The 57671-nt window shown below is 36.9% G+C and carries 55 protein-coding genes and 1 other annotated feature (2 of these 56 cut by a window edge); of the genes, 39 read left to right on the top strand and 16 right to left on the bottom strand.

All coding sequences use genetic code 11. From position 1 onward, the window contains the following. Window positions 1–23: the 5' end (the start) of a hypothetical protein gene (locus J2Z38_RS03915; protein ID WP_209772687.1), read on the bottom strand. It extends 850 nt beyond the left edge of the window; only the first 23 of its 873 coding nucleotides appear in the window; its start codon is at window positions 21–23; the stop codon falls past the left edge of the window. Between the two features lie 544 nt (window positions 24–567). Here J2Z38_RS03915 and J2Z38_RS03910 point away from each other — a divergent pair. Then, window positions 568–1602, top strand: a complete 1035-nt coding sequence (locus J2Z38_RS03910) for a LacI family DNA-binding transcriptional regulator (RefSeq protein ID WP_209772684.1) — start codon at window positions 568–570, stop codon at window positions 1600–1602. A gap of 2 nt (window positions 1603–1604) precedes the next feature. Next, window positions 1605–3074, top strand: a complete 1470-nt coding sequence (gene malQ, locus J2Z38_RS03905; RefSeq protein ID WP_209772681.1) for a 4-alpha-glucanotransferase — start codon at window positions 1605–1607, stop codon at window positions 3072–3074. A 153-nt stretch (window positions 3075–3227) separates the two neighbouring features. Here the strand turns inward: malQ and J2Z38_RS03900 are convergent, their stop codons facing one another. Both J2Z38_RS03900 and galE read right to left on the bottom strand, forming a co-directional pair. Further along, window positions 3228–4154, bottom strand: coding sequence for a sugar phosphate nucleotidyltransferase (locus tag J2Z38_RS03900; RefSeq protein ID WP_209772678.1), 927 nt, complete (start codon window positions 4152–4154; stop codon window positions 3228–3230). A 1-nt stretch (window position 4155) separates the two neighbouring features. Next, on the bottom strand, window positions 4156–5181 hold the full coding sequence (gene galE / locus J2Z38_RS03895) for a UDP-glucose 4-epimerase GalE (RefSeq protein WP_209772675.1): 1026 nt from the start codon (window positions 5179–5181) through the stop codon (window positions 4156–4158). A gap of 167 nt (window positions 5182–5348) precedes the next feature. Then, window positions 5349–5536, top strand: a binding site (T-box leader). A gap of 57 nt (window positions 5537–5593) precedes the next feature. Here galE and thrS point away from each other — a divergent pair. The 3 genes from thrS (at window position 5594) to J2Z38_RS03880 (ending at window position 10133) form a co-directional block, all read left to right on the top strand. After that, a complete protein-coding gene (thrS, locus tag J2Z38_RS03890) occupies window positions 5594–7516 on the top strand; it encodes a threonine--tRNA ligase (RefSeq protein WP_209772672.1) in 1923 nt (640 codons plus the stop codon). A 3-nt stretch (window positions 7517–7519) separates the two neighbouring features. Then, window positions 7520–8695 (top strand): carboxylate--amine ligase, encoded by a 1176-nt coding sequence (locus J2Z38_RS03885; protein WP_209772670.1) that lies wholly within the window; start codon window positions 7520–7522, stop codon window positions 8693–8695. A 64-nt stretch (window positions 8696–8759) separates the two neighbouring features. Further along, the gene (locus tag J2Z38_RS03880; protein ID WP_209772669.1) at window positions 8760–10133 is read left to right on the top strand and encodes an MATE family efflux transporter; all 1374 of its coding nucleotides are present in this window, start codon (window positions 8760–8762) and stop codon (window positions 10131–10133) included. A gap of 274 nt (window positions 10134–10407) precedes the next feature. On the opposite strand, the gene J2Z38_RS03875 is transcribed toward J2Z38_RS03880, so the two are convergent. Continuing rightward, complete coding sequence (locus tag J2Z38_RS03875; protein WP_209772668.1) at window positions 10408–11574, bottom strand: peptidoglycan-binding protein; 1167 nt, start codon at window positions 11572–11574, stop codon at window positions 10408–10410. Window positions 11575–11788: 214 nt separating this feature from the next. On the opposite strand from J2Z38_RS03875, the gene J2Z38_RS03870 reads away from it, so the two are divergent. Beyond that, entirely contained in the window at window positions 11789–12277 is a 489-nt protein-coding gene (locus J2Z38_RS03870) for a GNAT family N-acetyltransferase (protein WP_209772667.1), read from the top strand. A gap of 158 nt (window positions 12278–12435) precedes the next feature. Here the strand turns inward: J2Z38_RS03870 and J2Z38_RS03865 are convergent, their stop codons facing one another. Then, a complete protein-coding gene (locus tag J2Z38_RS03865; RefSeq protein WP_209772665.1) occupies window positions 12436–12615 on the bottom strand; it encodes a hypothetical protein in 180 nt (59 codons plus the stop codon). 203 nt (window positions 12616–12818) lie between these two features. After that, on the bottom strand, window positions 12819–13436 hold the full coding sequence (locus tag J2Z38_RS03860) for a hypothetical protein (RefSeq protein ID WP_209772663.1): 618 nt from the start codon (window positions 13434–13436) through the stop codon (window positions 12819–12821). A gap of 444 nt (window positions 13437–13880) precedes the next feature. On the opposite strand from J2Z38_RS03860, the gene J2Z38_RS03855 reads away from it, so the two are divergent. The 9 genes from J2Z38_RS03855 to fsa all read left to right on the top strand — a co-directional run bounded on the left by J2Z38_RS03855 (window position 13881) and on the right by fsa (window position 23956). Next, window positions 13881–15806 (top strand): acyl-CoA dehydrogenase family protein, encoded by a 1926-nt coding sequence (locus J2Z38_RS03855; RefSeq protein ID WP_209772661.1) that lies wholly within the window; start codon window positions 13881–13883, stop codon window positions 15804–15806. Window positions 15807–15818: 12 nt separating this feature from the next. After that, window positions 15819–17072 (top strand): FprA family A-type flavoprotein, encoded by a 1254-nt coding sequence (locus tag J2Z38_RS03850; RefSeq protein WP_209772659.1) that lies wholly within the window; start codon window positions 15819–15821, stop codon window positions 17070–17072. A 426-nt stretch (window positions 17073–17498) separates the two neighbouring features. Further along, window positions 17499–18500 carry a LacI family DNA-binding transcriptional regulator gene (locus J2Z38_RS03845; protein ID WP_209772657.1) on the top strand — a complete coding sequence of 334 codons (1002 nt, stop codon included), beginning with the start codon at window positions 17499–17501 and terminating at the stop codon, window positions 18498–18500. Next, entirely contained in the window at window positions 18487–19371 is an 885-nt protein-coding gene (locus tag J2Z38_RS03840) for a ribokinase (RefSeq protein WP_209772655.1), read from the top strand. Before J2Z38_RS03845 ends, J2Z38_RS03840 begins: the two co-directional genes overlap by 14 nt. A gap of 5 nt (window positions 19372–19376) precedes the next feature. Next, the gene (rbsD, locus tag J2Z38_RS03835; RefSeq protein WP_209772652.1) at window positions 19377–19769 is read left to right on the top strand and encodes a D-ribose pyranase; all 393 of its coding nucleotides are present in this window, start codon (window positions 19377–19379) and stop codon (window positions 19767–19769) included. 8 nt (window positions 19770–19777) lie between these two features. Continuing rightward, entirely contained in the window at window positions 19778–21259 is a 1482-nt protein-coding gene (locus tag J2Z38_RS03830) for a sugar ABC transporter ATP-binding protein (protein WP_209772649.1), read from the top strand. Further along, on the top strand, window positions 21256–22200 hold the full coding sequence (locus tag J2Z38_RS03825; RefSeq protein WP_209772646.1) for an ABC transporter permease: 945 nt from the start codon (window positions 21256–21258) through the stop codon (window positions 22198–22200). The genes J2Z38_RS03830 and J2Z38_RS03825 overlap by 4 nt, the downstream gene beginning before the upstream one ends. 9 nt (window positions 22201–22209) lie before the next feature. After that, a complete protein-coding gene (locus J2Z38_RS03820) occupies window positions 22210–23148 on the top strand; it encodes a D-ribose ABC transporter substrate-binding protein (protein WP_209772644.1) in 939 nt (312 codons plus the stop codon). A 154-nt stretch (window positions 23149–23302) separates the two neighbouring features. Continuing rightward, a complete protein-coding gene (fsa, locus tag J2Z38_RS03815) occupies window positions 23303–23956 on the top strand; it encodes a fructose-6-phosphate aldolase (protein WP_209772641.1) in 654 nt (217 codons plus the stop codon). Window positions 23957–24120: 164 nt separating this feature from the next. Here fsa and J2Z38_RS03810 read toward each other — a convergent pair whose 3' ends face one another. Both J2Z38_RS03810 and J2Z38_RS03805 read right to left on the bottom strand, forming a co-directional pair. After that, window positions 24121–24723: a PepSY domain-containing protein gene (locus J2Z38_RS03810; protein ID WP_209772639.1), complete on the bottom strand. Its 603-nt coding sequence runs from the start codon at window positions 24721–24723 to the stop codon at window positions 24121–24123. Between the two features lie 152 nt (window positions 24724–24875). After that, the gene (locus J2Z38_RS03805) at window positions 24876–25496 is read right to left on the bottom strand and encodes a PepSY domain-containing protein (protein WP_209772635.1); all 621 of its coding nucleotides are present in this window, start codon (window positions 25494–25496) and stop codon (window positions 24876–24878) included. A 234-nt stretch (window positions 25497–25730) separates the two neighbouring features. On the opposite strand from J2Z38_RS03805, the gene J2Z38_RS03800 reads away from it, so the two are divergent. The 6 genes from J2Z38_RS03800 to J2Z38_RS03775 all read left to right on the top strand — a co-directional run bounded on the left by J2Z38_RS03800 (window position 25731) and on the right by J2Z38_RS03775 (window position 29543). Next, window positions 25731–26411, top strand: a complete 681-nt coding sequence (locus J2Z38_RS03800) for a response regulator transcription factor (RefSeq protein ID WP_209772632.1) — start codon at window positions 25731–25733, stop codon at window positions 26409–26411. Then, complete coding sequence (locus tag J2Z38_RS03795) at window positions 26392–27501, top strand: sensor histidine kinase (protein ID WP_209772629.1); 1110 nt, start codon at window positions 26392–26394, stop codon at window positions 27499–27501. Before J2Z38_RS03800 ends, J2Z38_RS03795 begins: the two co-directional genes overlap by 20 nt. 51 nt (window positions 27502–27552) lie before the next feature. After that, a complete protein-coding gene (locus tag J2Z38_RS03790; RefSeq protein WP_209772852.1) occupies window positions 27553–27690 on the top strand; it encodes a CD1871A family CXXC motif-containing protein in 138 nt (45 codons plus the stop codon). Continuing rightward, window positions 27683–28546, top strand: a complete 864-nt coding sequence (locus tag J2Z38_RS03785) for a 4Fe-4S binding protein (protein ID WP_209772627.1) — start codon at window positions 27683–27685, stop codon at window positions 28544–28546. The genes J2Z38_RS03790 and J2Z38_RS03785 overlap by 8 nt, the downstream gene beginning before the upstream one ends. Continuing rightward, window positions 28536–29204 (top strand): TlpA disulfide reductase family protein, encoded by a 669-nt coding sequence (locus J2Z38_RS03780; RefSeq protein WP_209772625.1) that lies wholly within the window; start codon window positions 28536–28538, stop codon window positions 29202–29204. The genes J2Z38_RS03785 and J2Z38_RS03780 overlap by 11 nt, the downstream gene beginning before the upstream one ends. Window positions 29205–29381: 177 nt before the next feature. Next, on the top strand, window positions 29382–29543 hold the full coding sequence (locus tag J2Z38_RS03775) for a hypothetical protein (protein ID WP_209772623.1): 162 nt from the start codon (window positions 29382–29384) through the stop codon (window positions 29541–29543). 26 nt (window positions 29544–29569) lie between these two features. Here the strand turns inward: J2Z38_RS03775 and J2Z38_RS03770 are convergent, their stop codons facing one another. Next, on the bottom strand, window positions 29570–30427 hold the full coding sequence (locus tag J2Z38_RS03770; RefSeq protein WP_209772622.1) for a hypothetical protein: 858 nt from the start codon (window positions 30425–30427) through the stop codon (window positions 29570–29572). A 57-nt stretch (window positions 30428–30484) separates the two neighbouring features. On the opposite strand from J2Z38_RS03770, the gene J2Z38_RS03765 reads away from it, so the two are divergent. The 4 genes from J2Z38_RS03765 to J2Z38_RS03750 all read left to right on the top strand — a co-directional run bounded on the left by J2Z38_RS03765 (window position 30485) and on the right by J2Z38_RS03750 (window position 34517). After that, on the top strand, window positions 30485–31105 hold the full coding sequence (locus J2Z38_RS03765; RefSeq protein WP_209772621.1) for a hypothetical protein: 621 nt from the start codon (window positions 30485–30487) through the stop codon (window positions 31103–31105). After that, a complete protein-coding gene (locus J2Z38_RS03760; protein WP_209772620.1) occupies window positions 31102–31995 on the top strand; it encodes a CPBP family intramembrane glutamic endopeptidase in 894 nt (297 codons plus the stop codon). The genes J2Z38_RS03765 and J2Z38_RS03760 overlap by 4 nt, the downstream gene beginning before the upstream one ends. A 91-nt stretch (window positions 31996–32086) precedes the next feature. Further along, window positions 32087–32965, top strand: a complete 879-nt coding sequence (locus J2Z38_RS03755; protein WP_209772619.1) for a helix-turn-helix domain-containing protein — start codon at window positions 32087–32089, stop codon at window positions 32963–32965. A gap of 79 nt (window positions 32966–33044) precedes the next feature. Beyond that, window positions 33045–34517 (top strand): ABC transporter ATP-binding protein, encoded by a 1473-nt coding sequence (locus J2Z38_RS03750; protein WP_209772618.1) that lies wholly within the window; start codon window positions 33045–33047, stop codon window positions 34515–34517. Between the two features lie 560 nt (window positions 34518–35077). Here the strand turns inward: J2Z38_RS03750 and J2Z38_RS03745 are convergent. Beyond that, window positions 35078–36349, bottom strand: coding sequence for a glucose-6-phosphate isomerase (locus J2Z38_RS03745; RefSeq protein ID WP_209772617.1), 1272 nt, complete (start codon window positions 36347–36349; stop codon window positions 35078–35080). 352 nt (window positions 36350–36701) lie between these two features. On the opposite strand from J2Z38_RS03745, the gene rbr reads away from it, so the two are divergent. Together rbr and nagB are read left to right on the top strand one after the other, a co-directional pair. Further along, entirely contained in the window at window positions 36702–37295 is a 594-nt protein-coding gene (gene rbr / locus J2Z38_RS03740; protein WP_209772616.1) for a rubrerythrin, read from the top strand. 337 nt (window positions 37296–37632) lie between these two features. Next, window positions 37633–38355 (top strand): glucosamine-6-phosphate deaminase, encoded by a 723-nt coding sequence (gene nagB, locus J2Z38_RS03735; protein ID WP_209772614.1) that lies wholly within the window; start codon window positions 37633–37635, stop codon window positions 38353–38355. Window positions 38356–38490: 135 nt separating this feature from the next. Here nagB and J2Z38_RS03730 read toward each other — a convergent pair whose 3' ends face one another. Together J2Z38_RS03730 and J2Z38_RS03725 are read right to left on the bottom strand one after the other, a co-directional pair. Then, on the bottom strand, window positions 38491–38955 hold the full coding sequence (locus J2Z38_RS03730; protein ID WP_209772612.1) for a hypothetical protein: 465 nt from the start codon (window positions 38953–38955) through the stop codon (window positions 38491–38493). A gap of 1 nt (window position 38956) precedes the next feature. Further along, window positions 38957–39475, bottom strand: coding sequence for an LURP-one-related/scramblase family protein (locus J2Z38_RS03725; RefSeq protein WP_209772610.1), 519 nt, complete (start codon window positions 39473–39475; stop codon window positions 38957–38959). A gap of 77 nt (window positions 39476–39552) precedes the next feature. On the opposite strand from J2Z38_RS03725, the gene J2Z38_RS03720 reads away from it, so the two are divergent. Both J2Z38_RS03720 and J2Z38_RS03715 read left to right on the top strand, forming a co-directional pair. Then, on the top strand, window positions 39553–40578 hold the full coding sequence (locus tag J2Z38_RS03720) for a M42 family metallopeptidase (protein ID WP_209772608.1): 1026 nt from the start codon (window positions 39553–39555) through the stop codon (window positions 40576–40578). 10 nt (window positions 40579–40588) lie between these two features. Beyond that, window positions 40589–41065 (top strand): pyridoxamine 5'-phosphate oxidase family protein, encoded by a 477-nt coding sequence (locus tag J2Z38_RS03715; protein WP_209772606.1) that lies wholly within the window; start codon window positions 40589–40591, stop codon window positions 41063–41065. A gap of 45 nt (window positions 41066–41110) precedes the next feature. Here the strand turns inward: J2Z38_RS03715 and pepF are convergent, their stop codons facing one another. Then, on the bottom strand, window positions 41111–42910 hold the full coding sequence (gene pepF / locus J2Z38_RS03710) for an oligoendopeptidase F (protein ID WP_209772604.1): 1800 nt from the start codon (window positions 42908–42910) through the stop codon (window positions 41111–41113). A 136-nt stretch (window positions 42911–43046) separates the two neighbouring features. Between pepF and J2Z38_RS03705 the strand changes: the two genes are divergently transcribed. From J2Z38_RS03705 to J2Z38_RS03670, 8 genes are all read left to right on the top strand, one after another. Then, entirely contained in the window at window positions 43047–44279 is a 1233-nt protein-coding gene (locus tag J2Z38_RS03705; RefSeq protein ID WP_209772602.1) for an aminopeptidase, read from the top strand. Between the two features lie 490 nt (window positions 44280–44769). Next, entirely contained in the window at window positions 44770–45276 is a 507-nt protein-coding gene (locus J2Z38_RS03700; protein WP_209772600.1) for an NADH-quinone oxidoreductase subunit NuoE family protein, read from the top strand. Further along, on the top strand, window positions 45260–46834 hold the full coding sequence (locus J2Z38_RS03695) for an NADH-ubiquinone oxidoreductase-F iron-sulfur binding region domain-containing protein (RefSeq protein ID WP_209772598.1): 1575 nt from the start codon (window positions 45260–45262) through the stop codon (window positions 46832–46834). The genes J2Z38_RS03700 and J2Z38_RS03695 overlap by 17 nt, the downstream gene beginning before the upstream one ends. 8 nt (window positions 46835–46842) lie before the next feature. Then, window positions 46843–48579, top strand: coding sequence for an NADH-dependent [FeFe] hydrogenase, group A6 (locus J2Z38_RS03690; protein ID WP_209772596.1), 1737 nt, complete (start codon window positions 46843–46845; stop codon window positions 48577–48579). Window positions 48580–48763: 184 nt separating this feature from the next. Then, window positions 48764–50020 carry an amidohydrolase family protein gene (locus tag J2Z38_RS03685; RefSeq protein ID WP_209772593.1) on the top strand — a complete coding sequence of 419 codons (1257 nt, stop codon included), beginning with the start codon at window positions 48764–48766 and terminating at the stop codon, window positions 50018–50020. A gap of 154 nt (window positions 50021–50174) precedes the next feature. Next, window positions 50175–50552 carry a GntR family transcriptional regulator gene (locus J2Z38_RS03680; protein WP_209772591.1) on the top strand — a complete coding sequence of 126 codons (378 nt, stop codon included), beginning with the start codon at window positions 50175–50177 and terminating at the stop codon, window positions 50550–50552. Continuing rightward, window positions 50545–51411, top strand: a complete 867-nt coding sequence (locus J2Z38_RS03675) for an ABC transporter ATP-binding protein (RefSeq protein ID WP_209772588.1) — start codon at window positions 50545–50547, stop codon at window positions 51409–51411. Before J2Z38_RS03680 ends, J2Z38_RS03675 begins: the two co-directional genes overlap by 8 nt. Next, window positions 51392–52009: an ABC-2 transporter permease gene (locus tag J2Z38_RS03670; protein ID WP_209772585.1), complete on the top strand. Its 618-nt coding sequence runs from the start codon at window positions 51392–51394 to the stop codon at window positions 52007–52009. The genes J2Z38_RS03675 and J2Z38_RS03670 overlap by 20 nt, the downstream gene beginning before the upstream one ends. A 36-nt stretch (window positions 52010–52045) precedes the next feature. Here J2Z38_RS03670 and J2Z38_RS03665 read toward each other — a convergent pair whose 3' ends face one another. Together J2Z38_RS03665 and J2Z38_RS03660 are read right to left on the bottom strand one after the other, a co-directional pair. Beyond that, window positions 52046–52471: a DUF3021 domain-containing protein gene (locus J2Z38_RS03665; RefSeq protein WP_209772582.1), complete on the bottom strand. Its 426-nt coding sequence runs from the start codon at window positions 52469–52471 to the stop codon at window positions 52046–52048. 9 nt (window positions 52472–52480) lie between these two features. Further along, complete coding sequence (locus J2Z38_RS03660; RefSeq protein WP_209772579.1) at window positions 52481–52921, bottom strand: LytTR family DNA-binding domain-containing protein; 441 nt, start codon at window positions 52919–52921, stop codon at window positions 52481–52483. Between the two features lie 226 nt (window positions 52922–53147). On the opposite strand from J2Z38_RS03660, the gene J2Z38_RS03655 reads away from it, so the two are divergent. Then, window positions 53148–54674 (top strand): AbgT family transporter, encoded by a 1527-nt coding sequence (locus J2Z38_RS03655; protein ID WP_209772577.1) that lies wholly within the window; start codon window positions 53148–53150, stop codon window positions 54672–54674. A gap of 1014 nt (window positions 54675–55688) precedes the next feature. Here J2Z38_RS03655 and J2Z38_RS03650 read toward each other — a convergent pair. After that, window positions 55689–57392 carry a DUF2207 domain-containing protein gene (locus J2Z38_RS03650; protein WP_209772576.1) on the bottom strand — a complete coding sequence of 568 codons (1704 nt, stop codon included), beginning with the start codon at window positions 57390–57392 and terminating at the stop codon, window positions 55689–55691. Window positions 57393–57534: 142 nt separating this feature from the next. Between J2Z38_RS03650 and J2Z38_RS03645 the strand changes: the two genes are divergently transcribed. After that, window positions 57535–57671, top strand: partial view of a TrkH family potassium uptake protein gene (locus J2Z38_RS03645; RefSeq protein ID WP_209772573.1) — the 5' portion only. Its footprint extends 1210 nt past the window's final position; only the first 137 of its 1347 coding nucleotides appear in the window; its start codon is at window positions 57535–57537; its stop codon lies off the right edge, out of view.

Genomic DNA, 57671 nt, shown 5'->3' with positions numbered 1-57671 from the left:
ACCAGGGATTTTCTATTTTTCATATATCCTCCTAATATCATTATAACATAAATATTCTTAAAGAATGATCAAGATAGGTTTTTTTACAATTCAGGAAAAATCTAAGACCTAAAAGAAAGATCTATAAAATTTTGAGAAATTAAATAGGCTAGGGTTTTTGCTTAAATAATTAGAAACTCCCTTGCTTTATTAGTAATAATGTGATATATTTATTTCATGGAAACGATACCGAGAAAATGCGTATTTTTGCGAGTTGGGATTGATAAGTTTGATTAAAATAAGAAATAAACTTAATACTAGTGATTAAATTAACTCTGAGTGCATATGACCTTATGGCATAAAATATTAAGGCCTTTTCAAAATACATGGTGGCTATAAAAAGTTTAAAAAGAATTTTTAAAGCTCTTAAAGCAGGTTCTCGTATTTAAAACTTAGTAGCTTTAGTATTCTAGTATTTAAAAAAACTTTAAGAATTTTCATCTAAATATTTTTATATTAGAATTTCATCCTAACATCTTAAAATACATGGTAAAATCCGTCGCAGCCTGCACGGTGAAAGGTAACCTAATGTCAAATCCTACTATAAAAGATATAGCATCCCTTTGTGGAGTTAGCGTAAGCACAGTATCTAGAGCAATCAATGATGCTGAAGGCATAAGCGCTAAAACCAGGGCTAGGATTCTAAAGAAAATAAAAGAAACTGGCTATGAGCCTGATGCCAATGCCAGAAATTTAAAAATCACAAAAAATAAGACTATAGCAGTCCTAATTAAAGGTATAACAAACCCATTCTTTACTCCAATGGTCAAGGTTATTGAAGAAGAAATAAGCAAAACCGGACATTCTTTCGTCCTAAATAAGGTAGAGGAACATTCGTCAGAAGTTGACGTAGCCTTAAGGTTGGTTAAGATTTTAAAACCAGAGGGTATAATTTTCCTTGGTGGTGATCTTAGAAATGATCAAGAGAAGTTAAAGGCCTTGGGTATCCCATATTCGATGACAACTATAATAAACAAAGACATTATAAACAAAAATTCAACCTGTGTAGGGGTTGATGATTACAAGGAATCTTACAAGATGGTAGACTACTTAATAAGTCTAGGCCATAAGAAAATCGCCTTCATAGCAGCAAGGGCTAACGATATGAGTATAGGAAGCCTGAGATTTGAAGGCTACAAAAAAGCTTTGGCTGATAAGGGTATAGATTTTGACGAAGACCTTGTAATTTACCCACCAAGGGGCTTGGATCCTTATTCTCTTTACCACGGTTATGAATCTGGTAAGAAGATTGTAAAAGAAGGATTAAACTGTACTGCAATTTTTGCAATATCAGATTTTGTGGCCATAGGAGCCATCAAGGCCATTAATGACATGGGAAAGAGAGTTCCAGAAGATTATTCTGTAGCTGGCTTCGATGGACTCGAAATAAATGAATTTCTCCCAAAGCCAATTACAACAATAGTCCAACCAACAAGTCAGATTGCCTACACATCTGTCAAGGAACTATTCAAAATAATAGAAAAGGAAAAACATAAGGAAGTAACTAGTTTTGACGCCAAACTTTTCATTGGCGAAACAACAGCAGAATTAAAAGAGGTGTGAATATGAAAAAAGCAGGAATTTTATGGCCCCTAGCTAGTCTCAATGGTAGCCATGGCATAGGGGATTTTGGTAAGGCGAGCTATGATTTTATAGATACTAGCAAAGAAGCTGGATTTGATATGTGGCAAATTCTCCCACTAAACCCTCTAGGCTACGGTAATTCACCTTACCAGCCTTATTCATCCTATGCTGGCGATGAGGTCTATATATCCCTAGATATGCTCTATGAAGATGGGCTACTAGATAAGAGAATAGCACCTCTTAAGCAAAAAGATAGGGTTGATTACAACTTTGTAAGAGAATTTAAAGGCCAATACCTAAAAAAAGCCTTTGAAAAATTTAAGGAAGAAGGACTCGACCAGACCGACTCCTATAAGGAATTTTTAAAATTTGACTTTGTATATGATTATGCAGTCTTTATAAGTTTCAAAAAAGACAACGGCCTAATCGCTTGGAATGAGTGGCCAGCAGAGCAAAAATCATGGATAATCGACAGAAAGCTTGACCTAAGCCCATACCAAGATCAAATTGCTTATGAAATTTTTATCCAATATATATTTTATCAACAATGGATGAAATTAAAAGCCTATGCCAATGAAAACGGCCTTAAAATCATAGGCGACATTCCATTTTATGTTGGGCTTGACAGCCTAGATGTTTGGCAAAATCAAAAATATTTTGAAATTACCGAGGAAGGTAAGCCAATTTTAATAGCAGGAGTCCCACCAGATGCCTTTTCAGAACTAGGCCAAAGATGGGGAAATCCAATCTATAAGTGGGATGAGCTCGAAAAAGATGACTTCAAATTCTGGATAGACAGGATAGCCTACAATGCAAAATTATACGATATTGTAAGGCTTGACCATTTTAGAGCCTTTGACACCTACTGGCAAATAGATGCGAAAAACGACACAGCTGTAGAAGGCGAATGGATCTATGCACCAGGCTTTAAGCTTTTTGATAAAATTACAGAAGAACTTAAGGATGTGGAATTTATCGCAGAAGACCTTGGTACAATGATGCCAGGAGTTTACAAGCTTCGTGACCATTACGACCTAAAGGGCATGGTTATTATCCAAGAAAACCTAAGACCTTGGGAAGATCATTTTATAGAAGCAAGAGCCAATTCTGTAGCCTATCCAGGCACCCACGATAACAAGACCCTCTTCCAGTGGTACGACGAATTAACCCAAGACCAACACGAGTCAATAAAAGAATATTTCAAAGACTTGGGCATTGACCACGGAGACATCAGAGAAGATTTCTTTGACTTTGTCATGGGTACAGAAAGTGACTATGTAATAGTATCCTTGGCAGATATCCTAGGTCTTGGAAAAGAAGCAAGGATAAACGAACCAGCTACCTTAAATGATAAAAATTGGTCCTTTAAATTAAAAGATTTGGACCAATATAAGCAAAAAGCTGACTTTATAAGAAAGACCTTAGAAGCAAATAAAAACCATCCAAGATAGAAAAATAATAAGACTAATAAGGATAAAAAATAAAAAAAGCTTTAAGAATAATATTTAAATTTAAGATTAAAAAATATCTATATATTTTCAAGAAAAAAATCCCGCACAAGTGGGATTTTTCGTTTGCTTATTTTTTAAAAATAGAAGGGGATTTTATTTATCTGTCCAAATGTCTTTTGGGTAAATTCCTTCATCAAACATTTTTTCAAAGGCCTTTTGAGCTGGGCTTAGGTCTTCCTTGTAGGTAATTCCAATCCATTTTTCGTTGGTAGGGATGATTGCAATATCAGCCAAATCTTTCTTGATCCACTCGCCAATCATTTCTGGCAAGACGTATTCGCAAGTATCCAAGTTTTCCCTATTTTTTTCAAGATAAGAAATAAAAAAATTTTCGGCAAGGTCAATAAAGCTTGGAAAAGAAGCCCAGAGATTCATGGAAACAAGACTATCTAGATTTAATAAGTCTGGACCAAGATTTTCTTTTGAGGAAAAAGTCCCATCTTCCTTATTGTATTTTATCTCGTGGGTTTCTATGATATTTATGAGTTTGTTTTCGTTATTACCAACAGAAACGCCCCTGGTTACTGTGCCGTTATCAGAAAGGGTGTTTTTTAATTTGTAGCCTGCCATGGCAACTTGGATTTTGCCGTCTTTTTCAGCTGGAGAAGTCATTAAAAAATTGTGTAGGTCCCTAAAAACTCCCTTGCCGTAGTAGTCATCGGCATTTATTACCAAAAATGGTTCATTAACAAGGTTTTTTGTCGCAAGAACAGCGTGGACTGTCCCCCAAGGTTTAGTCCTATCAGAAGGTGACTTAAAACCAGCTGGCAAGGCCATTTCTTGATAGGCGTATTCGACTTCTATGAATTTCTCAATCCTAGAGCCGATGACCTCTTTGAAATCTTTTTCTATATCTTTTCTAATTATGAAAACAACCTTATCAAAGCCAGCTTCGATGGCGTCAAAGATTGAATAATCAATAATTGTATAGGAGTTTTTGTCCATCTTTGCAAGTTGCTTGATGCCTGCTCCATATCTTGATCCTATGCCTGCAGCCAAAACTACCAGACTAGTTTTCATTTTATTTCCTTTCTTCATAACCGTTAGGGTTATTTTTTTGCCATCTCCAAGAATCTTCGCACATTTCTTTGATGCCATTTTCTGCCTTCCAGCCTAAAAGTTTGTAGGCCTTAGTTGCGTCGGCAAAACACTTGGCAATATCGCCTTCCCTTCGGCCGACAATCTTGTATGGGACCTTCCTGCCGGAAGCTTCTTCAAAGGCCTTCACAACTTCAAGGACCGAATAGCCATTTCCTGTAGCAAGGTTTATAATTGAAACTCCGTCGAGACTGTCAAGTTTATCGATAGCGCAAACATGGCCCTTGGCAAGGTCTACAACGTGGATATAATCCCTAACGCCAGTTCCGTCTACTGTGTCATAGTCGTCCCCAAAAACCCTAAGGTAGTCGAGTTTACCAACAGCTACCTGGGCTATGTATGGGAGCAAATTGTTTGGTATTCCTTGTGGGTCTTCACCAATTTTGCCTGACTTGTGTGCACCAATTGGGTTAAAATACCTTAGTAGAACAATTTTCCAATCTGGGTCTGACTTTTGTAGGTCAATCATAATCTGTTCCATCATGGACTTTGACCAGCCGTAAGGGTTGGTGCACTCGCCCTTTGGAAAATCTTCTGTAATAGGGACGCTTTTTGGATTGCCATAGACAGTTGCAGATGAAGAAAAAATGAGGTTTTTACAACCCACTTCCTTCATAGCCTCAAGGGTTGTAAGGGTCCCAGTGAGGTTGTTGTGGTAGTATTCAAGTGGTTTTGAAACTGATTCGCCAACGGATTTTAAGGCTGCACAGTGAATTAGGACGTCAATTTTTTCATTGACCAAAACTTCTTTTAGCTTGTCTTTATCAAGGATGTCAGCCTCATAAAAACTTATTTTTTTACCAGTTATTTCTTCAACTCTATCAATAGAAATTCTTGAAGAGTTTGATAGATTGTCATAAACTATAACATTGTAATTTTTATCTAATAATTCTACCGCAGTGTGGCTGCCAATATAGCCTGCCCCACCAGTTATTAATATGTTTTTCATTTTTCCTCCTAACTTTAAGGATTTTATCATTTACTTAAGTATATCAAATTCAGGGGCATTTATTCAAGTTTTAATGCCTTAAAAAAACTTTAAGCCTGGGCAAAGAAATTTTATATATTTGATTTTTATTTGCAATACATTAAAGATTGAGTAAAGTATTTACATAATAAAAGACGATGACGGGACTAGTAGGTTGATTTTTACTTGCAGAGAGAGGCTGGCGGTGAGAAGCCTTAGATAAATTTCGATTGAATACCAACCCTGAGTTTCTTGTGAATAAGCAAGACGTATGACTACGATACAGCCTTAATGAGTAAAAAATTAGGTGGAACCACGGAAAATTGCCGTCCTATTATCCTAGAGGGATAGTAGGGCGGTTTTTTATTCGTGATTTAAAAACGAAGGAGAAGACATGATTAAGATTAAATTACCAGACGAATCAGTAAAAGAATACGAACAAGGCGTCCTTGTTGGTGATGTGACAAAAGACATATCAATGGGACTTTACAGGGCAGCTGTAGGTGCTGTTGTAAATGGCAGAGTTATGGGATATGCTGAGCCAATTAATGAAGATGCTGATTTTAGAGTTGTAAAATTTGAAGATGAAGAAGGCAAGGAAATTTTCTGGCATACATCAAGCCACGTAATGGCTGCTGCTATTAAAGAACTTTGGCCAGAAACAAAATTTGCCATTGGACCTGCCATAGCAGATGGTTTCTACTATGATATGGACCTTGAACACAGATTTACTCCAGAAGATCTTGAGCAAATTGAAAAGAAAATGAAAGAAATTGCTAAGAAAGACCTCAAATTAGAAAGAATTGAAGTTTCAAGAGACGAAGCTCTTAAGATGTTTAAGGAAGAAGGTCAAGACTATAAGGTAGAACTAATCGAAGACCTACCAGCAGATGAATTAATCACTCTTTATAAAATGGGCGATGCCTTCACAGACCTTTGCAGGGGTCCACACCTTGAATCTATAAAGGAAATCAAGGCTATAAAATTAAAGGCAATAGCTGGTGCTTATTGGAGGGGAGATTCTGACAAGGCCATGCTTCAAAGAATCTACGGCATTTCTTTCCCAAAGGCAAAAGACCTTGAAGAATATGAAGAATTACAAAAAGAAATAGCTAGACGTGACCATAGAAAAATCGGTAAGGAAATGGACCTATTTACTTTCCACGAAGAAGGACCAGGTTTCCCATTCTTCCATCCAAATGGCATGATTTTAATGAATGAACTTCTTGACTGGTGGAGGGGTGTTCTTGACCATAGCGGTTATGGAGAAATCAAAACTCCACTTATCCTAAATGAAGACCTATGGCATAGATCAGGCCACTGGGACCATTACAAGGAAAATATGTATTTCACAAAGATTGATGACGAAGATTATGCAATTAAACCAATGAACTGTCCAGGTTCAGTTTTAACTTACGGATCTCGCCAACATTCTTACAGAGACCTTCCAATCAGACTTGCAGAATTTGGTCAAGTTCACAGACACGAATTATCTGGTACCCTACACGGCCTATTTAGAGTTAGGACTTTCACCCAAGACGATGCCCACGTTTACTGCCTTCCATCTCAAATTAAGGAAGAAGTTTACAGAATGATTGACCTTGCAGATCTTCTATACTCTACATTTGGCTTTAAATATACAATAGAATTATCAACAAGACCAGATGATTATATGGGAGATATAAAAGATTGGGACTTCGCTGAAGAACAATTAAAGAAAGCCCTAGAAGAACGTGGAATTGAATACCAAATAAACCCAGGTGATGGTGCCTTCTATGGTCCAAAAATCGACTTCCACCTATTAGATGCAGCTAAGAGGGAATGGCAATGCGGTACAATCCAGCTTGACTTCCAACTTCCAGCCAACTTTGAGCTAGAATATGTTGACGAAAATGGCGAAAAGAAGAGACCAGTAATGCTTCACAGGGCCCTACTTGGTTCAATCGAGAGATTTATCGGCGTTCTTACAGAACACTTTGCAGGCAGGTTCCCACTTTGGATTAACCCTAGACAAGTAGAATTAATTCCAGTAGCTGACAGATTTGCTGACAAGGCCCATGAAATAGCAAAAGAAATTGAAAATGCAGGTTTCAGGGTAGGGGTAGACGAAAGAAGCGAAGGCGTAGGCTACAAGATTAGATCAGCTCAAATGATGAGAACAAACTACATGCTAGTAGTAGGTGATAAGGAAATCGAATCAGGACTACTCACAGTTAGAAATAGGGACGGCGAAGAAACAAAAGACGTTAAACTTGCTGACTTTATTGCAAAAATCTCTGAAGAAAGAGATTCTAAGTCAAGAGAGTCAATCTATTAAGCCATGACTTTTAATGCGATAATTCTGGGCACTGACCACAACTCCTATTCGGTGGCAAGGTCTTTTAATGAGGCCTTCGACAAAAAGCCGATTGTAGCTGGGTCAGCAGTCCTAGTTCCCTTTTATAAGTCAAAGATAGCTGATATTTACACTGAGAAAAATTTCTCATCTGATGATGAGATTTTTGTTCAAACCTTAAATAAGATTGCCAAATCAAGGCCAGAAGAAGAATTCATCTTCTTTGCCCCAACAGAATCCTATGTAGACCTCTTGGTGAGAAATGCCAAGGACTTTGATTTTTCATACCACATTCCTTACCCAGACCCAGATGAGGCGGCAAAACTCCTTATGAAATCTGAATTTTATAAGATTTTAGAGAAAATAGGGATTGCTTATTCAAGAACATTTCTTGCCGATAGGGAAAATTACAAAGATCTAGACCTAGATGGAGAATTATTCTTAAAAGCTGATGAATACGACGATTTCATAGGAAGCGATATAAAAATCAAGCAAAAAGGCTACCATGTAAAAGATAGGGACCAAGCTATAAAAATTTTGGAAAATATCTACGATAGCGACTACCAAGGCCATGTCATAGTCCAAGAATTTATCTACGGCGGCCAGGGTACAGAATATTCCCTAAATGGTTATAGGTCAAAAGATGGCAAGGTTTCGATGGTTCTTGCGAGAAATCTTTTATCTGACATGAGGCCAATGTGGGTGGGCAACCACCTAGTCCAAGTTGATCACGATGATAGCCAAATGTATGGTATAGCAGAAAAAATTGTTGCTAGTCTAGATTACCAAGGACTTTTCAATTTTGACTTTAAAAAAGATGCCAAAAGTGGTAAGGTCTATACGCTAGAGATGAATATCAGACAGGGCAGAACCTTTTATTATTCAACCCTTGCTGGGGTGAACTTGATAAAAATTGCCACTGAAGATATGATTTTAGGAAAATCTGTAAGCGAAAGGACTAAAAGGCCTTTTATGCTTACAGCTATTAATAAAAACGTGGCAAGAGACCACGTTGACCCAAGTCTTTTAGATGAATTTGACGATAAAAAAAGAAATGAAAATTCAGCCATCCACATAATTAACTGCGAGGATGACGGAATTATGAGAAATTTGAGGGTCAAAGATGCCCTTAGACGTCAAGAAAAAGACCTATACGATTAAAAACGGAGATAGGTGGCATATAGCCCCTATCTCTTTATATTGTTCATAGGAGAAAGGAGTTTATATGACAGAATCTTTGGAAAAGAAAAACAGGATGGGAACAGAGCCAATCCCATCCCTTTTGATAAAAATGAGCCTACCGATTATTATTTCCTTCTTGGTCCAATCGGTTTACAATTTGGTTGACTCGATTTTCGTAGCTAGACTTTCAGAAAAGGCCCTAACAGCTGTTTCACTTTGCTTTCCTGTCCAAAATATTATGATTGCCTTTGCAGTCGGCACAGGTATCGGTACAACAGCTCTTTTATCAAGATATTTGGGTATGGATGATAAAAAAAGAGTGGCATCAATTGCGACCCACGGCTTGCTTTTGGCCGCAATTTCCATGTTGGCCTTTGTATTATTTGGTATATTCTTTTCAGATTTTTATGCAAAAACCCAGTCCACAGACCCAGAAATTATCCAATATACCAAAGACTATCTCTTTGTAATTTTGCTATTTTGTGGGGGAGTATTTTTCCAAATATTTTTTGAAAAAACCCTCCAATCTACAGGCAACACCGTCTATACCATGATCACCCAGGGAACAGGAGCCATAATAAATATAATACTCGACCCAATTATGATCTTCGGTCTTTTTGGTTTTCCAATGCTTGGTGTCAGGGGAGCGGCCCTTGCAACTGTAATCGGCCAAATCAGCGGGGCCTTGGTCGGAGTATTTTTCCACACCAGGAAAAATAAGGACGTAAATTTTGAATTTAAGGGCTTTAAATTTCATTTTGAAAACTTAAATTTGATTTTTTCCATAGGACTTCCTTCAATAATCATGTCGGGAATCGGATCTATTGTCCTATTTTTCATGAACGCAATTCTTTATACATTTGGATCATCAGCTGTTGCAGCTTACGGGATTATGTATAAGCTCCAGTCCTTTGCCTTTATGCCAATGTTTGGGATTTCCAATGCCCTTTTGGCCATAGTTTCCTATAACTTTGGGGCGAGGAAAAAGACTAGAATCAAGGAAGCAATCAGCCTTGCTATGAAGGCGTCTTTTGCCATTGTTGGTCTTGCTGTCCTTTTGATGTGGATTTTCACTGGACAAATCTTTGACCTTTTTGCTGCCACAGATGAGATGAGGGCAATAGGTGTGCCTATGATTAGGATAGTGTCACTTTCTTTAATAGTGTCTATTCCGTCAATTGTAGGTGTGGGAGGGATTTTTCAAGCCCTTGGCAATTGGAAGTTCCCAATATTTCAGTCCTTTTTAAGGCAGGTAATAATCCTTCTTCCAGTTTTTTATCTCTTTACCAAAACTGGCAACCTAACATTTTCTTGGTGGGCCTTTGTGGTTTCAGAGTTAATAAATGGAATTGTTTGTGTGATTTTTATTAGAAGAGATATTAAAAACAAAATAGATATCTTGCCGGATGAAATATAAAATTTTGCTAGATTTTTGATTAATATTGGTAAAAATCTTAGAAAAAAGTGATAGTAAATGAGTTTTCAAAAATATTTCTTATAGGCTTTTAAAATGAGAATAAAAAGTTACTTGAAATTTGTATTTGAATGAAAATCCTACTTTCTATTAATAAGAAGAATAAAAATCAAATACAAAAAGACCTTGCTTTTAGATTTAAAAGGCAAGGTCTTTTTTAATTGCCGAAAAAAAGAACCGAGAAAATCTCGGTTTCTTCTTATATCAGTTTATTAGCTTATTTTGTAGCTGCATTGTAGATTTCTTCTAGGTAGCCAACTGTACTTGTAAGTGTTGCACCTGAGATAGCATCTACTGGTTTGCCAGCTTCGCTGCCATCGATTACTTCTTTGATTTCTTCAGGAGTTTTACCCACTGCAAATTCTTCGATAGCGTTTAGACTTTCCTTAAGGGTCTTTGTTGCCTTGGCAATTTCTTTCATTTTGCCTGAATAATCATCGTTATTTTCTAGTTTTGATGCTAGGACTTTTTCTTTATTAGCAAAGTTTTCGCCAAATTTCTTATCAGAGTTTGGAACGCCTTTTCCTTCTATATATTGGTATTCGTCAATGTTTGCAGCGATGATTTTGTCGCCTTCAAGGACTACAAATGTATCTGTTATAGCATTCTTGTTGCCAGCTGTACCAAATAGTTGTTGAACCTTGATATCATCAGCATTTGTCGCTTCAAAGATTGTTGCGTTGTCACGACTTTCAGCAGTTTCGATGATAGCTTCTAGGTAGCCCTTTGTATCTACAAGGGTTGCACCTGTAACACCGTCAATAGCCTTGCCATCTTCTGCACCAGCTACAACTTCTTTAAGTTCATCTATAGTTTTGCCTTTGGCAAAATTTTGGATTGCTTTGTAGTTATCAGCGATAGAAACTGTTGATCCTGCTTTTTCTTTCATTAAAGCTGAATATTGATCGTTATTCATAATCTTTGAGCCAAGGATTTTACCTTCAGCATTTCCTGCCTTGAATTCTGTATCTTCGTCTTGGTTTGGAAGAGCAACGAAATCAGAATCAGCGTCAAAGTATTGGAATTCATCTATTGTTGCATCTACAATCTTATCTCCGTCTGTAACTACAGCTATTCTTGCGAAAGAGCCTTCGCCGTGTGGAGCCTTAAGGCTTCTTCTAAGAACTAATTTGCCTTCTATAGCTGTTGCAAATTCTTCATCAGACATTTGATTTTTAGCATCTTCTACTGCATTTTCTACCTTTTCTTTGGCGTCATCTTTGACTTCTTCAGCCTTGTCTTTTGCTTCGTCTGCGACCTCTTCAATTTTTTCCTTAGCATCATTTGCAGCGTCGTCTACTTTCTTACCCGCTTCTTGTGCACAGCCTGCAAAGCCTAGTGATAAGGCTAGAGCAAGAGCTGTTAACTTAAATTTCTTGTTCATATGTATCCTTTCTTCTTCAAATATTCTGTCTTGTTTGAACATTACCCAAAAATTATACTAATTTTCCAACAATATGCAATTTATTCTCAAACTTCTATAAAAAAACAAAGATATATAAAAACAAAATATTATTAAAACTAGGTCCGACTGAGGACTTATATTAAAAATGCCATATAATTAGGAGTGAAAAATAATAAGGCAGGAAAAATTACTAATGGAAATAGTATTTACAAACAAAATAGACGGCATAGACCTAGAAAAGTTAATGGATCTTTATGAGGAATCAAATTGGGAAAATTTATCTATGGTCGAAGCTAACTATACCGAGAAAATTGATGAAAATATTTTGTATCAAAAAGTAAGACAATCCTACAAGGCCTATATAGAAAATGAGTTTTTAACAAGTGGAAAAAATTACCTGGATATTTTAATAGACGAAAAATCCCATTTATCCGCCCTTAGGCTCTATGATGAAGGAGAATTTTTTCTATTAGAAGCCCTAGAAACTAATCCAAAATACAGGAGACGAGGCTATGGGGAAAGGCTAGTTAGGGAAGTTATAAATCTTTTGGCAAAGGGAACTGAAATAAGGTCAGAAGTTGGGATTTCTAATAAAAAATCATTGGTCCTCCACAAAAAAATTGGTTTTAAAATAAAAGAAAAAAGAAAAAACGGCTTAGTTTTGAAATTTAAAATCTATTAGATTTTAAATTTCAATTAATATTGGAATACAGATAGGATTAAAGATAAAAAACAAGGCCCCGTCAGGGGCCTTTTGTAATGAGCAAGATTAGTTAAAGAATTAATAAAGCATTTTATTTTGACCAAAAGGGAGGAAGGTCTTGCTCATTATCCTAAATTTTAGCAAATCTTTTTCTTATCGAGGATAAGGCCAAGAAGATAGCCAAATCCCAGGCAAGCTAGGAATACTAAAATTATATTATCTTTTAAAACTAAGCTAGAATAAGCACCTGCTGCTGCTCCAAGCTGGGTAAAAATCGTCTTGTATGATTTAAAATCGTTTTCTTTATAGTTAAACATTATAAATCCTTTCTGTTAATTATCAGTAAAGTATGAGTCTTATCGTTAGCTATTTACCTTGATAACTTATTGATACTTATATTTTACCATACTTTTATTACTTCATCAAGATAATATGATAAGATTTTTTCGGATAGGAAGAAAAAAATCCCAGTCGACTTGTTTAGCCATCTGGGATTTAAATTTCTTTTTTTATTATATTTTTATGAAGAAATTGAAACGCTGGTTGCGACTCCATTTTCTACAAAAATTATTAGGGCAAGACCTGTATCCTTGCACTCTTCTAGGTATTTGAGGAAGTCTTCCTTGGTAAATTCTTTGGCTGGGGCCATTCCACCAACAGCTTCAAATACAGTTTTGTCGTTGATTACAAATTTGTGGTCTTCTTTATTTTTGATTTCTTCAACTTTTTCGTAGTTTTCTGGGTCTTCATGATAATCAAAGGATCCGGAAACTACAAACCTGTCTTCTTCAAACTTATAATCATAGGCAGTAGATGTGATATAGTCATCTGCTTCACCCTTAAGTTTAGCAATCATGGTTGTGACGTATTTTCCGTCTTTTTCGTGAAGGTTCTTTTCGTCTTCTTTTTTATCTTCCACTTTGCTATCTTCCTTATTTTCATTTTCTTTATTATCTTTAGATTCTGACTTGTTAACATCATCTTCGGCAGGTTTATTGCCAGAGTTTTGATCTTCGTCGTGGGCTTCTACTACTTGGTTTTCGCCTAAATTTTTATCTGCCATATTATTTGATTCACAACCAATTAGGCTAAGGGCCATAATTGATAAAAGTATTGGTTTAAATAATTTATTTTTCATATTACACCTCTTGTACATATTATACCCCAAAGCCAATTTATAAAACTTAAAACTTTTTTAAGCCTTTAAGGCAATGACGTTTGTAAAAAAAATCCTGGTGGTTCGTTTTTATTTTTTGTTTAAAAGCATGGAAATATTGTCGATTTTTTTGTGGATTTTTACCCAAAAATTCCTTATTTTCGGTTTAAAAAAACGCAAAAATGGATATATATTATGGTAGGGAAATGTTTTGAAAGACCATTCTCGAATTTTAAAAGAATGTCTGATTTTGCTTGGATTTTCTAGTAAAGAATAAATTATGACAATTAACTTTTAGTTATTTTTGGAGAAAGGAGGGTTTTGCCAAACAAATTTATAAGATATTTGGAATAAAAAATATACTTGACAAAACGTTTTCTTAAGGCTACAATACTTTTATAAGGATAATAATGTAAGGAGGATTATATGCTTTTTAAGACAACAGAACAACACGAAGAGCTTAGGAAAAAAGTCAGAGCTTTCGCAGAAGAAAAGGTAAAACCAATCGCCTTCGACCTCGACCAAAAAAACGAGTTTCCTGATGATATAGTTAAGGAAATGGGTGAATTAGGATTTATGGGTATCCCATATCCAAAAGAATATGGTGGTCAAGGTCTTGATGTAATTTCTTATGCAATAACAGTAGAAGAATTATCAAGAGTAGACGGTGGTGTGGGCGTTATTTGCTCAGCACATACATCTTTAGGTTCATGGCCAATCTTTGGTTTTGGTACTGAAGAACAAAAACAAAAATACCTAGTTCCACTTGCTAAAGGTGAAAAAATAGGTGCTTTTGGTTTAACAGAAGAAAACGCTGGTTCAGATGCCGGTGGTACAGAAACAACAGCAGTTCTTGATGGCGATAACTATATACTTAATGGTAAAAAAATCTTTATCACCAATGCTCCAAAGGCAGACATCTATGTAGTATTTGCAGTTACAACACCAGGTATTGGTACCCACGGTATTTCAGCATTCATCGTAGAAAAAGAATTTGAAGGATTCACCTTCTCTGATCACTATGACAAATTAGGTATCAGATCATCTTCTACAGCTGAATTACACTTTGACAATGTAAAAGTTCCAAAAGAAAACTTACTTGGTAAAGAAGGCCAAGGTTTTGCTATAGCTATGGCTACCCTAGATGGTGGTAGGATTGGTATAGCATCTCAAGCTCTAGGTATTGGCCAAGGCGCATATGAATCCGCCCTTGCTTATGCAAAAGAACGTGAACAATTTGGTATGCCAATTGCTCACTTACAAAGAAATACATTCAAACTTGCTGATATGGCAACATACCTACGCGGTGCAAGACTTATGATCTATTCTGCTGCAGAACTTAAAGAACATCACGAAAGATATTCTGCAGAAGCAGCTATGGCTAAACAAGTTGCATCAGATCTTGCAATGAAGATTACAACTGAAGCAGTTCAACTATATGGTGGTTCTGGATTTATCAAGGGTGTTGACGTAGAAAGATTCTTCAGAGACGCTAAGATTACACAAATCTACGAAGGTACTAACGAAATCATGAGAGTAGTAGTTGGTGCAAACACTGTTGGTCGTGCTCCAAAGATGCAAAGAGCTGGATCAAAAGGATCTGCAGCTCCAATCGCAGGTGTACGTAAAGGTGAAATCTTTGAAGGAGATCCAAAAGAAGCAGTTAAAAAACTTGTAGCAGCTCTTAAGAAAGACGGATATGACTTCACAATAGGAATAGATCCTATGACACCAATTAACGAAGCACAAAGAGTTGTTGTAGCAGGTCGTGGTATAGGTGATAAAAAGAACATGAAACTAATAGAAGACCTAGCTTACCAAGCAGGTGCAGCTATTTCATCATCTAGACCAGTTGCAGAAACATTAAAATACGTTCCACTTGAAAGATATATCGGTATGTCTGGTCAGACCTTCAAAGGCAACCTCTACATCGGTGTAGGTGTATCAGGCGCAGGTCAACACTTAAAGGGAATGAAAGACTCATCAACAATCGTTGCAATCAACAACAGCAAGAATGCTCACATCTTCAACAACTGTGACTACGGTATAGTAGGCGATGCTATGGAAATTCTTCCATTATTAATCAAAGAACTTGATAATGGAGAAGCAAAGAAACCAGCACCACCACAACCAAAAATTAAGAGATCTAAACCAAGAAAAATGGCTCCAAAAGAAGACGTTTATTTAGACTTAGGTTCAGGATATGAATATGATCCTCAAGTAGGAGATCCATCTCAAGGAATCGAGCCAGGCACTCCATTTGATAAACTTCCTGACAGCTGGGTATCACCAGTTTCTGGCGAAGAAAAATCCGAATTCATTAAGATGGAATTCCCAGCAGATAGAAAGTAGTAGGAGGTAATAATGTATACAGTTAGAAAAGTAACAGACGATTTATATTATGTAGGTGGAGACGACAGAAGATTAGCCTTATTTGAAAATATATTTCCAATTCCTGAAGGTGTATCATACAACTCCTACCTATTAATGGACGAAAAAACAGTACTAATCGATGCAGTAGACTGGGCAATCACAAGAGAGTACATGGTAAACGTAGCAAGAGTTCTAAATGGTAGGGACCTAGACTACTTGATAGTTCACCACATGGAACCAGACCACTGTTCATCAATAGAATTGATGCTACAAAGATATCCAAATCTAAAGATAATTTCTTCTGAAAAAGGAATTATGTTCATGAGACAATTCGGCTACCATGTAGACGATAGGTATATCGAAGTTAAAGAAGGCGACACAGTAAGCTTTGGTAAACACGAATTCACATTCGTAGAAGCACCAATGGTACACTGGCCAGAAGTATTAATGTCTTATGATTCATACGACAAAGTTCTATTCTCAGCAGACGCATTCGGATCATTTATCGCAAACAACGGTAGATTATTCGCAGACGAAGTAAACTGGGATAGAGACTACCTAGATGAAGGACGTAGATACTACACCAACATCGTAGGTAAATACGGTACATTCGTACAAAAAGCCCTAGCAAAAGCAGGTGGCCTAGATCTTAAATACATCTGCCCACTACACGGACTTGTATGGAGAGACAACTTCGGCTACATCATCGACAAATATGTTCACTGGGCAACCTATGAACCAGAAGAAGAAGGTGTCCTAATCGTTTACGCTTCAATGTACGGCAACACAGAATTTGCAGCACAAGCACTTGCAAGCAAACTTTGCGAAAAAGGCATGACAAACATCTCACTAAGAGACGTATCAAGCACACACGTATCAACACTAATCGCAGAAAGCTTCAAATACTCAAACATCGTACTAGCATCTGTAACCTACAACCTAGGCATCTATCCAGTAATGCTTAACTACCTAGAAGATATGAAAGCTCTAAACCTACAAAACAGAGCAATCTCAATCATTGGTAACGGAACATGGGCTCCACAAGCAGCAGAAAAAATGGAAAAATTCATAGACGAAGAAATGAGACTAATGGACGTACTTCCAGAAGGTCTAGACATGGTATCTTCACTAAAGAAAGCAAAAGAACCAGACATGGACGCAATGGTAGACGGAATCTTAGAATCAATGAAGAAGAGAAGAGAAGAAAAAGAAAAAACAGCTTCTCAAAACAAAGGCAAAAAATAAATGAAAAATTAAAGGCGAGGAAAACTCAAGCGAGCACCCTCGCCTTTTTTATTGGAAAAAATTGTAAATCTTTAGATTTAATATGTAGGTGGTTTAAGATTTAAAGCTTATAGCTAGATTTATGATAAATATTAGAAATAAAGGTCTATAAAAAATTTCTCTATAATAAGTCGTGTTAGTAGAAGTAAAAAATGCTTTTTATAGCACGATTTTTTTAATAAAAATATGCCATACTTAATTATTTTTACTGTAATTTAACTAATCATAATAAAAAAAGAATTATAGATGCGTAAAAATCATCTTGTGAGAAAATTGATAAATAAGAACGATGGAAATTTAAAAAATAAAAAAATTTAAAATTGATACTTGACAAGTGAGTGATTTGTAATATACTAAATATAGGTAAAACGTTTTAATGAGGTTAAAATGGCGAATATAAAAGATGTGGCTAAGAAAGCGGGAGTATCTATTACTACTGTTTCGATGGTTTTAAACAAAACAAACAATAAAATATCCGACGCTACTAGACAAAAAGTAATCAAAGCTGCTCACGAATTAAATTATAATCCTAACAATTATGCAAAGGCTTTGGCGAGCAAGAAGGGTAACTCCATTATGGTGGTTATTCCTGATATCGTAAACCCCTTTTATTCTTCAATAATAAAGCAGCTTACATATTTTGCTAGAGAAAAAGACTATTTTTTATATATTTACAATACAAATAATAAGCTTTTGCAAAGTAAAGATTTTGTAAATATATTGAAAAATAATTATTTTATGGCTTCCTTTGTGGTTGATAGAAATATTGTCGGCTTAACAGAAAATGATATAAAAAAGAATAATATTATTTTTCTAGATGAATATGATTTTACAGATAGGAAGAACAATATTGTTACCGGTAATAATGAAAAAGGTGGTTATTTAGCTGTTGAATATCTTATAAAAAGAGGCTACAAGAATATAGGGATGCTCCTAGGTCCTAGATCTACTGCCAACTCATCACGTAGGTTATCCGGAGGGATCAAAGCTTCTATGGATTATGGAATTTACATTGATTCTTCAAATATGATTCACGGAGATTATTCCTATGAAGAAGGCTACAAATCTGGAAGATTTTTTATTGATAAGAATATTGATGCTATTTTTTCCTTTTCAGATATGTCTTCTTATGGACTGATTAATTATTTTAAGGAAAATAATATTACTATTGGGAAAGAGATAAGCATAATTTCTTATGATAATTTATTTTTTGATGACATTATCACACCGGGTTTGACATCTATTGATCAAAATCTTAAACTTTTAGCCAAGGAAGCTATTGATATGGCTGATAATTTAATAAATGATGGAAAACCTGCAGAAAAAGTTGTTATAGATCCGAGGATTGTTGAAAGAGAAAGTGTAGGTATAAAATATGAAAATTCTTAATTTTGGTTCTATTAATATTGACATATTTTTTAGGGTCGAACATATTGTAAGACCAGGGGAAACAATAAGTTCAGAATCAATAGAAAAACGCGCTGGAGGCAAGGGATTAAACCAATCAGTTGCTCTGGCTAAGGTATCAGATAGCGTCTACCACGCAGGAAGTATAGGCACTGATGGAAACTTCCTTATCGAAGAGATGGAAAATTTTGGAGTGGATACAAGCCTACTTAAAAAAAGCGATAAACTTACTGGCAATGCAATTATCCAAGTTGATGATAAGGGTGAAAATTCTATCGTTCTTTATAAAGGGGCAAATTTTGATAATAGCGAGTCTTATGTTGATGAGGTTTTATCACATTTTGAAAAAGACGATATTCTAGTATTACAAAATGAGATTAACTGTATGCCATATATAGTAAATAAGGCTTATGAAAATGGGCTAAAAATTGTTCTAAATCCATCACCTATAACAGATGAGATCGAAAAAATTGACCTTGATAAGATAGATCTTCTTTTAGTAAATGAGACAGAAGCAAAGGCACTGGCGAAAGTTTCTGATGCTAAAAAAGCAGTTAATTATTTTAGAGATAATTTTCCATCTCTAAAAGTAGTTGAGACTTTTGGTAAAAACGGGTCTATGTATTTTGATAAGGATAATTTAATAAATCAAGATTCATTTAAGGTAGATGCTGTAGATACCACAGGTGCAGGAGATACATTTACAGGTTATTTCGTAACTTATTTTTATAAGGGAGAAAGAATTGAAAAATGTTTAGAAGTTGCGACAAAGGCGTCAGCGCTCTCAGTAACAAAAAAGGGAGCTAGTATTTCCATACCAAGTCATGAAGCAGTATTAAAATTTAAGGGGTAAAAAACATGAAGAGAAATGGAATTTTAAATAGTGAAATATCAAAAAGGCTATCAGATTTGGGTCATACAGATTTAATAGCTATTGGAGATTGTGGTCTACCGATAGATCCTAGTAAAAAAATAGACTTGGCTTTGAAGTTAGGAGAACCAAAATTTATTGACGTTTTAGAAGTTTTGCTAGAAGACTTTGGCTGTGAAGCCTATATACTAGCAGAAGAAATCAAAGAAAACAACCCAAGCCAAGAAAAAGCTATCAAAGAATTATTAGGTGATATTAGTGCAGACTATATTAGCCATGAAGACTTTAAGAAAAAACTTGATGATGTGAAATTTGTAATAAGAACAGGTGAGAATACACCATATTCTAATATTATCCTCAAAGCAAAGAATATTTTTTAGGAGCTATCATGATTGTAGAAATGAAGGATATCTATAAATCATTTGGTAAAAACCATGTCTTGCAGGGAGTAGATTTTAAATTAGGAGAAAATGAAATCCACGCCTTGGTAGGAGAAAATGGGGCAGGTAAATCTACCCTCATGAATATTTTATCAGGTGTTTTAGAAAAAGATAAAGGGAAAATTTTAATAGACGGTAAAGAAGTTGATATCAAAGACACCAACGTAGCCAAAGATTTAGGTATAAGTTTTATCCACCAAGAGCTTAGTGACTGGCCAGAGCTTACTGTGATGGAAAATATATTTATGAATAACGAAATCAAAAAGGGTTCTTTTTTGGATATCAAGACTATGAGAGAAAAGACAAAAGAGTTTTTGAAAAGATTTGACTTAGATGTAGATCCAGATACTAAGGTCTCAAATTTATCAGTTGGTCAAAGACAAATGATGGAGATAGCTAAGGCGAACCTAAATAAAGTAAATATTTTGATATTAGATGAACCAACCAGCGCTCTTACAAACAATGAAATAGATAAATTGTTTTTGCTTATGAAAAGACTGAGAGATGAGGGAGTATCAATGATTTATATCTCTCACAGAATGGAAGAAATATTTGCTCTTACCCAAAAAATTACAGTAATGAGGGATGGTAAATCAGTTGCAATACTAGATACCAACGATACCAATGAAGCTGAAGTTGTTTCCCACATGGTAGGTAGGGACATAGGAGATTTTTATCCGGAAATGGATGCAGAAATCACCGATGTAAAAATTGAACTTAAAAATTTCTCAAGACCTCCTTATTTTAACGATATTAATATCTGTGCTAAAAAAGGCGAGGTGCTTGGTATATCTGGTCTTATGGGAGCAGGTAGGACTGAGATAATGAGAGCACTTTTTGGTCTAGATCCAAAAGATTCTGGAGAAGTTTTTATTGATGGCAAAAAAGTTGAAATCAATAAACCGATAGATGCGATAAAAAACAAGATTGGCTTTGTAACAGAAAATAGACAGGAAGAAGGTCTAGTTCTAGATGAATCAATTAAAGAAAATATCTCCCTTCTCAATTTTAATAAATTTACACCAGGAATGTTTATAGATAAGGCCAAGGAAAACCTTCTATCAAATAAATTGGTAGGCGATTTTAAAGTAAAGACAACATCAAGTGAAGCGAAAGTTCAGGATTTATCCGGTGGTAACCAACAAAAAGTAGTATTTGCTAAATGGTATGCCATAGATCCTGAAATATTGATATTGGATGAACCAACAAAGGGTGTAGATGTTGGTGCAAAAAGAGAAATATATGACCTAATAAATAACCTTACCCATCAAGGTGTAGCAGTCATATTAATATCAAGTGACTTGCCAGAATTGCTATCATTATCAGACAGGATATATGTAATTCATGAAGGAGAAGTTCAAGGAGAACTATTAAGAGAAGAAGCAAATCAAGAAAAAATAATGACTCTAGCTACAGGAGGAAAACTATGAGCGAATTTAAAGCTAAATTAAAAAATAATCAAAATCTAGGCAATCTAATTGCCCTAGTAATTCTAATAGTTTTTGTAAGTTTGATGAATGGAGCATTCTTGCAACCAACAAACTTACTAAACTTAATGCGACAATTAATAATAAATGGATTTATTGCGCTAGGTATGACTTTTGTAATTCTAACAGGAGGAATTGACCTATCAGTAGGATCTACTCTAGCCATTACATCAGCTGTATTTGCAGGATTATTACAAAATGGAATAGGAACTCTACCAGCTATTTTAATAGCTCTTGTAATAGGATTCGGTCTTGGGTTAATAAATGGTATTTTAATAACCAAGGGAAAACTTGCACCTTTTATAGTAACCCTTGCAACTATGACAATATTTAGAGGATTAACTTTAGTATATACAGAAGGTCGCCCAATCCCTGGACCAAAAGAAGATTTTCTCTTTAAATTTTTAGGCAAGGGGACTGTATTTGGTATTCCATTTCCAGTTATACTTTTTGCTATAGTTTTTATAATATTATGGATTATCCTAAACAAAACACCATTTGGCAGAAAAATATATGCCGTAGGCGGCAATGAAAAAGCAAGTTTTATATCAGGTATCAATATTGATAAAGTAAAAACATGGGTTTATATAATTTCAGCTTTAATGGCAGTTTTATCAGGTTTGGTACTCACATCTAGACTAAATTCAGCTCAGCCAACAGCAGGTACAGCCTACGAGATGGATGCCATTGCTGCAGTAGTACTTGGAGGAACAAGTATGTCAGGCGGTAGTGGATCATTAACAGGTACTTTAATAGGTATTTTAATACTCGGCGTTTTAAATAACGGACTAAACTTACTCGGAGTTTCAAGCTTCTATCAACAAATAGTCAAGGGTATCGTCATTTTAGTAGCAGTATTAATAGACAGAAAGAGAAATAAATAGGAGGAACAAATGAAAAAAATTATCAAACGTTTATCATTCTTGCTTCTAGCAGTATTTGTACTAGCAGCTTGTTCTATAGAAGGGGAAGATAAAGCAAAAACAGAAGAAAAATCAACAGAAACAAGTGTAGAAACAAAAGAAGGTGGATATAAAATAGGAGTATCTTTATCAACCTTAAACAACCCATTCTTTGTATCAATCAGAGAAGGTATAGAAGAAAAAGCAAAAGAAGAAGGTGCAGAAGTTGTAATTTCAGATGCACAAAATGATTCTTCTGTTCAATCAAACCAAATAGAAGACTTAATCACACAAAAAGTAGACCTAATAATCATAAATCCAGTAGACTCTACAGCAATATCTTCATCAGTACAAAAAGCAAATGAAGCAAATATCCCTGTAATCTGTGTAGACAGAGGAACTGAAGATGGTGAAATAGTAAGCCTTGTTGCAAGTAACAACGTAGAAGGTGGCAAGATGGCAGGCGAATTTATCCTAGAAAAAGTAGGAGAAAATGCTGAAGTAATCCAACTAGAAGGTATACCTGGAGCAAGCTCTACACGTGAAAGAGGTCAAGGATTTGAAGAAGCAACAAAGGATAAAATAAACCTTGTAGCAAGCCAAACAGCAAACTTTGACAGAGCTGAAGGATTAACAGTAATGGAAAACTTACTCCAAGCACAACCAGATGTAAAAGCAGTATTCTGCCAAAACGACGAAATGGCCTTAGGAGCAAGCGAAGCAATAAAAGCTAGCGGTAAAGATATAGTAATAGTAGGATTTGACGGAAACGATGATGCCGTAGAAGCTGTAAAAAATGGCGACCTTGCTGCAACTGTAGCTCAACAACCTAAAGAAATGGGTAAACTAGCTATGGAAAACGCAATAAACCACCTAAAAGGTGAAACAATAGAAGAACATATCGATTCCCCACTAGAATTAGTTAAATAAAAAAATAAGCTTGAAGCTCTGAGGGAATACAAACGATAGATTTATAATAAAGAAACAAACACCCTGCCAAAAGCTTTAATTACCAAAATGTAAAAAAGATTTGAGCAGGGTAATGTTTTATAATAAAACATAGGAAAAATCAAAAGGAGTAACAATGAAATTTTTCTTAGATACAGCAAACGTAGAGCAAATAAAAAGAATCAACGACCTAGGCCTTTGTGATGGAGTTACAACTAATCCTTCACTTATCAACAAAGAAGGCAGGGATTTTAAAGAAGTTGTCACAGAGATTGCATCTTTTGTCGATGGGCCAATCTCAGCTGAAGTAACAAGCTATGACTATGAAACTATGGTCAAAGAAGCTCGTGAAATAGTCAAGTGGGCAGACAATATAGTTGTAAAAATCCCAATGACAGAAGACGGACTAAAAGCAGTAAACACCTTATCAAAAGAAGGAATCAAAACAAACTGCACACTAATCTTCTCAGTAGCTCAAGGACTTATGGCAGCAAAGGCAGGAGCGACCTATATTTCACCATTTGTCGGCAGAATCGATGATATGGGCGAAGATGGAATCAGGCTAATTTATGACCTAAAGACAGTATTAGATAACTATGGCCTAGAAAGTGAAATCATAGCTGCCTCAATAAGGACCAACAAGCACCTAGAAGAAGCAGCCATAGCTGGGGCTCATATAGCAACTATTCCGGGCACTCTTTTCGAAAAACTTTGGACCCATCCACTTACAACTCAAGGTATAGAAAGTTTCAAAAAAGACTGGGATAGTTTCATAGAAAAAACAAAGTAGAAAGAAATCTAAGTTTTTTCTAGAATGTTGTGTTAGAATGTTACAAATAAGAAAATAATAGTAAATTTCAATTATATCTTATTATAAAATTTTTTATGGATTTTAAATTAGATATTTAAAAAGCTAGCTTTTAGATTATTTGAGTAATCTTTAGCTAGCTTTTCTTACATTACTTTTTTATTTATAGCATTAACTGTGATTTCTTTGCCGTCTTCTAGTTCGATTTCGTATTTTTCGCCTTCGCCGTCGTTAACGAGTTTCCATTCTTTTACAGTGCCGCCGCCGTTTGATTCTAGGGCTATTCTCATTGCTTCTTCTGGTGGGATGGATTTGCCTAGGTCTACTGTATTTTTCTTGTCGGCTCCTTTTTCTATTTCGGCTTCTGTGGTTTCTGCTGAGTTGGCATTTACCTTTAGCTTATACTCTTTTCCATCTTTTTCACCTTCAAAATTGTAATAAGCCTCTCCATTATCTTCTACTTCGTAGGTCACTTCTGTTAGGTTGTAAGGTGCGCCACCCACATGGCTTTCAAACTTGTAGCTTGCTGCCTTTAATGTTACCTTGTTGTCTGGAAGAACTATGTCAGCTGTTTTTTCGTCTGCTTTTTCTTCTGGTTTTTCTTCTTTGCCTTCGTCTTTTGCGTCTTCAGCAGGTTTTTCTGCTTGTTCTTCTTGTTTTGTTTCTTCCTTGTTTTCTGCTTTATCTTGATTGCAGCCAGCAAAAACAAAGGTTCCTGCTAATAGTAAGGCTAATAATTTTTTGTTCATCTATATACTCCCTTTTAATCGATTTATCTCTTAAATTATACCAAAAGGGCTTTATTTTACAAATTTTAGAGTTTAATGCCAAAACCTATCAAAAAAAGTGAAATTTTGGAAAACAAAGACAAAAAATAGACCCAAGGGCCTATTTTCTAAAATTATTTGATTATTTCACCTGTTGCTGCATCTATTTTTACATCTCTGCCATTTTCTATATCTATATCATAAACAGCCCTGCCATCATCTATTTCTAGCTCGTATTCTACAACCCAGGCATTTTTTGCTTGGCCTTTTAGGGCTTTTTCCATGGCTTCTGTTGCTGGTATAATTTTATCGAAATCTAGGGCTAATTTGTTGGTATCATCATCTTCATCGATTTCTTCTTCTACGATTTTTCCATTATCTGCAATTTTTAGTTTATATTCTTTGCCATCTTTGAATCCTTCTATTTCGTAATCTAAGGCTTCGTTAAAGAATGATAATTTTAGTTTTGATATATTTATAGCTCCTACAGATCCATCACCGAATTTGTGCTCGTGGAAGATTTTTACTGCTTCTTCTGGATTTGTAGCTACTTGTGGTATTGGATCTCTGTCTGCATCTATTAGTGAATTTTCGTCATGATCTTTTTTGGTGTTTTCCACTTCCTTGACACCCTTGCTTTCAGTTGTTTGACTTTCTTCTTGTTTAGTTTCTTCTTTTGGTTTTGCCGCTTGGTTGCCGCATGCACCTAAAACTAGGGCTGTAGCTAAAACTAGGGCTAAATTTTTATTTTTCATAAATATTACTCTCCATTTATTCTCTTTATTAAGTTCCAAGATAAGAGAATACTTATCTATAGTATATATTATACTGGACATTATAAAATGTAAAGTAAAAATAAAAGATATTTAAGATTTCTTACAAAAATTTTAAGATTTATAAATTTAATACGAAGCAAGAAATCTTAACCATAATTTAACAAGATTGTGATATAATCAAAGTGAAATAAACTACTTTCAAGGAAGGTGAATATGAAGGTATTAATAGTAGAAGATGAATTAGATTTATTAGATTCTATAGCAGAGGGGCTCACACTTTTGGGTTATGTGACTGATAAGGCTAGTAATGGTGATGATGCCATTGATATGGCTTATGTTGAATCCTATGACCTAATAATTTTGGATGTGAATTTGCCGGGCAGGGACGGCTTTGAGGTCCTAAGGGCCATTAGAGAAGATAACAAGGAAGTAGCCATTATTATGCTTACTGCAAGATCTGACATAGAAGACAGGGTCAAAGGTCTTGACCTTGGGGCGAGCGACTATATGGTTAAGCCTTTTGCCTTAAGGGAACTTGATGCTAGGATGCGTTCGCATTTGAGGGGCAAAAAAATCCACCAGGCCACAGTTATAGATATTTCTGGACTTTCCTTTGACACAATCAAGAGGCAAGCCTCTTTTGACGGTGAAGTTATCCCCCTTACTGTCAAAGAAACTGGGATATTGGAATACTTGTTTTTAAATTCTGAGCGTTTTATTTCGGCAGAAGAGCTTATCGAACACGTTTGGGATTCAAATGCGGATGGATTTTCAAATACAGTGAGAGTCCACATGTCTTCACTAAGGAAAAAACTAAGAGTGGCTTGCGGCAAAAACCTAATTGAAAATGTAATTGGCAAGGGATATAGGATTCATGAAACAGAAAGTCTATGATTCGGTAATTTTCAAACTGATTTGTGCTGTTGTGGTGATTTTTATAATCATGCTTCTTGTTAGCATGTACCTGATTAACCGCAAGCAGGCCATGGTAATGAACGGTGTAATAGAGGAAATGAACGCAAATATGGGAAACATGGACAGGTCCATGGTCCTTTTTGTAGATACAACCAAGGTCCAATCGGCAAGCGACTTTACAATCTACCTAATTTTTGTGATGTCGACTGTGATTATCCTGGGATCTCTTTCCTTTGCCTTTATAATAAAGAAAATCCTTGCACCCCTCAAAAAGCTCCAGAAAAAGCTAACCGAGGTTGACATAGATAAGCCGGAAAGTTTTGAAAATTTGGTGATTTTGGATAATACTTCAAGTGAAATCGTCGAGCTTTCAAAAGCTTTTAATAAGATGCTTAAAAAAATCTACGCTGATTACAAGAGGCAGAAGGATTTTTCATCAAATGTGGCCCACGAGCTAAGGACTCCCATAGCCGTTATGCAAAGCCAGATTGACCTTTATAGGCAAAAGACAAAGGACGAAGACGCCCTCAAAATGCTTAGAGTCCTTGATAGCAATGTTGGCAAGCTAAATGGCCTGGTTGATGCGATTTTATCTTTGAGGAAAAAATCCGCCCTCAAACTCGATGAAGTAAATCTTGATATATTAATAGATGAAATAATTTTAGACCTAGAAGATAAGGCAGACCTTAAAAATGTCGACCTTATTACGGGAAAAACTGATATAAACCTAGTCACAGACGACGGCCTCCTCCAGAGATTGGTCTTTAATATAGTAGAAAATGCCATTAAATACAACAGACCAGGCGGTAAGGTAGAAATTTCTGCTGTGGAAGATTCTGAATCTGTAAAAATAAAAATCGCCGATACAGGTCTTGGGATTTCTGATTCTGATAAGGAAAGAATTTTTGACCTTTTCTATCAAATCGACTCATCAAGGGGCCAAGAAGGCTATGGAATAGGTCTTTCCTTGTCAAAAACAATAGCAAATATGCTAGGCGCAAAGATTGAAATTTCAGACAATAAACCCCAAGGGTCAGTTTTTCTTATAAATATTCCCAAGTCTTTATGAGAATTTAACATAGGCTTTGATAGAATATAAAATATGAAAAAGGTGGTTAAGATGAAAGAAAGAAAAATTACATTTGCCCTTCTTGCCCTAAGCCTTGCCTTCATAGGCTTTGGGGTCTATAGAAAAGAAGTGGATACAGTTTTTATGAAGGCAATCAATTTGTGTTTGGAGTGTATAGGCATTGGATAAGGTAAAAAATTACAAAAAACTCATCATTCAAGCCTTATCCACCCTGGCCCACAACTTCCACTTGGATAATTTCCTAAAAGGCAAAATCTACCAGGGCCCTGGCAAAAAAGCCTGTCTGCCTGGATTAAATTGCTACTCCTGTCCGGGAGCGGCGGGTTCTTGCCCGATTGGAAGTCTCCAAGCTGTTATAGGATCAAAAAAATATAAGTTTTCCTATTATGTAATCGGCCTTATAATGTTTTTTGGGGTCATCTTTGGTAGACTTATCTGTGGATTTTTATGTCCATTTGGATTTTTCCAAGACTTGCTACACAAGATTCCGACAAAGAAATTTTCGACTAAGAAGTTGAAAGCGTTGAGGAGTATAAAATACATAATTTTAACTGGCATCCTTGTTGGAGTAGGCTTTGCCTTAAAAGGCCAGTACGAAGTTGTGCCTCCATTCTTTTGCAAGTACGTTTGCCCTCAGGGCATTATGGAAGCAGCCCTACCTCTTGCGGCGAGAAATCTTTCACTAAGAGCGGCCCTTGGTCCTCTATTTAGGTTTAAATTTGTAATTTTACTCATTACAATCATCCTATCCATTGGATTTTTCAGACCATTTTGCAAGTGGATTTGCCCGCTGGGTGCATTTTATTCGCTCTTTAATAAATTTTCCCTCTATCAATTAAAATTGAGCGAGGATAAGTGCATCAACTGCGGCAAGTGCGCAAGGGTATGTAAGATGGATGTTGATATTAGAAAAAATACCGCACACTTAGAATGTATCAGGTGCGGAGATTGTGTGAAAGCCTGTCCAACAAAGGCTATCACAAGCGAGTTTATAAGAAAAAAAGGAGAAAAAAATGAAAAATAAGAGCAAAATGATTTTAACTTTAATGATGGCAGCAAGTCTTGCTGCTTGCGGACAAAAAGACGCCAAGGAAGAAGCTAAGACAAAAGAAGATGTAAAACAAGAAGCAATTAGCAAAGAAGACCTTCCAGAAGGCGCTAAAATTACAAATGATACAACAACCCCAATTGAAGAACCTCAAGTAGAAGGTGAAAAACCAAATACTTTAGGCAAGTTTGAGGCCAAAGACCAAGACGGCAAGAAATTTACCAACGAAGATTTCAAAAACTATGATGCAACAGTAATCAACCTATGGTTTACAGGCTGTTCTGCCTGCATCCAAGAGATGCCAGAATTAAATAAGGTAGCAGATGATTTTAAGAAGGACGATAAGGTAAACTTCGTCACTCTTTGCACAGACGCAGAGTATGACCAATCAACCATGGATGCCTTCAAGAGAATAATTGGTGAAAACAAGCCAACCTACCAAGCCCTAGGCGTTAAAAACGAAGGCGAAATCAAAAAATACCTAGACCACGTATTTGCTTATCCAACAACAATCGTAGTTGACAAAAACGGCAATATCGTCGGTGAAGATGTGGTAGGAGCAATCACAAGTGAAGACCAACTTGCTAAATTAAAGGAAAATATAAAACTAGCTAAGGAAGCTTCAAACAAATAAGAAATTAACTCCCCTATAAATATTCTGTTGATCCCGACTTTGTCGGGATTTTCTTTTGCCAAAAATAGCCAATCTTTGATATAATTAAAGAAACGACTATGATAAAATAAGGAAAATAATCCCCTAGGCAAGCTTGCCACAAGGGACCTAGTTTGGAAATCAAATAAGGAGGAGAAAATGAGATACCTAAAAATTTTTATAATTACTTTGATAGTAACCATCATAATGGAATTTTTGTCAAAATTCCTAGTTAAAAAATATGGCATGGACAAAACCCTATCTATTATTAAAACCATAGCTGTCGTTGCTATAGCAATGTTTCTTAAGGAAATAATTTAAAGAACGCAGGCTAAGAGTCTGCGTTTCTAGTTGATTCCTAATAGCAAATAGGAAAGATATTTGTTTTTAATTTTATAAATTCCTTGGCCAAGAATATAAGAAGCGAGGATGGCGATTATTGAAATGGCTAAGATTTCTATATCAAGCCTTGCTTTGATAATCACAAAAAGGGCCGGATAGATATAGATTAGGGCAAAAATCAAGTGATCGATAAGGTCGAAAGCCGACTCGCTAGTCACAGTTTTAAGGGATAGGTAGGATAAGGGGAAGATGCTTAATAAAAATCCGTAGTCGATTTTTATATATTTTTCCTTGATATATATTTCACCTGCCACCAAGATTAGGCTAAAGACTAGGAGGAGAGGATTTAGGCTTGCTGCCGACCTCACTCTGATAGCCATTACATAGAAGCTAAAATAGAGGAAAAAATCCACAAAAGATTCTAGGAAGGCAAGCTTTTTGCTAAAGGCAATGGCAATAAAAATCAAAAGTGAAAATCCGCCTAAGATTGATGTTGCAAGGCTTCCCAAGAGTTTATTAAAGAACAGTTCAATGGCAAAAAAGACTCCAACCATGACCAATAATTTATAAAGCGTGGTTATTATTTGAATCATATCGCTAGGAATTTTCTGCGAAAATCCGCCCCTTATAATAAGAGCCATGACTAGGCTGTGAAAAATAAGGGGTATAAACAGCAAGCCAACCTTTTTTGTCTCCATGTATGAGATTTTAAAGGCTAGGTAGGCTATGACGTAGGAAGTGAGAGCCCTTTCTATTAAATTTTCATCAATTGCTAGAATTTGCCCTATAAAAGCCTTAAAGATTAGGCTCACTAGAGCCAAAAAGGCAAGGCCGTTGGCAAAATTATTTTTTACATACTTCATATATTTATCATATCATAAAATTAGAGAAATGGTATAATAATTTAAAAGGATATAATTATGGCTAGACAAAAAAGAAGTGAAGAAAAAGAATATAAAAATCCAAAAACCCGTGAGAGGAAAAGGCGTGTTAGGGAAAAAAGGCGCAAGAGAAAGACCTTTGGTCCCTATATTTTAATCTTTATCCTCCTTGTTGTTGCGGTATTTTTTGGAACAAGAAGCCTATCTCACAGTATAAATAGGACTGTGGATAGGATGGAAAAAGCTATCAAAACCGATGATACAGCCTTTATGGAAGAAAATATGGATAGGCTGGATGTGATTTTTGATGTTCTCAAAAAGTCCTATTCAGATGATCTCGAAAAACAAGACGAATTTGTCAGAAATAATTTCAAAAACCTTGATATTAAGGTTTTAAACAAGCTGGATATAGACGGGGGAGTGGAAGTGACCCTAAAGATTTCAAATGTAAATTATGTCACCTGTTTTGACAAGGTTGCCCATCTCGAAGCTGAAAACCAACACGAAGCTTATATGAAGGAGCTTTCAAAGGATGGTGGCGAAGTTAAGAGCATGGATGCAAAAATTTTCCTAAAGAAAAAGCTCTTCGGCTATGAAATTTTTGAGTCAAGAGACTTTATCAACGCCATAATCGGCGGTGCCTTGGACCTAGTCAAATGATAGGAAATAAGTCAATAAAAGAGACGGAAAAGGCATACGACCTAAATCCGGTTATTATTACCGTCATACTTTCACTTCTGGTAATAATTCCCCAATACTGTCTCGGGCAAGTCATGGGTCTTGGCCGAAAAATCGAGGCTTTGGATGATTTTTTTAATCTTCTTTACCAAAAGGACATATTTTTCCTTTTGATAATTTATTCCACAGCCTTCACCCTAATTTTTGCCTACGTCTTTGCGAGGAAAATCCTAAAAAGAACCAATCTATCTTTGGGACTTGTAGATAACAATAAAATAAAAAACTATGGCAAGGGGATTTTATTAGGATTTGGCCTTTTAACTATAATTGTTCTAATTTTAAATCTTGCAGGTTTTGCACAAATAGAAAAAAATCCAAGAGGTTTTGACATAAAACTTTTTTTGATCTTCCTTCCAGCTTGGATAATCCAAGGCTTTGAAGAGGAATTTTTATTGAGGGCAATCTTAATGAACCAGATGGCAGCAAGGGGCAAAATCAGCCTGGCAATAATAGCAAATTCCCTAATATTTTCCATCTTTCACTTGGGAAATGCAGACTTTAACATAATGGCCTTTGTAAATATATTTTTAATGGGTCTGGTATTTTCCCTAATATTTTACCTACAAGACTCAATCTATATGGTGGGAGCCGCCCATTCCTTCTGGAATATGATCATGGCTAATATTTACGGATCTCCAGTCTCCGGCAACAAGCAAGCGCCAGGTACCCTTTTTAATACAAACTTAAAGGGCCCTGAACTAATCTCAGGAGGAGGCTTCGGAGTAGAGGGAAGTATAGTAACCACCATAGTCCTAGCGATTTTAATAATAATATTAATAAGGAAAATAAAACAAAGAGATCTCGCTAAATAGTGGGATCTTTTTTTTGCTGGGAAGATTTATTATATTTATTAGATTAAAGTGGTATATTATATTATAATTTGAAAAATAGAAAGGAGGTCTTATGTCTATTTATAAATTTGGAAATGATTTAACAAAAATTAGAGAAAACAAAAAAATTAGCCAGGAAGACTTGGCATTTTTATCTGGAATCAGCCGCAGGTCCATATCTAGAATAGAAAATGGACTAATCAAAGAGCCAAGTATAGATACCCTCCTAAAATTATCGGCAAGCCTTGACCTTGACCTAGTTGATTTATACATAAAAGATATCTATGAATCCCATTATTTATATAGGGACCTCCTATCAAGTTTTGATATACTTTGTGGTTTTAAATCCAGGGAAGAAATCCTCCTTTTAGAAAAAAAGTTAGAAATTTTAGAAAAGGATCAGAATTTCAAAGGAAAAGACTATGAACTAGCTCTGTTAAGGCTTTTTATAAAATCTTTAAAAACTCCAATTTTGCTTAGCCTAGAAGAAGAATTCGAGTACATCACGAGCGCTAGGATAAATAAAAATAAGATATTGACTGGAAATTTGAGTTTTTTAGAAGCAAGACTTCTTATAAATGTTTGTAATGATAAAGCTTATTTTAAAAATATTGATAGGAAAGAGATTTTATCATCCATAGTAGATAAAAATGAGGAAAGTCTTATAAAATTAATTGCCTACTACTCACTTGTTAACGTCATGGATATGGAGAGGGATTCTCTTAATGGCTTAGAAAAAATTAACGAAGCAATTTCTTTTGCAAAATATTCTAATCATAACGAGATGTTTGCATTATTATATTATCAGAAATTTTTATGCCAACATGAATTGGGAGATGAAAATTATAGAAATTCTTTAGAATTATCGAAAATTTTTGCAAGCCACCTTGGAATAGATGAGGTATTAAAGAGGGTAGACCAAGGCATACGAGACGTTCTAAGTAATAATTGAAATTGGGACACCCATGTCCCTTTTTAATTTGCTTGATTTAAGTATATTGGATTTATAACAAAACTGAAGGAGGTTTCCTATGTTGAGATTTTTTTATTTGACGGACAAGAAAGAATTTATAAAGCTTTTGATAATTAGGCTTATTGTAATCGGATTAGGATTGTTAATTCCCATCAATACTGCAAAGGCCATTGACTTTTCTATTTTAAAAGACTTGGATATGACTATCAAGCATATTGTAATCATGGTTTTACTTGATATTGGTATCCATATTTTTTATGTCCTTGAAGATTATTATTTTGGTAAAAACGACGCCAAGGCTTATCTAAAGCAATTTGAAAAGCTTGATTTGGCCTTAAAGACCTATGATAGTAAGGTTTACAATATCGACCAGGCGAGGATAAACCAAGAATTAGGGCAAAATTTTGAAATTGTCCAGCCCTTTATCTACAAAAATACCCTGAGGATATTTTTAAACGCCCTTAAATTTGTGGCAATTTGCATAATTGTATTTTTCATCTCTCCTTACCTTTTAATAGCCTTTGTGATTATAGCTCCCATAGCAGCTCTGGTTTCCTATAAGAGGGAGGAGAAGATTTCGGATTATTCCTCAAACCACTTGGACGATATGAAAAATGTTAAGGGATATCTCTTAGATACTAATAATTTGAGCAAGGAAGAGAGGTTTTTGAGAGATAAGCAACTTCCACCAATTAGAGATTTTTTTAATAGATTTTTCACAAATCTCATAAAAAAAGTCCGCTACGAAAGTCTAATTTACAATATTTTTGTCTACGGAACTTTAAATATAGCCATCACTTTAACAACAATTATTTCTATTATCCTAATCATAAAGGGCAAGATGACCCCAGGGTCTTATGCTGCTGTGTCAATCTACATCAGCTCTCTTTGGGATCCTATGCTTGATACCTTTAATACCAGGAGAGAGTACGTATCTGGCAAGCCTGCCATGGATTCTTTTTATGAATTTATAAATATGACCCCTGTAAGCTTTGACAAGGCTAAGATAAAATCCTTAGAAATAAAAGATTACATAAGCCTGGGAAGTAAGGGAGAAAGGCTTCACCAGGCCTTTAACCAAGAGATTAAACAAGGAAAAATCAACCTCATTGTAGGAGATAATGGGATAGGAAAAACGACTCTGGTAGAGGCCATAATGAACCTTACAACTAGGTACGAGGGAAAAATCTTTGTAAACAATAAACTAGTTGATAAAAATTCAAAAGTCCTATTTGAAGATTTAGTCTACATCCCAGCTAACCCTCTTATAAGCGAATATGGAGTCCTAAAAGATAAAATAAAAGCTTCATCAGGTCAGAAAAAATTGGCTCAATTAAAATACGCCATAAAAACCGACAAGTCCCTATATATTTTTGACGAACCAACAAACTTTTTGGATAAAGAAGTTAAAGGCAAAGTCTTAGACTTAATTATGGACCTTAATAGGAAAGGGAAACTAGTTATTGTTATAAGCCACGATGAAATATTTATGAAGAATTCTAATTTTAATCTTATAAGGATTAATAAGTAGAATAAATCAAAAGACCTCGGTTGAGGTCTTTTAGTATCATTAAAGCACCCCAGCCAGGGCTGGGGTGTAAAGTACGTAATCTTTTTATACATAATACTCAGTGATATTTAGTCTAAATCGCTCCTATTCGTCGCAATTTAAACTGAATATCACATAAGCTTATTCTATAATTTTCTACGAAAACTAAAGCTTTCTACAAAATGATGAATAAGGCAAAAAACATCGGTCATTTATGGCCTTACGGCTTGACCGATGTTTTTTACTAGCATTATATTCGTCGCATCATGTATAAAAAATTACATAAGGTTCTACATCAATTTCTACTACGGTGCTTTGCACCTTGAGAAATTGTGAAGACCGCAAAAATTTTACTTATAATTAAAACCACCCCAGCTAAGGCTGGGGTGTAGAGAACGTAATCTTTTTCAACGAACGCTCCTTTTCGTCGCGTTCTTATGAAAAAATTACATAAGGTTTCTCATCAATCTATCTTCACACTTCGTGTTCGATATATTGTGAGAACCGCAAAAAAATCGCTAACGATTTTTTTGCTACCATTATTAGTATCCAGGTTTACCAAGTAGTTTAAACATGGCTGTCTTGTAAGCTTCTACTCCTGGTTGGTTGAATGGGTTTACTCCTAGGATGTAGCCTGATACTCCTACTGCAATTTCAAAGAAATAGAAAAGTTCGGCTAGTTTTCTTTCGTCTACCCTATCTAGTTTTATTCTGATATTTGGAACGCCGCCTTCTACGTGGGCCATTGTTGTGCCTTCCATAGCTTGTTTGTTTACATAGGACATATCTTTGCCTGCTAGGTAGTTTAGGCCGTCAAGGTTATCGGCGTCTTCTTTTATTTCTATATCTTTGTCTACACTTTCAACTTCGATTACAGTTTCAAAGAGATTTCTCTTGCCGTCTTGGATCATTTGGCCTACTGAGTGAAGGTCTGTAGTGTTATTTACACTTGCTGGGAAGATTCCCTTGCCGTCTTTGCCTTCGCTTTCGCCGTAGAGTTGCTTCCACCATTCTGCAATATATTGTAATTTTGGTTCATAATTTACAAGGACTTCAATTTCCTTGCCATTTTCATGAAGCATATTTCTTGCGGCTGCGTATTTGATGGCGTCATTTTCCATTGATTTTACGGTGTATTTTTCTCTACCATCAGCAAAACCAGCCATAAATTCGTCTATATCAACACCTGCTACTGCTAGTGGCAAGAGGCCTACTGCAGATATTACGGAAAATCTGCCACCAATATCATCTGGAACTACAAATGTTTCATAGCCTTCATTTGTGGCGAGTTCTTTAAGTGCACCCTTGGCCCTATCTGTTGTTGCAAAAATTCTCTCTTTTGCACCTTCCTTGCCATATTTTTCCTCTAAAGCTTCTTTTAAAAACCTAAAGGCAATGGCTGGCTCTGTGGTTGTGCCTGATTTTGAGATAACATTTACAGAATAATCCTTATCCTTCAAATAATCTAAGAGTTCAACCATGTATTGGCTAGAAATTTGATTGCCTGCGTAGATAACTTTTGTATCTCTCTTTGAATCAAAGTAAGTATCGCAAGCTACATCAATGGCCTTAATACCAAGGTAAGATCCACCTATACCAATGGAAACAAAGACATCAGAATTTTCACGAATCCTTGCTGCTGCTTTTTTAATTCTTTCAAACTCGTCTTTGTCATAGTCAACTGGCCTATCAATCCAGCCTAAAAAGTCGTTGCCAGCGCCGTCTTTGTTCATAAGAGATTCAAAAGCGGCAAGGGCTTTTTCCTCGTATTTTCCTATATTATCTAAATTAACATTGCTAAAATCTACTTTCATATAGCCTCCTTTGCTTTATATAATTATACCCCAATTTGTCTCGATAGAGTAAAAACCTTTAAAATCATAATTAAAAATAATCAATAATTTTGGATATTATACAAATTGATAACTGTTATCACTTTTTTAAGTTAACAGACAAGCAGCAAAAACACTTAAAACATTTGGTGAAATATAATTTTAATAAATAGCTAAAATCAAATACTTATAACGATTGCAAAGATATAATGATAATGATTATATATATCAAGTTTAGATTCATTAGAACTTTAGAATCATTCTTGACAAAACGAATAATTAATAATATAGTATGAATATCAGGAAATGAACTAATATTATAAAGGAGATTATTATGGCAGAATTAAAGGGAAGTAAAACAGCACAAAACCTAATCACATCTTTTGTTGGTGAATCACAAGCAAACATGAGATATACATATGCTGCAAAAGTTGCAGAAAAAGAAGGTTATAGACAAATCGCTGCTATCTTTAGAGAAACAGCTATGAACGAAAAAGAACACGCAGCAAGATTCTATAAATTCCTAAGAGAAGAATTTAAACTTGAAACAATCGAACTTACAGAAGGTTATACAGCTTGGCCAGTAATTTGGCATGACACATTAACAAACCTTCAAGGCGCTATCGATGGCGAAAACGAAGAATGTGAAGATATGTATCCATCATTCGCAGACGTAGCAGAAGAAGAAGGCTTTGACGAAATCGCAAGAGCATTCAGAAACATTGCTAAGGCTGAAGGTGCACATAGAGATAGGTATCAAAAACTACACGATAACGTAGAAAACGGCACAGTATTCGAAAAAGAAGAATCAGTAATCTGGAAATGTGGAAACTGTGGTTTCTTATATGAAGGCAAAAAAGCTCCAAAGATTTGCCCAGCATGCCACCACCCACAAGAATGGTTCGAAGTAGCAGCTTTCAATTACTAAAACAAACATCAAACCCGGCTCAGGTCGGGTTTTTTATTTTGCTTATAATGGTAAAATCATAATATATGGGTAATAATATATTAGTAGTAATGAACGTAATCTTTTTCAACGAACGTTCAGTGAAATTTTCTTTATGTTACTCTTATTCATCGTAATTTTAAGAAAAAGTCACTTAAGGCTTCTCATCAGTTTTTACTTCGCAAGCTTTGCATGCTTGAAAAACTGTGAGAACCATAAAAAATTTACCTATTGAAGTCCTAACCCCATTTCTGACAAGAAATAGTTGGTAGGACTGATGCTTTAGCAAAAATTTTTATTACCATTAAAGGAGAAATAAATGAAAGTAATAGTATGCAAAGATTATGAAGATATGAGCAAAAAAGCCAGTGAGTTTGTAATAAATTACATGATGGAAAAACCACAGATAAAGTTTGGTTTTGCAACAGGATCAAGCCCTATTGGTCTTTATAAAAACTTAATCGCTGCCCAAAAAGAAGGAGAAATTTCTTTTAAATATGCAAAAAGTGTGAATTTAGATGAATATGTTGGTATAGACCCATCAAACGAACAATCTTATTCATATTTCATGCACGAAAACCTCTTTGACCACGTAGCTATAAAAGAAGAAAATATCAATCTACCTTATGCACCAGAAAATGACGAAAAATACGCCCTAGAATATAGGAAAGTATTAGACGAATTTGGACAAAGGGATATTCAAATTTTGGGCCTTGGACCAAATGGCCACATAGCCTTCAACGAACCAGCAGAAAAATTAAATAGACGTGCCTCTATAATAAAATTAACAGAATCAACCATAGAAGCCAACTCAAGATTTTTTGAAAATGAAGACGAAGTGCCAAAATACGCCCTTTCTATGGGAGTTGAAGAAGTATTCAACGCAAAAACCCTAATAGTTCTAGCCAGCGGCAAAAACAAACACGAAGCAGTAAAAAGAATCTTAAACGATGATAAAATTTCAACTGACCTTCCATGTGGACTTTTAAACCTACACCCAAATGTTTATTTGTTTGTAGATGAAGAAGCTTATAATGGCTAGGTGGTAAGTTTTAAATATTTTTACTAAAAAAGACGAACGGATAGGCTCGTCTTTTTTTGGTTATTCCGTGCATTATAATAGAACTCATGGTTACTATTAATATGCCCACTTAGTCTATTTTTTTCAACATTTCCCCTAATTTATCACATTCACCTTTTGATTTTTAAGTATTTTCACTAGGTCTTTTTCTCTTGAAAAGGCAAAGCTCATGTTGTCTTGGCTGTTGGCGGTTTTTAGGTAGACCATTAAGAGGAGATTTTTGTTGGCCCTTGATAGGGTGACTGATTTTATTTCTCCTAGGGGTACTTTTTTGTTAATGAAGGGGTTTAGCTTGTTGGTAAATACATATTCGTCACTAAAGCCCCTGGCTATTGTCCCTGTGTAGTTCCAAAATATCATGGCTAGTGAGATGGCTAGGGCGTTTATTGGATAAGGTTTAAAAACCCAATAGTAAATGATGAACATGACTACCATCATACCTAGAACTGCCAGGTCTGTTGTAGTGAATTTGATTTTTTCTTTGATTTGTCCGAACAAGTACATGTTATAAAGCCCAGCTAGGGCGAATAGACTCGCTAGGATAAAAATTAGTTGTGGCATCTTACTGTTCTCCTCCGCCGGCATTTCCGGCATTTGCTGCACTTTTCTCGTCATCATGGATTTTGTTTAGGCAAATTACAAGGGCTATCATGGCTAGGGTGTAGTCCTCGTCATAAACTGTAAGGGCGTATTGGTCGGTGAGTGAAATAAATTTCCTAGAAACTTCGCCGATTTTTTGCCCATCAAGGCTTATGATAAAATTGTAGTCCCAAACAGATCCCTTGAGATTAATTGTTCCAAAATCTGTGTCCACATCAATAGACTTTCTAAGCAGGGTAAATCTTTTGTTTACAAGCATTTCCGACCCGTCTTCAAAATTTACAAAAAACTTTGGCAAAAGGGATAGGATTTTCTTTTCAATCCTAAAAAGCCTTTGTCTATCAGGTCCATAGACCGCTGCCTTGTAGCCCATAAAGGTGAAATCTTGGTCTAGATAAAAAGAATCATTGCCGTCTTCGTCCTTTATCCAATATTTATCTGTGATTTTAAAGAATTTTTCCTTAAAAATATATCTTTTCATTTTACATTCCTTTATTAATTTTCTTCTTATCATATAATATGATTATTGATATTATACTATAAGAAAGGATTAAAAAAATGGAAATCTCTACAATTACTAAATATATAGAAAATCTAGTAAATACCCCATCACCAACAGGTTTCACAAAACTAGCTGAAAAATATTTGATGGATGAATTTAGAAAACTGGGCTACAAACCATACCAAAATAACAAGGGCAACGTCATTGTCCCAATCAATGAAATGGAAGGGGAAAATGGCCTCTTGCTTTCTGCCCACATTGATACCTTGGGACTTATGGTAAGGTCAGTTAAGGCAAACGGGGCCCTCAGGGTGACAACGCTCGGTGGTTTCCCACTTAATTTTGTGGAATTTGAAAATGTCAAAATCCACACAAGATCTGGCAAGGAATATACAGGTGTGGTTAGGCTAAATAATCCAGCCGTTCACGGTTCAGACGCCCCTAGAGAAGCAAAGAGAAACGACGAAACCATGGAAGTTGTAATTGACGCCATAACCCATTCTAAAGAAGAAACAGAAAAACTTGGCATAGGAAACGGTGATTTTATCTCCCTTGACCCAAGATTTAGGATAGACAATGGCTTTGTCAAAAGCCGCCACCTTGATGACAAGGCATCTGCCGGAGTCCTCCTTGCCCTTGCTAAGGAAATTAAGGATAAAAATATAAAGATAAACCGTCCACTTTATATGATGTTTACCATCTACGAAGAAGTAGGCCACGGTGCTGCATCCGGCCACCCAGCAGGCATCAGAGATATGGTGGCAGTTGACATGGGAGTAGTCCACGATGACCTCGCTTGTGACGAACTAAAACTATCAATCTGCGCCAAAGATTCATCAGGTCCATATAACTATGACCTTACAAACGACTTAGTTGCAATAGCCAAAGAATTAGACCTAGACTACGGCCTAGACATCTACCCATTCTACGGATCAGACGCCTCAGCTGCAGTAGCAAGCGACTATGACTACAGACACGCCCTAGTAGGTTGCGGAGTAGCAGCAAGCCACGGATACGAGAGGACACATGAAAAGGCAATAAAATCACTTTTTGATTTGCTAGAGAATCTTATTAGTAAGTAAGGAAAAATTTATGTTTAGAAAAATCAGAAAAATAAAAAATGAATTAAGTCCAGAAAGAACCAAGGAAGTCCTTCATAAGGCGGCAAGGGGTGTCCTTTGCCTACACGGAGATGACGGTTATCCTTATGGTTTTCCTTTAAATTACGTCTATGACGAAGAAAACCAGGCCCTATATTTTCACGGCACAAAGACTGGCTATAAGATTGACTGCATAGAAAAAGATCCAAAGGCATGTTTTACAGCCATCCTAGAAGAGGGAATATCAGAAGATGGTTGGTCAAAAATCACCTCTTCTGTAGTGGCTTATGGTCTAGTAGAAGAAATAACAGACCAAGACTTTGCTAGAGAAGCCATGGTAAGACTTGCCAAAAAATATTACCCAAATGTGGACCTAGTCCACGAAAATATGGAAGCAGGCTTTAAAAACACAAAGATGCTGGCTTTTCATATTGCTTATATGACTGGTAAGAAGGTAAACGAAAGATAAGTTTTATTGGATAAAAAAACCTCCCAAATTCGGGAGGTTTTTTGCTTACTTATACATATTTAGTTTTTTCAAAAGCCCATCAATTTCATCAACGATTTGGCCGATGAAGTCTATTGCATCTTCTATTGGTTTTGTTGTTGTCATATCAACACCAGCAGCCTTTGCTAAGTCTATTGGTCCCATAGATCCGCCTAGTTTTAGGACTTCTAACCATTGTTTTCTGTCTTCTTCTGTGCCGTGGACAATTTTTTCTGATATGGCTGTACCTATTGTAAGTCCTGCTTGGTAGGTGAAGGAATATAGGCCCATGTAGTAGTGAGGTTGTCTCATCCAGGTGAGTTCTGCTCCTTCGTTTAAGACTACTGCATCGCCCCAGAATTTTTCTAGTTTGTCCTTAAAGATTTGGTTGAAATCTGCGGCTGAGAGACTTTCGCCCTTTTCTACACGTCTATAAACTTCCCTTTGGAAGGTAGCTTCTAGGTAGTGGGTTACAAAGTTGTGGTAGTAGGTCTTGCCAATCATGGTTGATAGGACCCAAAGTTTTTCCCTATCGTCCTTGGCATTTTTAAGTAGATATCTTTCCATGGTGATTTCGTTGGCTGTTGATGGAGCTTCTACAAAGTACATGGACATATCGCATGATAGGGCGTTTTGGTTGGCATTTGAAAGGATTCCTTGACCAGCGTGGCCTAGTTCGTGGGCAAGGGTCATAACTTGGCTCATAGATTCGTTATAAGTTGTCATGATGAATGGATGGGATGGGTAAGGAGATGAACAGAAAGCGCCTGTTCTCTTACCGATATTTTGTGAATAATCTATCCACCTATCATCAAAGGCCTTTTTCATGTAGCCGATATATTCTTCGCCTAGTGGAGAAAGTCCGTCAACTATATAGGATTTAGCCTCTTCGATAGAAACTTTTGGCTCATATTCTGGGTCTATGGCGAGTTTCAAATCTGCATAGGTCATTTCGTCTAGGCCGTAGTGGTTTTTGATGATTTTTGCATATTTTCTCATAATTGGAGAAAGTTTTTCCATAATTATATCAATATGGTTTTCGTAAACATCAAAGTCCACGTCTTGGCGGGCTAGAAGATAGTGGAATACTGATTCATAGCCACGAAGATCTGCCATTATCTTTTCATTTTGGATAAGGTTGTTATAAACTGAAGCGTCAGCGTTTTGGTAGGCTGCCAAAACCTTGTGATAGTCAGCAAAGGCTCTGCGTCTTAATTCTGTATCAGTTTCGCCTTCGAGGTATTCTTCGAAAGTGTTGTGGTTAAGGACAACTTCTTCGCCATTGTGGTCGATATTTTCAAACTTCATATCCCCATATCTCATATCGTTGTAATTTGTATATGGTGCATCAAAGGTTGGGGCAAGGGCAGCAAGGGCTGCTTCGGTTTTTTCGTCTAGTAAATATTTTGCCTTATCCTTTATTCTTTTGAGGTAATAAGCATATTTTGGGTGGTTTTTTATTGTTTCATCTAAGACTTTGCTGTCAACTTTGACAAGGGCAGAATCATAGAAAGAAAGTTTGGCAAAAATCTTTGAAACTTCGCTTCCAAACTTGGCATCTCTTTTTGCCATGGCATCGTCTGTTGCATCTGTTTCCTTAGAAATTCCAGCAAAAGTGCCAAGTCCGTCTGTAAGGGAAATTATATCAGAATAAGCTTCAAGAGATTCATAAACATCATCGCTAGTCTCAAGAACTGAATATTTTTCCTTAAAATCAGAAGCCATCCTGGCTAATTTCTCAAGATCAGCATAAAAAGCGTCATCAGACGCATAAAGGTCTTCAATGGCCCAAGTTTCTTTAGGGTCAACATCACATCTTTTTTTCATTTTTTTCTCCTTATATAAAAAATAATTTTAAATTCGGTTTACTACTTGTTATTATATCACTTTGTAGCCTTAGTAAAAGATTATTAGCATAAAATTAAGAGTATAGTGTAATAAATGATTTAAATTGGGAGGAATTATGCAAAAAAGAATAGAAAATTTCGCCAGGCTTGCTGTTGAGTTTGGTGTTAATGTGCAAAATGGGGAGGATGTTTTAATTTCTTCTCCTGTTGAGTCGCCTGAACTTGCTCGTTTTATGACTAAGGCGGCTTATGAAAAAGGTGCTCGAAAGGTTTCTGTGAATTGGGTTGACGATGCTCTTACAAGATTTGCTTACGAATACGAAAGTCAAGAGACCTTAAATGAAGTGCCTGACTGGGTTGTTGAAAAATCTCGCTATCAGATTGCTGAGAAGAGGTCAAATAGGATTTCTATTGTGTCCGATGATCCAGATTTACTCAAAGGCCTTGATGAGGCTAAGATTTCTGAGGCTGTTAAGGCTCGTTCATTAAAGTTAAAGGACTTTGTAAAATATACTATGAATGACATTGTGTCTTGGCTTGTAATTTCAGTTCCTTCTGTGAAATGGGCAGAAAAAGTATTTCCAGACCTCAAGGGCGAGGAGGCCTGCCATAAGCTCTGGGAAGTCATCCTTGATGTGTGCAGAGTTTCTGAATCTTGGGAAGAGACTAAGAAAAATTGGGAAGACCACATTAAGACCCTTGATGACAAGGCAGACTTTTTAAATAGCCACCAATTTGACTATGTTCATTATAAATCAGCCAATGGGACAGATTTAAAGGTGAAATTGCCAAAAAACCACATCTGGATGTCTGCTGGCTCTAAAAATGCAAAGGGCGACAGGTTTATTCCAAATATGCCAACAGAAGAAGTCTTCACAGCTCCACAATACGACGGAGTTGACGGCAGGCTTGTGGCTACAAAACCTCTTGTTTACAATGGTGTGGTTATAAACCACTTTGAATTTACCTTCAAGGATGGGGTGGTTATTGATTTTGATGCCAAGGAAGGCAAGGATACCCTAGCAAAGATGCTTGAATCTGACCAGGGCTCAAAAAATCTTGGCGAAATCGCCCTAGTTCCATATGACAGCCCAATTTCAAATTCAAATATCTTATTTTATAACACCCTTTTTGACGAAAATGCGTCTTGCCACTTTGCCTTAGGCAAGGCTTACCCAACCTGCGTTGAGGGCGGAGCTGACCTTGATGATAGCGAAGTCAATTCAGTGGGCCTAAATGATTCCCTAATTCACGAAGACTTCATGGTTGGAGATAAGGACCTTGAAATCATAGGCTACAAAAACGGCCAAGCTTTCCCAATCTTTAAGGACGGCAACTGGGCATTTTAAGTAAATTTTGATACAGACGAGACTTGAAATTTATTTTCAAGTCTTTTTTTGTTTCTGTATTGAAAACGATTTTAATAATTATTATCAATCCCTAAATAATAATGAATATAGATGTTGAAATTGTTTTCACATTCTGATATTATGGAATTATAGAATATTAATAAGGAAGGTAATCTTTTTAGAATCAATGATCGTATTTTTCGCATCGGTCCTCACCGAGCCACATAAAGATGCCTTGATTTGGCATCTTTATGCCGAATAATAGTGCGGTAGCACGGAGAGCTTCAGAGAAGTGATATTCGGACGGGCTTTTTAAAAATTACATAAGGATTCTCATCAGTTTTTACATCGCAAGCTATGCTTGCTTGAAAAACTGTGAGAACCATAAAAATTTTACCAGTTGAAGCCCTAACCCCATTTCTGACAAGAAATGGTTGGTAGGTCTGATGCTTTAGCAAAAATTTTATTACCATTAATGGGAGGTTAAGCTATGAGTTTTTGTTTTAAGAAAGATCAGGACAAGTACCAAGAATTTATAGAATTCTTGGATACTAACAAGGACAAAAAGGGCGCTATTATGCCGATTTTGCAAAAGGCCCAGGAAATTTTTTCCTATATTCCGGAAGAAATTGTGGACCTCATGGCCCTAAGGATGGGCGTTCACTCTTCAGAAATTTATGGTGTGGCAAGCTTTTATTCCCAATTTTCCTTTATTCCAAAGGGAGAACACGAGATTTGCGTTTGCTTGGGCACAGCTTGCTATGTCAAAGGTTCTGACAAGATCCTAGCAGACCTTGAAGATGAGCTAGGAATCAAGGTTGGCGAAACTACACCAGATGGCAAGATTAGCCTTGCTGAGGCCAGGTGCATAGGTGAATGCGGTATAGCACCAGTTTTAAGTATTGATTCATCAAGGAATATCGGCAATGTGACCAAGGGTATGGCAGCCGATATCATCAAGGAAGTTTTGGAGGAAAAAGATGAAGTCGAGGCTTGAAAGTATCAAAAAAGATGGATTTGCCAAGCTTATCAACAGGCTTGAACCAGAAAATTATTACATAGACGGCGAAGACATCAGGCTTAAGGGAGAATTTTACCAAAAGCAAACCAGGCTTGTTTTAAGAAACTGCGGCATAATCGATCCGGCATCAATCGAAGAATACATAGGTCGTGATGGATATTTTGCCCTAGAAAAGGCCATTTACGATATGACCAGGGAAGAGATTATAAAGGTCGTCACAGACTCTGGCCTTAGGGGCAGGGGTGGTGCAGGTTTTCCGGCTGGTCGCAAGTGGGAAACTGCCTACAAGCAAGATACCGACACAAAATACATAATTTGTAATGCCGATGAGGGTGACCCAGGTGCCTTTATGGATAGGTCAGTATTAGAAAATGACCCTCACTCAGTCCTTGAAGCCATGGCAATTTGTGCTAGGGCCGTTGGAGCAAGCCAAGGTTTTATTTATGTTAGGGCCGAATATCCAAAGGCAGTCAAGGCCCTAAGGCGTGCCATAGAAGACGCTAAGAAATACAATTTGCTGGGTGAAAACATCCTAGGATCAGATTTTTCCTTTGATATTGACCTAAGGCTTGGGGCAGGTGCCTTTGTTTGCGGCGAGGGAACAGCCCTTATGGAATCAATCGAGGGCAAGCGTGGCCAGCCAAGAAATAAGGAATTTAGGACTACAGTCAAGGGTCTTTGGGGAAAACCTACTGTAATCAATAACGTTGAAACCTTAGCTAATGTGGCACAAATCATCTTAAAAGGAGCGGATTATTTTAGGGCCTACGGTACAGAAAAATCACCAGGAACCAAGGTATTTGCCCTAGTTGGCAAGGTCAAACATTCTGGACTTGTAGAAGTACCAATGGGGACAACAATTAACACAATTGTCTATGACATAGGCAAGGGCATTCAAAATGATAAGGAAGCCAAGGCTGTTCAAACCGGCGGACCATCTGGCGGTTGCATACCAAAATCGCTTTTTGACACAGGTTGTGATTTCGAATCCCTCAAGGAAATCGGCTCTATAATGGGCTCTGGCGGCATGGTTGTCATGGACGAAGACGACTGCATGGTAGACGTGGCGAGATTTTTCCTAGAATTTTCTGTAGACGAATCTTGCGGCAAGTGCACACCTTGTAGGATTGGCAATAAAAGACTACTTGAAATGCTTGATTTAATCGTAACTGGCAAGGCCAGCGAAGAGACCCTTTTTAAACTCAAAGAGCTATCGGAAATTGTTTCTGAAACCAGCCTTTGCGGTCTGGGCCAAGCTTCACCAAATCCAGTCCTTTCAACAATGAACTATTTTTATGACGAATACCTAGCCCATGTTGGCAATGTCAAAACCTGCCCTGCAAAAAGGTGCAAAGACTTGCTTTTCTACGAGATTACAGATACCTGTATCGGCTGTACCAAGTGTGCCAAGGCATGTCCTGTTGGGGCGGTCTTTGGCAAAGCCAGGGAAGTCCACCATATAGACAAAAAAGTCTGCATCAAGTGCGGCACTTGCATGGATAATTGCCCAGTTAAGGCCATAGTTTTATGCTAGGAGGAGACATGATAAAATTAAAAATAAATGACACAGAAATAGAAGTTAGGGAAAAAACCACCCTTTTATCAGCCGCCAAGGCTTTAAATATCAATATTCCTACCCTTTGTCACATGGACCTATCTGGCATCAATTTTGTAAATAAACTCGCATCTTGCAGGGTTTGCCTGGTAGAAGATGTGAAGAAGGGAAATCTTATACCAGCCTGCGCCACTTTTGCCAAGGACGGGATGGAAATTAGGACCGATAGCCAAAGGGTAATCAGGGCAAGGCGTGCTGTGGTGGAATTAATCCTATCAGACCATCCGACTGATTGCCTCAAATGTGCGAAAAACCTGGACTGCCAGCTCCAAAAGATAGCTGCAGACTTAAATATTAGAGAAATAAAATATCCGGGTGAAAAGAGAAATCTGCCGATAGACGATTCTTCTTATTCTCTTGTGAGAGATCCAAATAAGTGCATACTTTGCAGGCGCTGCGAGACCATGTGCAATGAAGTTCAGACTGTGGGTGCTCTTGCAGAAATTGGACGTGGTTTTATGACCCATGTCGGTTCGACTTTTAACAGGCCAATGTTTGATACTACCTGCACCTTCTGCGGCCAGTGCCTAGCTGTGTGTCCAACAGGAGCCCTTACAGAAAAGTCAAATGTCTCAGAGGTGTGGAATATCCTTCATAGGAAAAACCACAACGACCTTGTAATTGTCCAGGTTGCCCCAGCTGTGAGGGTGGCTTTGGGCGAAGAATTTGGCCTAGAACCAGGAACTGAAGTTACAGGTCAGATGGTAACGGTCCTTAGAAATCTCGGTTTTGATAGGGTTTTTGATACAAACTTTGCGGCAGACCTCACAATCATGGAAGAAGCCCACGAATTTATAGAAAGACTTGGGGAGGGCAAGCCAATCCTTACCTCATGTTGCCCAGGCTGGGTAAATTTCATGGAACACCAGTTTTCTGACCTTATCGACATCCCATCGACCTGCAAGTCTCCGCACGAGATGTTTGGGGCCATAGCCAAGTCCTATTATGCAGAAAAAATCGGTATGGACCCAGCAAAGATTACCGTAGTTTCTGTTATGCCTTGTATTGCCAAAAAATATGAGGCCAAAAGGGACGAACTCAACGAAGAAGGTGTATCTGATGTTGATATAGTAATTACAACCAGGGAACTTGCCTCAATGATCAAGGAAGCGGGCATTGACCTTGTTAATGTTAATAAGTCTGACTTTGACAATCCTTTGGGCGAATCCACAGGTGGGGGCACAATTTTTGGCGCGAGCGGCGGTGTAATCGAAGCGACAATCAGGACTGCCTACGATACCCTCACAGGCCAAAGCCTAGAAAAGGTCGAATACGAGGAATTAAGGGGCCTTAGGGGAGTTAAAAAGGCAAGTGTAAATGTAAATGGCAAGGAAATTCACATTGGAGTTGTAAATGGACTTGGCAATACCAGGAAAATCCTAGAAAAAATCCGTTCAGGTGAAGAAAAACTCGATGCCATAGAGGTAATGGCTTGTCCCGGAGGTTGTGTAGGTGGCGGTGGTCAGCCTTATCACAAAGGGGACCTCACAATATTAAAGAAGAGAGCCGAGGGCCTTTATTCGATTGATAAGGAAAAAACCTACAGAAAATCTTACGAAAATCCATCAATCAAAAAACTCTACGAGGAATATTTGGGAGAACCGGGAAGCGAACGTGCCCACGAACTTCTCCACACATCCTATAAGGAAAGGCCAAGATATTAAAATAAGGGAAATTTTCTTAAATTTTATGAAAGAGAATTTCTCGGAGTCATTCTGATGAGTAAAGCGAGGGGAAAATCCTATAAATAAGGGAAATTTAATAGATAATTACAAACAAGGGCGAGCATTGGCTTGCCCTTTTGTGATATAATAAGAGTAGAAATGTTTTTATGTATGGAGAAAAATAATGAAGAAAAAATTTATAAATGCAGTAATTTATGGCCACGAAGGAGCCGATGAAATCCTCGTTGAAGACGGAGTTTTTGTTGGCTTTGGCAAGGATTTTGGACAAGCTGATCAAATAATTGACCTTGAAGGCTCACTCGTAATCCCACCTTATGTCGACAGCCACATCCACCTAGATTATTATATGGTGGGAAAGACTGATAAGGCTAAAAACGAGTCGGGTACACTTTTTGAGGCTATTGATATTTGGAATGACTTCAAAAAAGGTACTACTAAGGAAGAAATGAAGGAAAGGATAAAAGCTGCTGTCCTTGAGTGTGCCAGCCACGGCACCCAATATATCCGTGCCCAAACTGATTGTACCGACCCAAACCTAACAGGGATAAGGGCTGCTCTAGAAGTCAGAGACGAACTTAAAGATAAAATTACCATCCAAGTTGTAGCCTTTCCTCAAAATGGCATGTATTCCTACAAGGAAGATGAGAAAACTGGCAGAGATTTGGTGGAAGAAGCCCTAAAACTCGGCGCTGATGTGGTTGGGGGTATCCCTCACAACGAATGGTCCCGTGAGCTTGGCGAAAAATCAATCAAGGAAATTGTAAGGCTTGCCCTAAAATATGACAAGCTAATCGACGTCCACTGCGATGAAACAGACGATCCAATGGCACGTTTTGTAGAAGTCCTAAATGCAGAAGCCCTAATCCACGATATAGGAAAAAGGGTTACAACCAGCCACACCTGCTCCTTTGGGTCAGCTGACAACGCCTACGCCTTTAGAATGATGGGACTTTTCAGGAAGTCAAAGATGAATTTCGTGGCCCTTCCTACAGAAAATGCCTACCTCCAAGCTAGACTTGACACCTATCCAAAACGCAGGGGCCTTACCAGGGTGAGAGAATTTGTCGATAATGACATAAATGTTTGTTTTGCCCAAGATTCCATAGTTGACCTTTGGTATCCAGCTGGCAATGGCAATCTCATGAATATCCTAGATAACGGCATCCACATGGCCCAACTCATGAAGGAAGAAGACTTCGAAAAAGACTTGGACCTTGTGACTATAAATGGGGCCAAGGCCATGAACTTAGAAGATTCTTATGGCTTAGACATAGGAAAAGCTGCCAATTTCATAGTCCTAGATGCAAATAGTCCTTATGATGCAATTAGAAATAGGGCAGAGTGCCTAGCAAGTGTAAGAGGCGGAGAATTTTTATTTAAAAAGGCCAAAAAGACCTATGAAATAGACCTAAATTTATAAATAGATAAAAAAATCATAAGCCCCAAGCCGGGGCTTTTTTCCTTGAAATTTCAATGGAAATTCATTTTGATTTGCAAAATCAATTCGTAAATATTTCCCAAAAGTCTTGACAAATTATAACTGTTAATATACACTATATACAGATGGAGGATATATGGACATAAAAATAAATTACTCGAGTAAAGATCCGATATATTTACAAATCAAAAATCAGATTAGAGATGCAATCTTAGATGACAAGCTTGATATAGACAAGCCCCTGCCTTCTATAAGGCTTCTTGCCAAGGAGCTGAGGGTCAGCGTGATTACAACCAAGAGGGCCTATGATGAACTCGAAAAAGACGGGCTTATCAATTCTGTTCCGGGTAAGGGCAATTTTATTAAAAGCCAGGACCCACAAATGGTCAAGGAAAAACTCATGGTAAAAATCGAAGACCATATCAAGGAAGTCATCAAGCTTGCAAGGCTTGGCGGAATTTCAAAGGAAGAAATCCTCGCCCTAGCTGATGTATTGGAGGATAGTGATGACTGATGCAATAAAAATAAAAAACCTAAGTAAATCTTTTGGCAATTTTAGGCTAGGCCCTCTTGATTTGGGTGTCAAAAAGGGAACTATAACAGGTTTTATTGGTGAAAATGGGGCCGGAAAATCTACCACCATCAAGCTTATCCTGGATGTGATAGGAAGAGATGGTGGAGAGATTGAAATTTTTGGCAAGGACATAAAAGACTTGGCTGTTGACGAAAAATACAAGCTTGGTTTTGTCTACGATGACCTATTTTTGCCGGGGGTAATGAAAATCGGTGAGATAGAAAAAATGCACTCTTTGCTCTATAAGGACCACTGGGAGAAGGGTACTTTTTATGAATTTATGGAAAATTTTGCCCTTCCTGCCAATATTCCAGTTAAGGCTTTTTCAAGAGGGATGAAAATGAAGTTGGGACTTGCCCTTGCTATGAGTCATGGGGCAGAAATCCTAATCCTTGATGAGCCTACAAGCGGCCTTGACCCGGTTGTAAGGGATGATTTTTTGGATATCCTCTTAGATTTTATCCAAGATGAGAACCACACAGTTTTGATTTCTTCCCACATTTTATCAGACCTAGAAAAAATCGCCGACTACATCGCCTTTATCCACAAGGGCCAGCTTATTTTTAACGAAGAAAAAGACGGGCTTAGCGAAAAATACGGCCTTGTTTCCCTAGGAGATGATGAATTTGAAAGCCTTGATAAAAGTGCTCTTGTAGGTGTGAGAAAACATCAATTTGGCAGGGAGTGTTTGGTAAGAAGAGTAAAAATGCCAGCTGGTTTTGACATAGAAAAACCATCAATCGAAGATATTATGGTCTATATGATAAAGGAGGCCTACAATGAAAGCCTTGATATATAAGGATTTAACAACAACAAAGTCATCGATTGGGCTTATGACACTAATCATGGTCGCCGTTGCCTTTGTTTTCAATAAAGAAGGTCAACTGGAACTTTTTCCTCTGACCTTTATCCTGATTCCAACAATCCTTTTGGGAATCTTGTTTGGAATTGACGCTGAAAGCCATATTGATAAGTATTTGATATCAACAGGAATTGGCAAGGAAAAAATCGTGGGATCAAGGTACGGTTTTGTTTGGATTCTCTCCATCTTTGCCCTAATCGTAAGCCTAATCATAGGATACAGAGTAAAGATGCCGCTCGCTCTTTACTGTGCAAGTGTCCTATTTTTCTCAAACTTCATAGCCCTAGTCCAACTTCCCCTCATGTATAAGTTTGGAGCTGAAAAGTCTAGGATGATATTCGTCTTCTTTTACTTTTTAATCTTTGGAAGCTTTTCCTACTTTGGGGCAAACAAAGAAAAACTCTTGGAATTTATAAATTTTGGCATGAGTATTAATAAAAATATCTTGGCCCTAGGTCTTGTGATTCTAACAATCTTAATAAGTTTTCTTTCGCTTAAAATTTCAGCTAGGATTTATAAGGCAAAGGAATTTTAAAAACAAAAATGGTCCCGAATCTGGGACCATTTTTACTTATAACTTGTTATTGATTTTTCCTATCATATTTTTTTCGTAAAGATAAAAGGCCAAAGAGATTAGTAAATAAATACCAACAAAGTAGATGGCAGAAATTACAATAGAGGAAGCATCATTAAACCACCTTAGGTAAAGACCTGCAAAGATAAAATAGATAAGCATTGCACAAAAGTGGATGGTTTGATTTATGTAGGCTCCCCTAGTTTGGTTTTTGAAAACTGCCCCCATTAGGACAGATACTAAACCAAAGCCACCATAAACTAGACATTGGATAATTTTTGCATAACCTGGCGCTTGGCTTGCTACAAAGTCTGGAACTCCAACTATATTTTCTTTAAATAGTATAGATAAAATTGCCTCGATCAAGGCTCCGATACCTACACTTGCCAAAAAACCACCTAATAAATCTTTAAAATTTTTCATAATTCCTCCTTATAGGCCCAAGGCCCTCCTAAATTCTTTTAAATTTCGCCTAGAAACATAGGCCACATCACCATTTGTAAGCTCGACTGCTATTGTTCCTGTAAATGAAAGGTCGAGTTTTTTTACAAAGTCAAGATTTACAATATCTGAACGAGATATTCTGATAAATTTTTTCTTATCAAGCCTCTTATCCAATTCAGAAACAGTAAGCCTTGACGAAAAAGTTCCGTTTTTCGTTTTAATAAAGACGGACTTATCTTGGGCAAAAATTCTTATAATTACTTCGTGAGAAAGGATGAAAACTTCCTTATCACGAAAGGCCACAAGCTTGTCAATTAACCTGTCAGCCAGCAAATCCTTTATGGTTTCGACCTCCTTTGAATATTCTTTGGCAAATATTTTTACCTGGGTTTCGTCGATGGTTTGATCAATTATTATGTCAACTTTCATCTCTACCTCCTGATTCTATTATAAATCTTAGGTCCAACTTATGCATTCATTTTCTGATAAAAGGTCAAAATTCGGCGACAAACGGTCGAGGAAGTGGGTTTTATATGAGTTTTGAAATGTTTTAGGTGAATTTAGTTGAAAAAAATCGTATATTAGAAAGGTGTTAATTTTTTAAGGAAAATTTTAAAACTTAGAATATATAAGAATTTAATAAAAAGGAGGACTTATGTCTAAGAATAAAAATAAGGGAGGGGTGCTGGCTAAGATTGAAAAAGTCGGAAATGCCTTGCCCCACCCTGCTATAATTTTTGTAATAATGATTGGAATACTTGCTGTAATTGCGCAAATTTGTGCATCTGCGGGAGTTTCTGTATCATACTATGACGCCAAGGCAGAAGCGGAATCTACAATCGAGGCTATTAGCCTCTTAAATCCGGAAGGCATCCGCTATATGTTTTCGTCCCTAGTTGATAACTTCACATCCTTTGCGCCACTTGGTGTAGTTTTAGTCGCCATGCTTGGTGTAGGTGTGGCTGAAGATGCAGGATTTTTTGATGCTGGCCTTAAGAAGATGCTTTCAAATGTGCCACCAATGATCCTTACAGGAGCTGTTGTCTTTACAGGAATTGTTTCAAACATCGCATCTGATGCAGGTTATGTAGTGGTAGTCCCACTTGGGGCCATGATTTTTGCCTCAGCTGGCAAACATCCAATAGCAGGTCTTGCTGCGGCCTTTGCAGGAGTTTCTGGTGGATTTTCTGCCAACCTCATCTTTGGACCAACAGATGTGCTTCTGGGAGGGATCACCAACGAAGCCCTAAGGGCGGCAAATATCGACTACACAGTATATCCTCAAGCTAACTGGTATTTTCTAATTGTTTCTACCCTTGTTCTAACAATCGTAGCGACAGTTGTGACAGAAAAGGTCGTTATACCAAACCTAGGAGAGTACACAGGGGCCTATGTCCACGAAGACAAGCCACTAACAGATATAGAAAAAAAGGGTCTAAAAAATTCTTTAATAGCATTTCTAATCTTCGCTGTAGTAATGGCAATTTTAATGGTGCCAGAAAATGCGATTTTAAGACAGGCCAACGCTCAAGGCAAGATGACCCTCGAAACTTTTATGGGCAAGGGGCTAATCGCGGCGATTTTGTTTATGTTCCTAATTCCAGGATATGTTTTTGGAAGGACAACAGGGAAATTTAAGAACTCAACTGACTTAATAGGAGCCATGACCAAGTCGATGGAATCAATGAGCGGATTTTTGGTTCTAGCATTTTTTGCAGCCCAATTCGTGTCATTTTTTGCCTACACAAATCTCGGCACAATCCTATCTGTAAAGGGAGCTGAATTTTTGGAATCAATCAGCCTAAGAGGAGTACCATTAGTAATCCTATTTATCATCCTATCAGCCTTCATCAACCTATTTATAGGATCAGCCTCAGCTAAATGGGCAATCATGGCACCAATCTTTGTGCCAATGTTTATGAATTTGGGACTATCCCCAGAACTAAGCCAAATGGCATACAGGATAGCCGACTCATCAACCAACATTATAAGTCCACTAATGAACTATTTTGCAATGATAGTAATATTCATGCAAAAATACGACAAAGACAGGGGGTTTGGAACATTGATATCAACCATGCTACCATATTCGATAGCATTCTTGATCTTCTGGACCTTGCTCTTAGTAATCTGGATGATATTTAAAATCCCACTAGGACCAGGGGCAATGCTATTTGTTTAGAATCTATCCGAGATTAATGGTAGTAAAAACTTTTAAATAAAAGTTTTTACGGTTTTCAAAATTTCTCAAGGTGCAAAGCACCGCAGTAGAAATTTATGAAAAACCTTAGGATTTTTTCACTAGGTGAGTCTATTAATCCAGGATTATTATCTTATTTGCGTTAATCCGAGATTAACTGTATCATCTAAATAATTTAGGTCATTTACATGACCCCTCCGTTCAAAGGGGAGGCCCAAGGGACCTTCCGCAGGGTCCCTCACCCGCCTCCCCTTAAACCCCTCTCGGCTACAACCCCGAGCGGCTCCTTTTGCGGAGGGCGGATAATGAAGCTTGCTTATCGCAAGCTTTTTTATGTAGAGAGAACGTCCTTGTATTAGTGTTCGTATCTCCTCACGGATTTCTAATCATCGGTCACCTAAAAATCGCAAACTCGGCTTCGCCTCAGACAAGCGATTTTATTTACGGTGCCCTCGATTAGAAATCTTTTCCCGATAAAAGAGAGACTTGTACTCAAAGTTCCAGAGCTGCCAAGCTCGTTTGGCTTTCGCCAAACATTGCTAAATGAGTTTTATCTTTCTTATACGAAGAGATTAAAAGTCTTAAAGTCAAGTATTTTAAAATCCCAAGACTCCGTCAAAAAAATTGCACTGACAGCTCTTTACGAATAAAAGTATTATAAATACTGTGAACTAATTTTTAAATAAAATGTACAAGTCAGACGAGATTGCGATTTTTAGGAGGGTTGGGATTTTAAAAAAGTTTGGATATAGTCCAACTTAAACAAGGGCTCCGCTATACCAACAGGTTTGCCGATAGGCAAACACAATATCCCCCGAGAGGGGTCGCCCGGAGGGTGTAACGGAAGGGGTTTAAGGGGAGCCGATGAGGGAACGTGCGAAACGTTCCCTAGGGCTCCCCTTTTTACGAAGATTCAATTGTAAATAAAATCATCACATATAAGATAGATAACTTATCTCGGATAAGAAAGAAAATATTTTATCTTGGATAAGAAAACTATCTTCCTCCTCCCCCTCCACCACCAAAGGATCCGCCACCTCCTCCTACGGAAGTTTGGCCTCCAAATCCTGCATTTGAAAACCCAGTAGTATTGGCATAGGATTGGTTGATGGATTTTGAGTAGGATTCGGCGTTTGTGTAAAAGTATGGGTGGTAGATGAAGTATGGTTCCTGTTTATAGTTTTCGTCTACAAATTCTTGGAAATTGCTATCCACATTCAAAAGTATGGAGTAGAGGAGATATTCCTTCCAATTTTTCATCTCTTCTGGAGATTTTGTTCCCTCATCGGCATATTCTCTTAAATAGGATTTAAAGCCCAAAATATTTTCGTAAAGACCTAGACCCTTTTCAGTAATCCTTAGTTCCTTGCCGGTTTTTCTTGAATTTAAGAAGGTCTTTTCGTATTCGTAGTCCTCGATATATCCGCCATTTTTTAAGGCTTCTATTGATTTATCTTCGAGGTCGTCGTAGATATTATCTAGGTTATCTCGATTTGCTTTTAGATATTTGGAAAAATCGGAGTCAGTGAGCAATCCGTCATTTTTCCTTAAGCTTGCCTTATAGACCATATCAAAAATACTTTCTTCTATAGGACCCATGTCTTCTGGCCTTGAAAGGATTTTTATGGCCTGGGATTCAAAAATACCTGGCTCACTATCTCCCAGGTCAATATGGCCTTCCATGGCCCATTTTAAAATGAAGACGTTCATGTAGGCTGCTCCGAGGTCGCCACCTATGATTGGGATTTGCTTTATAAGGTAGGATAAATCTTCTATATGGCCGTCGTAAGGGAGGCCCCTGTAGTATTTATCTTTAAAATCTTTTGGGTGTGGTAGGTCTTTGGCGTTGGCAAGGGCTTTTTCATCAAAATACAATTTGCTTACCTTAATTCCCCCAAATATTCCACTTAGACCAAGGGCACTGGCTAGGCCAATTAGGACCTTGGCCCACATCGGCATAGGGATTTTGTAGGCCATTCCTTCCTTTTCTTCCCATTTAGATCCTTTAACTGCCTGGTTGGCGTAGTCTGCGAAGTTCTTATTTTCCTTGTAGGATGTAGCGAAAGTTCCTTTTGGAAATTTAATCATGACTGTTGTGTAGGACACGTCGCCAGTTGATTCTAGGATGATTTGGCCGTTTTCTTCTTGGATTAAACCCTTAAGGCCAAAAGCCCAAAACTTGATGTCAGAAAATGGCTTATAGCCCTTAATTTTGATATTTACTTTTTCAGGCTCAGGGTCAAAACCATCTCCAACAAAGGTGAAAAACACCATATCTGAATCGTTTAATCCGATTGCTAGAGGATTTATTTTATATTTTAGCTTATAGGTATTGTCAGCGTAATTTGAAATCCCCCAACAAAGTTCAACTTCGTCTTCGTCCCTTTTGATGACGCCTGACTTGTAGGCCTTTTCGTTAAAATCAAGGTCTGTATCCCAAGGTTCCCTATTTTCGAAAGTTTTGCCAAAGGCCTCTAGGCTAAAGTCTTCGATTTTAAGTCCTCTTAAGTTGTTTATGGTCTTATATCTTTCTGTATAATCTTCGTTGGTTTCGTTGATTTTCCATGTTTCTTCTATAGACCCAATACCCTTTTCATCGATATTTGCCTCAATGGAAATTTCTCTAAATTCGTCAGCATGGGCCTTTTGTGGGATAAAAATCCCAAAAATAATAGCGAGTGTTATAAATATTTTTTTCATAAATCCTCCTTTAAAATATTATACAAGAAAAAACCAGGTAACATAATTAATTGTATAAAAATAACTTTGCAAATAGGCTTTGACCTGGGTCTTATTGGTGGTAAGATTCCTCTCGAGGTATCATAGACTTATAGGAGCTATTATGAACAAAAACTTTATCAATAAATTATACGATAAGATTAGCCTTAACCCGCCAATGGTCTTGAGTTTGGGTTTTGCTATCCTTATTACTGTGGGCGGCCTACTTTTATCCCTCCCATTTTTTACCAAATCTGGCCA

Source organism: Anaerococcus degeneri, assembly GCF_017874475.1.
Lineage (GTDB): Bacteria > Bacillota > Clostridia > Tissierellales > Peptoniphilaceae > Anaerococcus > Anaerococcus degeneri.
The sequence above is the reverse complement of the archived record's forward strand: the minus strand, read 5'-3'. Positions and strand labels throughout refer to the sequence as shown.

Coding starts and splice junctions, on each gene's coding strand:
- J2Z38_RS03870 (WP_209772667.1), top strand. CDS start 11,789: ATGGAAATAGTATTTACAAACAAAATAGACGGCATAGACCTAGAAAAG.
- J2Z38_RS03665 (WP_209772582.1), bottom strand. CDS start 52,471: ATGAAAAATTTTAAAGATTTATTAGGTGGTTTTTTGGCAAGTGTAGGT.
- J2Z38_RS03680 (WP_209772591.1), top strand. CDS start 50,175: ATGGACATAAAAATAAATTACTCGAGTAAAGATCCGATATATTTACAA.
- J2Z38_RS03670 (WP_209772585.1), top strand. CDS start 51,392: ATGAAAGCCTTGATATATAAGGATTTAACAACAACAAAGTCATCGATT.
- J2Z38_RS03885 (WP_209772670.1), top strand. CDS start 7,520: ATGACTTTTAATGCGATAATTCTGGGCACTGACCACAACTCCTATTCG.
- pepF (WP_209772604.1), bottom strand. CDS start 42,910: ATGAAAAAAAGATGTGATGTTGACCCTAAAGAAACTTGGGCCATTGAA.
- J2Z38_RS03730 (WP_209772612.1), bottom strand. CDS start 38,955: ATGCCACAACTAATTTTTATCCTAGCGAGTCTATTCGCCCTAGCTGGG.
- nagB (WP_209772614.1), top strand. CDS start 37,633: ATGAAAGTAATAGTATGCAAAGATTATGAAGATATGAGCAAAAAAGCC.
- J2Z38_RS03695 (WP_209772598.1), top strand. CDS start 45,260: ATGAAGTCGAGGCTTGAAAGTATCAAAAAAGATGGATTTGCCAAGCTT.
- J2Z38_RS03850 (WP_209772659.1), top strand. CDS start 15,819: ATGTATACAGTTAGAAAAGTAACAGACGATTTATATTATGTAGGTGGA.
- J2Z38_RS03795 (WP_209772629.1), top strand. CDS start 26,392: ATGAAACAGAAAGTCTATGATTCGGTAATTTTCAAACTGATTTGTGCT.
- J2Z38_RS03750 (WP_209772618.1), top strand. CDS start 33,045: ATGTTGAGATTTTTTTATTTGACGGACAAGAAAGAATTTATAAAGCTT.
- rbsD (WP_209772652.1), top strand. CDS start 19,377: ATGAAGAGAAATGGAATTTTAAATAGTGAAATATCAAAAAGGCTATCA.
- J2Z38_RS03705 (WP_209772602.1), top strand. CDS start 43,047: ATGCAAAAAAGAATAGAAAATTTCGCCAGGCTTGCTGTTGAGTTTGGT.
- J2Z38_RS03910 (WP_209772684.1), top strand. CDS start 568: ATGTCAAATCCTACTATAAAAGATATAGCATCCCTTTGTGGAGTTAGC.
- J2Z38_RS03900 (WP_209772678.1), bottom strand. CDS start 4,154: ATGAAAACTAGTCTGGTAGTTTTGGCTGCAGGCATAGGATCAAGATAT.
- thrS (WP_209772672.1), top strand. CDS start 5,594: ATGATTAAGATTAAATTACCAGACGAATCAGTAAAAGAATACGAACAA.
- J2Z38_RS03855 (WP_209772661.1), top strand. CDS start 13,881: ATGCTTTTTAAGACAACAGAACAACACGAAGAGCTTAGGAAAAAAGTC.
- galE (WP_209772675.1), bottom strand. CDS start 5,181: ATGAAAAACATATTAATAACTGGTGGGGCAGGCTATATTGGCAGCCAC.
- J2Z38_RS03780 (WP_209772625.1), top strand. CDS start 28,536: ATGAAAAATAAGAGCAAAATGATTTTAACTTTAATGATGGCAGCAAGT.
- J2Z38_RS03690 (WP_209772596.1), top strand. CDS start 46,843: ATGATAAAATTAAAAATAAATGACACAGAAATAGAAGTTAGGGAAAAA.
- J2Z38_RS03760 (WP_209772620.1), top strand. CDS start 31,102: ATGATAGGAAATAAGTCAATAAAAGAGACGGAAAAGGCATACGACCTA.
- J2Z38_RS03845 (WP_209772657.1), top strand. CDS start 17,499: ATGGCGAATATAAAAGATGTGGCTAAGAAAGCGGGAGTATCTATTACT.
- J2Z38_RS03880 (WP_209772669.1), top strand. CDS start 8,760: ATGACAGAATCTTTGGAAAAGAAAAACAGGATGGGAACAGAGCCAATC.
- J2Z38_RS03700 (WP_209772600.1), top strand. CDS start 44,770: ATGAGTTTTTGTTTTAAGAAAGATCAGGACAAGTACCAAGAATTTATA.
- J2Z38_RS03715 (WP_209772606.1), top strand. CDS start 40,589: ATGTTTAGAAAAATCAGAAAAATAAAAAATGAATTAAGTCCAGAAAGA.
- J2Z38_RS03720 (WP_209772608.1), top strand. CDS start 39,553: ATGGAAATCTCTACAATTACTAAATATATAGAAAATCTAGTAAATACC.
- J2Z38_RS03865 (WP_209772665.1), bottom strand. CDS start 12,615: ATGTTTAACTATAAAGAAAACGATTTTAAATCATACAAGACGATTTTT.
- rbr (WP_209772616.1), top strand. CDS start 36,702: ATGGCAGAATTAAAGGGAAGTAAAACAGCACAAAACCTAATCACATCT.
- J2Z38_RS03805 (WP_209772635.1), bottom strand. CDS start 25,496: ATGAAAAATAAAAATTTAGCCCTAGTTTTAGCTACAGCCCTAGTTTTA.
- J2Z38_RS03660 (WP_209772579.1), bottom strand. CDS start 52,921: ATGAAAGTTGACATAATAATTGATCAAACCATCGACGAAACCCAGGTA.
- fsa (WP_209772641.1), top strand. CDS start 23,303: ATGAAATTTTTCTTAGATACAGCAAACGTAGAGCAAATAAAAAGAATC.
- J2Z38_RS03840 (WP_209772655.1), top strand. CDS start 18,487: ATGAAAATTCTTAATTTTGGTTCTATTAATATTGACATATTTTTTAGG.
- J2Z38_RS03675 (WP_209772588.1), top strand. CDS start 50,545: ATGACTGATGCAATAAAAATAAAAAACCTAAGTAAATCTTTTGGCAAT.
- J2Z38_RS03650 (WP_209772576.1), bottom strand. CDS start 57,392: ATGAAAAAAATATTTATAACACTCGCTATTATTTTTGGGATTTTTATC.
- J2Z38_RS03810 (WP_209772639.1), bottom strand. CDS start 24,723: ATGAACAAAAAATTATTAGCCTTACTATTAGCAGGAACCTTTGTTTTT.
- J2Z38_RS03745 (WP_209772617.1), bottom strand. CDS start 36,349: ATGAAAGTAGATTTTAGCAATGTTAATTTAGATAATATAGGAAAATAC.
- J2Z38_RS03685 (WP_209772593.1), top strand. CDS start 48,764: ATGAAGAAAAAATTTATAAATGCAGTAATTTATGGCCACGAAGGAGCC.
- J2Z38_RS03860 (WP_209772663.1), bottom strand. CDS start 13,436: ATGAAAAATAAATTATTTAAACCAATACTTTTATCAATTATGGCCCTT.
- J2Z38_RS03770 (WP_209772622.1), bottom strand. CDS start 30,427: ATGAAGTATGTAAAAAATAATTTTGCCAACGGCCTTGCCTTTTTGGCT.
- J2Z38_RS03725 (WP_209772610.1), bottom strand. CDS start 39,475: ATGAAAAGATATATTTTTAAGGAAAAATTCTTTAAAATCACAGATAAA.
- J2Z38_RS03790 (WP_209772852.1), top strand. CDS start 27,553: ATGAAAGAAAGAAAAATTACATTTGCCCTTCTTGCCCTAAGCCTTGCC.
- J2Z38_RS03800 (WP_209772632.1), top strand. CDS start 25,731: ATGAAGGTATTAATAGTAGAAGATGAATTAGATTTATTAGATTCTATA.
- J2Z38_RS03655 (WP_209772577.1), top strand. CDS start 53,148: ATGTCTAAGAATAAAAATAAGGGAGGGGTGCTGGCTAAGATTGAAAAA.
- J2Z38_RS03755 (WP_209772619.1), top strand. CDS start 32,087: ATGTCTATTTATAAATTTGGAAATGATTTAACAAAAATTAGAGAAAAC.
- malQ (WP_209772681.1), top strand. CDS start 1,605: ATGAAAAAAGCAGGAATTTTATGGCCCCTAGCTAGTCTCAATGGTAGC.
- J2Z38_RS03765 (WP_209772621.1), top strand. CDS start 30,485: ATGGCTAGACAAAAAAGAAGTGAAGAAAAAGAATATAAAAATCCAAAA.
- J2Z38_RS03875 (WP_209772668.1), bottom strand. CDS start 11,574: ATGAACAAGAAATTTAAGTTAACAGCTCTTGCTCTAGCCTTATCACTA.
- J2Z38_RS03775 (WP_209772623.1), top strand. CDS start 29,382: ATGAGATACCTAAAAATTTTTATAATTACTTTGATAGTAACCATCATA.
- J2Z38_RS03830 (WP_209772649.1), top strand. CDS start 19,778: ATGATTGTAGAAATGAAGGATATCTATAAATCATTTGGTAAAAACCAT.
- J2Z38_RS03825 (WP_209772646.1), top strand. CDS start 21,256: ATGAGCGAATTTAAAGCTAAATTAAAAAATAATCAAAATCTAGGCAAT.
- J2Z38_RS03820 (WP_209772644.1), top strand. CDS start 22,210: ATGAAAAAAATTATCAAACGTTTATCATTCTTGCTTCTAGCAGTATTT.